This is a genomic window from Bradyrhizobium sp. CCBAU 45394, from assembly GCF_028128655.1.
GTDB lineage: Bacteria > Pseudomonadota > Alphaproteobacteria > Rhizobiales > Xanthobacteraceae > Bradyrhizobium > Bradyrhizobium diazoefficiens.
Genome location: NZ_LBIX01000169.1, coordinates 114,080 through 170,686, shown reverse-complemented (window position 1 = coordinate 170,686; position 56,607 = coordinate 114,080). Strand labels below are relative to the sequence as shown.

Sequence of the window (56,607 nt, the reverse complement as noted above, 5' to 3'; positions counted from 1 at the left end):
GAACCATACACGCCTCCTGTAGAAAGCGATTGGGACGGCAAACCGATACCATCGGAAACGGTCGAAAAATATTCGGGTCGAGCCCGGTAAGGGAATCTACGGAGGTTGGTCGGCACCAAGGTCGTTACAGGTTTAATCACAGGCGGGTGATCGGCAACTGGACGGCGCGCAGGCGGCATGGAACAACCCTGGACGATACGTCCGGGAGGCCGCTGTGAACGACTTCACATTCCGCTGTGAACGCCCGAGCCTGCGCTTGCTTGTGGCGGCCGTCGTCGCAGTGCTGCTCGGCCTGGCCCCGGCCTCGTCCGAGTCGGTCAGGAAAAGCGGCTACGCGATCGGCACGGAAAGCTGCGGCAGCGGCGATCTCGCTTTTCCAAGACTCCAGATCGATATGAAGGCGGGATTTTGCGCCGGCCTCGTCGCCAGCGAGGAGGATCGCCTCAAGTTTCCGCGTTCGATCGTCCAGGTGCCCGGCCGCGACCTGTTCGTGGTCGCCGACATGGGGGGCTGGGGCCACACCGATGGGCGGCTGCTGCTGCTCGATCCGCATGCGCCGCCGGGGCAGCGATTCAAGGAACTGCTGACCGGCCTCGAATATCCGTTCGGCCTCGTGATCGGCCCGGACAAGAAGCTCTACGCCTCGACCGCCGAGACGATCTTCCGGTTCGATCCGCTCGCGGACAATCCGCGCGGTACGGTCGAGACCATCATCCGTCACATGCCGGGCCGCCGGATCACGCTGCCCGACGGCACCAGGCTCGACGAGAGTGCGCATCCGCTCAAGCAGTTCGTCTTTGACAGGAACGGCCGGCTGTTCGTCAATGTCGGCTCGCACAGCGACGACTGCATCACGCCTGCGCCGATCACAAAGCCCTGTGCGGCGGCCGAGGGGGCCTCCGCGATGGCCGCGATCTGGCTGTTTACGCCGCAGTCAGGCGGCGTCTTCCCGGCATTGAGGCCAAACGACCCTGACCCGCCGCACACCGTCTACGCGCGTGGCCTGCGCAACTCGATGGCGCTGGCGCTGCATCCGAATTTCCCCGATGCCGGCTATGCCTTCCTGCAAGGCGAGAACGGCCGCGACCTGCCCGACATCTTCAAGCCCAACGAGGAGATCAACGCGATCGAGCAGGGCAGGCACTATGGCTGGCCCTATTGCTACGACCTGTCGACGCCGAGCCCCGAGTTCAGGAGCGTGCTGCAATCCGGGACCTACAAGTCGCTCTGCACGGCCAATGCGCTCTACAAGCCGCCGTTCTCGCTGCTGCCGCCGCACGGCGCCCCGCTCGCGATGCTCTATTATCACGGCGCGAAATTCCCGGAGCTCGAGGGCAAGCTGCTGGTGGGCCTGCATGGCTATCGCCCGACCGGCAGCCGTGTGCTCGCCTACGATGTCGACGACCACGGTTTTCCCAGGCCGAGCCCGGCGCCAGTGCGCTACCATGTCAGCTGCGCGGCTGATCCGACCCACAGCTTCCAGACCGACGCCGGCGAGGTCGCTGCCGCGTCGTTCGAGGAGCTGATTGCAGGCTGGCACCGCGTCAACGGCGCGCGGCCGCAAGGCGCGCCGGTCGGCATGACGGTCGCCGAGGACGGCGCGATCTGGCTGGTCGAGGACAAGAACCAGACGGTGATCCGCATCGACCGTGCCGCGGGCGACGCGCCTCAGCCGCTGCCCTGCGACACGCGCAGCCAGGCGATGATCGACCAGCTCGCGGCCTTCATCGCCAGGGACGCGCAGAACAGCGTTCGCCTCACCACGCTGCGCAAGGGCCTCGTCGAGAAGCATTGCCTCGGCTGCCATTCGGATTTCGGCCTGAAGGCAGGACAGTCGGAAGCGGAGAAGGATGCGACGGTGCTCCGCTTCATGCTGTCGCAGGACGGCTGGATCTATCCGGGCGACCCCGATTCCGGCAGGCTGCGGACGCGCCTTCGCGGTCTCGGCGCCGAGAAGCTGATGCCGCCGGGCGGCGAAAGCCTGCCGAAGACCGAGCCCGGTTACGCACGCCTGCTCGATACCGCTGACCTGCTCGTTGCCAGAATGGTTCCGGGAACGCGGATGCGGATCAAGGCCGGTCCGCCGCAACGCAGGTTCTTTGGCAAAACCAACAAGGAATGCGGCGAAATACCGGCTGCCAAGGTCGTTGTCGTGACACAAAGGAGCGCTGTAGACAAACCCGGCTTCAGCCGATTCTTCCGGCCGGCCGATCCCTATCTGAATGGCGAGTGCACCGACGACGATGGCTATTACATCCGGCAGGAATTTCTGGTGCCTGTGCAGTAGCATCTTGCTCATCGCGGCGCCGTCCGCTGCTGCCGAAACCAAGCTTTTCGACAGCGTGCAGGTCACGCCCGCCAGCGAATACACTTTCGGCATCGAAGGACCCGCCGCCGATCTCGACGGCAATTTGTTCGTCGTCAATCTCGGCAAGGCCGGCACCATCGGCAAGCTGCCTGCGGGCGCTGCGGCTTCGGAGCTGTTCACGACGCTCCCCGAAGGCAGCGTCGGCAACGCGATCCGTTTCGATCGGAGCGGCGCGATGTTCATTGCCGATTACAAGAAGCACAACATCTTCACCATTGCGAAGGGAAGCACCGAACCTGCAGTCTGGTTTCACTCCGACGAGATGAACCAGCCCAACGACATCACGGTCGCGCGCGACGGCACGGTCTATGCGAGCGATCCGAACTGGAAGGGTCGCGAGGGCCACATCTGGCGCATCGCGAAAGCCGCCGACGGAACGGTGCAGGGGCAGGTGATGACGGCGCCCCGCGCGATGGGCACCACCAACGGCATCGATCTCAGCCCCGATGGCAAGACGCTTTATGTTGGGGAGTCCAGCTCAGGCCAGATCTGGTCCTATACGATCAGCGGCAACGAGCTCACCGGCGCAAAGCTGGTGAAGTCGTTTCAGCCCGACACCGTCGACGGGCTGCGCACCGACGTTGCCGGTCGCCTCTACGTCGCGCGCATCCTCAAGGGCACGATCGCGCTGATGAAACCCACTGGCGCGGTCGAGCGCGAGATCGCGCTGAAGGGCAAGGAGCCGACCAACCTCGCCTTCGGCGGCAGCGACGGCAAGACCGTCTTCGTCACGCAGCGTCAGGGCGGCTTTGTCGAAGCCTTCCGTACCGATCAGCCGGGCCGCGAGCACTGCCTCCAGCGCGGGCGCTGCTGAGCATCAGGCGCGATCTGCTTGCGACGCAGAGCGGTGCGACAGAGGCGGCATTCTTCTTGCTTGCATCTGGCCGCCGCAGCGATCAAGAATCTGTGGCACCGTCAAAGCGACCACGGAGTGTTTGAGTGAAAGCCGTCCATACCGAACTGCACCGCAGCCATGATCCGCAATTCTTCCTGGTTCGCGGTGTCGTCAAGCGCACCACCGAGCAGCCCGAGCGCGCCGACCGCCTGCTCAAGGGGTTGAAGGACGGCAAGCATCAACTGGTCGAGCCGACGACATTCGGGCAGGGACCCCGCGCGCGCATCCACAGTCCGGAATATCTGTCGTTTCTGAGCGAGGCCTGGGACGCCTGGACCGCGCTCGGCGATTCCGGCCCCGAGATGATCGGCAACATCCATCCCGTGCGGCATGCCGCGACCTATCCGACCCACATCGTCGGCAAGCTCGGCTGGCACACGGCCGACACCGCAGCGCCAATCGGCCCGGGCACCTGGGCCGCGGCCTGTGCTGCGACGGATGCTGCGGTCACCGCCGCGCAGATGGTGATGGATGGCGAGGACGCGACCTACGCGCTCTGCCGTCCGCCCGGCCATCACGCCTATCGCGACATGGCCGGCGGCTTCTGCTTTCTCAACAACAGCGCGATTGCAGCCGCGCATCTGCGGCTCAAGCACGAGCGCGTCGTGATCCTCGACGTCGACGTCCACCACGGCAACGGCACGCAAGGCATCTTTTATGCGCGGCCGGACGTGTACACGGTGTCGATCCATGCCGATCCTGTCACATATTATCCTTATGTCTGGGGCTATGCGCACGAGCGCGGCGAAGGCCCGGGCCTCGGCACCAATCTCAACATCCCGCTGGCGATCGGCACCGGCGACGACGGCTACATCCAGGCGATGGATGTCGCGCGCAAGGCGATCGAGTCCTTTGCTCCCGGCGCCCTCGTCATCGCGCTCGGCCTCGATGCCTCCGAGCACGATCCACTGAAGGGCCTTGCCGTTACCACGCCGGGTTTCCGCCGTATCGGCCAGGCCATCGCCAGGATGGGCCTGCCGACCGTGTTCGTGCAGGAGGGCGGCTATCTCTCGGATATCCTGGGTGCGAACCTGACCTCGGTGCTGGCAGGGTTTGAAGAAGCGCGGTGATATCTTCGCCTCTCCCCGCGTGCGGGGAGAGGCCGGAATTTGCGACAGCAAATTCCGGGTGAGGGGGACTCTCCGCGAGTCCGACTGTCACAGTCCTCGCGGAGAGCCCCCTCACCCCGCAAGCGGGGAGAGAGGGAAAACTCAGAACATCCCGCTCGCCGCAAGCGCCTTGCAGACGTGCTGCATCTCGGCCTCGTCCGCGACCATGTCGAGCATGATCGTGGTCAGGCCCTTCGCCGCGAAATCCTTCAGCTTCGCGCCGATCTCGGCATAGCTGCCGACGAGATAGGGGCAGTCGGCCTGGAAGGTCAGGAACGGCAGCAGCCAATAGCCATTGTCCGCGAGCTCGCCGCTTTGCCCCTCGTACAGCCGCCGCTTCCACACGGAGTCGCTGTTCTCCACGGTGAGCGCGAGCAGCTCGCGATCATCGGGATTGTCGCGAAAGCGCGCCCTGGCCGCCTGCCGCGCCTCGTCGCGGCTCTCGCGCGCGAAAATGCCGAAATTCATGCCTGATACATCGAGCCCGCGATCGAGGTCCGGCGGCAACATCTGCATCTTGATGCAGCCGGTCTCCTTCGCCACGCGCTGTGCCGCCTCGGACTGGCCCGCGATCAGAAATTCCGGCATCAGCTCCGCGGGCAGGCGGGGGCGCAGTTGCAGGTTGCTCGCACGGTAGAACCGGCCCGCGACATTCACCGGCCGCGGGCTTGAGAGCAACTGGCGCATCAGCGCGACGAATTCGCCGAGACGGACGTAGCGGTTCGCATGGGACTGGTCGTCGCCGAGGCCATGCAAGTCGCTGACCGCGGTGCCCGTGATCATGTTGAGATAGACCTTGCGGCCGTAGAACTGCGCGAAGGAGGAGACGAATTTGGCTGCCGTGAACGGGTGCATGTAGATGGGGTTGACGGCGATCAGCGGCGAAGATCGCGTCGTCCCTGCCATGATGTGCTGGGCCATTGCCCAGGGCTCGACGAACACGTCGTTGCCTTCGAACAGCAGAATGCCTTCGAAGCCGTTGCTGTCGGCGAACTGCGCCACCCGCATCAGCTCGCCGACATATGTCCTGGGGTCGCGGTTGCGCGAGATCGCGGGGAAGACGCGCAGCCGCGAGGTCGTCATTCAGCCGCTTCCTGGAGCGGCCAGGCGTTGCGGCTGATGGGAAGGCCGCCGTCCGCACGGGAGCCGTCGGCAATCGCGAGGCGATGCGAGGGGGAGGGCGAGCACAGCGAGAAGCGCCATCCCGACGGATCGTCGGCGATGTCGGGTTTGAAGCTGATCTCGATGGCCTCGCGCGACACCTGCATCGCGAAGGCGTCGAGCGGCAAATTGAGGCCAAAGCCCCTGGCCTTCAGATAGGCCTCCTTGAGCGTCCAATAGTCGAAGAAGCGCTCGATCGCCGCCGGCTCCGGCAGGCTGCGCAGCGTTTCGACCTCCTCCGGCGCAAAGAAACGATTCGCGGTGGAGAGCGGGGCGACACGCCGCGACACGGTTTCGACGTCGACGCCGACGGCCTCATGCCCGGACACGACGCAGGCGACGCAGCCATCGGCATGCGACAGGCTGAAATGCAGCGCGATCGAGGTCGCGGGCGCAGCGACAAACGGTCGCCCGTAGCGGCCGGCCCCAAAAGACCAGTCGGAGGGAGCGACGTTGGGCGCGACCCGCGACAGTGCCAGGCGCAGCATGGCATGCGCGAAAATATATTGCCGCCGATGCCGCTCGAACACGAAGCGGTCGGCGCGGACTCGTTCGTCGACCGAGAGCAGGCGCCGGCACGCATCGGCCGCGCCCGGCGCGTCAATAGTCTCGATCAGTCCGACAAACAGTTCAATTCTGTCGTCTGCCATCAATCAGGCCCATGGCGTCAGGCGGAGGCCAAATCCCCCGGTCCTGACGGAAGAATCAATTGAGCAAGAACCAACTGAGCGGAGCGTTGTTATCGGTCCACCCGGGCGAATTCTTGTCGATTTGCAGGCCGGTTTACGAGCTCAAGCTTGTGCGAGACCCCAACTCGCAGGCGAGCGGCCCGTTTTCCGAAAGATTCGTGCGGCGTCCCGGCCGACGAGTCTTACTTTTTCTTCTTGGCCTTCTTCGAGCCGCCCAGCATGGAAAGGCTGGCGTCGACGTCCTTCAGCGCGGACTGGAGCTTCTTCTTCTCGTCGGTCAGCAGCTTTTGCAGGGCCTTGCGGTCCTTGTCGCTCAACGAGGTGCCCTTGGTAAATTTGATGAAACCCATAACACTCCCCCGGATCAAAATAATCGTCCAAATCGAAACGCGAGAATAATCTTGCGCGCTGGCGCCAAATAATCAAGATGCAACTTGGTCATTCACAGCTTTGACGAGTGAACCTGTATTCGCCCGTGCTGTACAGGCGGTCAAGCAGCCCTGCGATCGAGCAATCGGTCGAGCGGCGTGTTTGGTTGGGCGGCGGCGGCCCCCAGCAGCGCGACGAAATCCTCCATCCACTCGCCGACCATACGGGCCTCGAGCAGTTCGCCCTTGTAATTGCATGAACCGGTGATTCCGGTCGGGCGCTCCTTGAGCATCAGCGACAGCCAGGTCTGGTCGATCGGCAGCACCGGCTGCCCCTCGCGCGCGATGTTTCCGATCGATTGCACCGCAATCTCCGGCAGGTCGAGCGGCTGGCGCAGCGGATTTTGCAGCGTGAAATAGACTTGGAGCAGCGCGGCCGGGTCGATCCCCTGCTGCTCCAGATGGTCGGCCAGCATGTTGAACGGCAGCTCCTGCCGCGCATGCGCATCGAGCACGCTCTGGCGCACGCGGACCAAGGCTTGGGCGAACGACAGATCCGGCGTGATTTTCGTGCGGACGATCACCGTATTCTCGAACGGGCCGACGATTCGGTCGGTGTCCGGCTGGGCGCGATTGGCCATCGCGGTGGCGACCGAGATGTCGGTACGGCCGGTCCGTGCCAGCAGCAGGGCCTTCAGGCCGGTGAGCAGGCACATGAACAGCGTGGCGTTATGCTGACCGGCGAACGCCGTGAGCCGCGCGATCAGGTCGGGTTCGAGCCTGAGCTGATGGTGACCGGTGGACGCGCCCGGGTTCGCGTCGCCGTCGAAGATTGGGGCCGCGCCGCGCAGATTCTCCGTCCAGTCGGCGGCCTGGCGGCGGGCGGCGTCGGTGCCGCACCACCAGCGCTGCCAGCGTGCGACGTCCGAAAAGGCCGGCGGCAGCTTCGGCAGCGGCGCCGAGGGACGTCCGGCCAGCGCCGCATAGCGGCTCGACAATTCCTCGAACAGCACGCCGATCGACCAGCCGTCGGCAACGGCATGATGCAGCGTCAGCAGCAGCACGTGATCGTCGGCATGGAGCTGCAACAGCCGTGCCCGCAACAGCGGCGGCCGCGCGGTGTCGAACGGGGTGTAGGTCTCCTGCTCGATCAGGAGATCGATCTTCCTGAGTTCGAGCGCCTGGCGCCGCTTGTTGTTGTGCGGCCGCCCGTCGCCAATGACCTCGACGGTGAGGACCGGCCCGAGTTCGCTGGGTGTGGCGATGCGGCTGACCGGCTCCCCGCCGCTCCAGCCGAACGCGGTCCGCAGCGATTCGTGGCGACGCACGATGTCGCCGAACGCCTGGGCGAGGGTGGCCGGATCGAGCGGGCCCTGGAGGCGGAAGGCGAAGGGCAGGTTGAACAGCGGCAGCCCCGGCAGGCTCTGCTCGATGCGAATCATCTGGTCCTGCGCGATCGAGAGCGTTGGAGGGCCGTTTTCAGCCAGCCTTGTTTCAGTGAGTCTTGGCAGGCTTGCAGCAGGCTTGTGCGGCTTCGCCGCCACGGCCTCGTCGACCCGCCGGGCAAGTTCCTCGATCGTCGGCGCCTCGAAGATGGTCTTGATCGGCAGCGAGACGCCGAGCGCGCGGGCGACGCGCGCCATCGCCTGGCCCGCCAGCAGCGAATGGCCGCCGAGATCGAAGAAATTGTCGGTGACACTGAGGTTCTCGACCTTCAGCAGATCGATCCAGATATCCGAGAGCACCTTTTCGGTGAAACGCCGCGCCGGCACGGCCGCATCCGGCTCGGATGCCTCTTGCTGTGCGGGTGCCAGCAGCATGGACCGGTCGATCTTACCATGGGCGTTGAGCGGCACCTGATCCATGAATAGGAATGCGGACGGGATGGCATGGCCGGGCAGTCGGCTCTTCAGGAAGTCGCGCAACTCGCTGGCGCTGACCCGGCTGCCGGGCCTTGCGACGATATGGGCGATCAGCCTGACGTCGCCGCTGGCCTCGCGGCGCGGCTCGACGATGCCGGCGCGCACACTCGGATGGTCAGCCAGCGCATTCTCGATCTCCTTGAGCTCGATGCGGTAGCCGCGGACCTTGACCTGATGGTCGGCGCGGCCGAGGCACTCGATCGTCCCGTCGGCGCGGCGGCGGGCGAGGTCGCCGGTCCGGTACAGCCGGCTAGCGGCCTGGCGCAAGAACGAATCGGGCAGGAAACGTTGCTTGTTCTGCGCGGGATCGTTGATATAGCCGCGGCCGACGCCCGCGCCGCCGATGCAGAGCTCGCCGGTCACGCCGACCGGCTGCGGCTCAAGGTTTGCGTCGAGCACGTAGAGCTGGGTGTTCGGCAGCGGCGCGCCGACCGGAACGTTGCTCGTCGCGGTCGCGGGCGGCTTGGTCAGGCGATGCAGGGAGACGTCGTCGGAACATTCCGATGCGCCATAGGCATTGATCAGCGGCACTTTCGGGCAGCGGGCGAACCAGGCGCGGCAGAGGTCGACCGGCAGCGGCTCGCCGGTCGAGATCAGGAGGCGGAGCCTCGCGAAGGCGCGCAGGATCGGCGCTTCGTCCATGCGATCGACGATCACGCGCAGCAGCGACGGGACGATCTCGAGCACGGTGATACCTTCGCGCTCGATCTCCCGCGCGAGCAGGATCGGGTCCTGCACGATCGCGTTGCCGCAGACATGCACGCGCGCGCCGACCATCGGCGCGGCGAGGAACTGCCAGACCGAGATGACGAAGCTTTGCGGCGCGGTTTGCGCGATCACGTCCCTGGCCGACAGCTTCAGCTCGGAAATCAGCGACGCCAGATGGTTCGACAGCCCGCGCTGCTCGATCATGACGCCTTTCGGCGCGCCGGAGGAGCCGGACGTATAGATGAGATAGGCGAGGCTGGATGCCGCGCGCCGCGCGGCGCGGGCCGGCTTGGTCGCCCGCGGCGCGATCGCGTCGTCGAGCTCGGCCACCTGGATGCGCTCGACCAACGGCTCGAGCAGTGCCTCGACCATGGCCGATTGGGCACGCCCGATCAGCAGCACGCGGGCGCAGCTCGATCCGAGAATGGTCGCAAGCCGCGCCGGCGGCTGGTCGGGATCGAGGTTCAGGAAGGCCGCGCCCACGCGTTGCACCGCGATCATTGCGGCGAGCAGATCGGGTCCGCGCTCCGCGAGCAAGGCGACCACGCTCTCGGCACCGACGCCTTCGCGGGCCAGCCAGCGCGCGGCCGCCTGGCTGCGCCGGGCCAGCTCGCGATAGCTCAGCGATGTGTGTCCGTCCGACACCGCAACAGCGTTCGGCGTTGTCCTGGCCTGACGGTCGAAGCGTTCGCTCAAATTGCCGCGCGTGGTGAAATTGGCCGGCACGCCGTGGCCCTTCGCCAGCAGTTGCCGGCGTTCGGCTTCGGTCAGCAGCGGCAGGCGCGAGATGCGCTGTTCCGGATTGGCGATGACGGCCTTGAGCAGGGTCTTGAATTGAGCAGCCATGTCTTCGATCGTGGCCGCATCGAACAGATCGGTGGCGTACTCGAAGAACCCGGTGAATCGGCCGTCGGCCTCGACCAGCTCGAGCGTGATGTCGAAGCGCGCCACTTTTGGATCGACCTCCAGCCGCCGCGTCGACAGACCCGGAAAGCGTGCCGCCTCGATCGAGGCGTTCTGGAGGATGAACATGATCCGGAACAGCGGATTGCCGTCGCTCCGGCGTGCGATCTGCAACGCACGCAGCACCTCCTCGATCGGGAGATCCTGATTGCGGTAGGCATCCAGCGTGACCTGGCGCACCCGCCGCAACATCTCTCCGAAGCTGGGATCGCCGCCGAAATCGTTGCGCAGGATCAGGGTGTTGGCGAACAGCCCGATCAGACGCTCGCTCTCGATCTGGTTGCGGTTGGCGATCAGCGATCCGGTCGCGACATCCTCATGCGAGGTGTGACGGAATAGCAGGCACTGAAACACCGCGAGCAGGATCATGAAGGGCGTGACGCCCTGGTCCTGGCTCAGCGCGCGGACGTCGCCCGAGAGGGCCCTGGAGAATTCGAAATAGTGACGGGCGCCGTGACCGCTCCAGATCTCAGGCCGTGGCCGGTCGGTCCGCAGCGGCAGCGTGGTGACGCCGTCGAGCTGCGTCCGCCAGTAATCGAGCTGTTCTTTCGCCGCCGGCGTTCGCGCCCAGCTCTGCTGCCACAGTGCGAAGTCGCGGTACTGGAAAGTGGGCGAGGGCCGCGCTGCCACGCCCTTCTTGCGTGCCGCGGCATAATGGGCGGCGAGCTCCTCCCAGAACAGCCGCTGCGACCAGCCATCGGTGACGAGGTGATGCAAATTGACCACCAGCGCGTGGCTGGATTTGTCGAACGACAGCAGCGTGACCTTCAGTGGCGGCTCGTGCGCCAGGTCGAACGGATATTGCGCGAGCTTGAGCGTCTCGCGCCGGACGACCGCGACCTGGTTGTCCGCAGGGCAGGGCTTGAGCTTGATCCGCTCGAATTTTGGCGGCGATTGCAGCACAAGCTGCGCCGGCTCGCCCTGCCGTTCGACGAAGACCGAACGCAGCGCCTCATGGCGGGCGCAGATCGCGGTGAGGCTCGCAGAAAGCGCGGCGACGTCGACCAGGCCTTTGAGGAGCGCGACTTCGACGACATTATAGTTGTAGCGGGTCGGATCGAGCCGCGAGAGCAGGTACATCCGCTGCTGCTGGTACGACAGCGGCGCGTCCGCTGTCGCAGCTCCGGCCCGGCGCCAGGCCGGCAGCGCCGCTTCGCGATGGGTTGCGGCGGTCTCCAGCCGGGTCGCAAGCGCGGCGACCGTAGCGCAGTCGAAGATGTCCTCGAACGAGAAGTCGACGTTGAAGCGTTCGCGCAGGCGCGAGCGCATCTGCGTCACCGCGAGCGAGTCCGCGCCGAGCGCGAAGACGTCCTGATCGATGCCGACCTGCGGCAGCTCCAGCAGACCGGCCCAGATCTCCGCGAGCTGCGTCTCCAGCGTGGTGCGCGGCAGGCGCGCCGCATCGGCGTCCTCCGCCGTCGCGATCAGATCAGCCAGTGCGTTGCGCTTGACCTTGCCGCTGGCGCCCTTCGGCAGCGCCGCCACGCTGCGGATCAGACTCGGCACCTTGTAGGCCGCGAGACGCTTTCGCGCGAACTTGCGCAACTGGTCCGAGGTCGCCTCGGAATTCGCTAGCAACACCACGACGGCGGCGACGTTCTCGCCGAGCTTTGGGTGCGGAACGGCAAAGACGCCGGCCTCCAGCACTGCCGGATGGCTGAGCAGGACCTCTTCCACCTCGAGCGGCGAGATCTTCTGCCCGCCGCGATTGATGACGTCCTTGATGCGGCCGACGATGAAGAGATAGCCGTCGGCATCGAGATAGCCGAGATCGCCGGTCCGGAACCAGCTGTCGCGGAAGGCGGCCTGCGTCGCCGCCTCGTCATTATAATAGCCACGGCTCATGTTCGCGCCGCGCAGCACGATCTCGCCGTGTGCGCCGCTCGCAAGCGCGCGGCCCGTCTCGTCCATGATCGCGATCTCGGGCCCCGCGGCGCGGCCGACCGATCCGAGCTTGCGCAGCTCGAACGGGTTGGCCGCGATCTGCGAGGCCGCCTCCGTCATGCCGTAGGTTTCGAGCACGGGGACGCCGAACGTCGCCTCCAGTCCGCCAAGGATCGCGGGCGCGAGCGAGGCCGAGGCCGAGCGGATCACGCGTAGCGACGAGGCCCGGGCGCGGCCCGGATCGGCTTCCGCCGCCGTCAGCAGCGCGCGATGGATGGTCGGCACCGCCGTGTACCAGGTCGGTTGCAGCTCCCGCATCCAGCCGAAGAAGGACGCGGCGTCGAAGCCGTCGGTGCAGATCACGCTGGAGCCCGCGGCGAGCGCCGTCAGCAGACCCGAGATCAAACCATGGGCGTGAAACAGCGGCAGGACGTTGAGCAGGCGATCGTGGGACGTGAGCGACAGCACGCGGCCGGCATTGGTGGCGGACAGGCAGACGTTGCGATGCGTGAGTGGCACCATTTTCGGCCGCGCCGCCGTGCCCGAGGTCAGGAGGATGAACGCATCATTGTCGCCGCGCGAGGCGCCGCTCGCGCTCGCCGGACCGACCGCCGGGCCAACGAACGCGCAGCCTCCGAGATCGTCTTGCGGCCCCGGCACGAAATCGATCACCGCGATATCGAGCGCCCTGGCGACGTCGCGACTGGCCGAGTTCATGTCGGCCCGGGTGACGAGCGCCGTCAGCTTCAATTCGCTGAAATAGCGTTGCAGCTCGTCCGCGGTCAGATCGGGATTGACGGGGACGCAGGCGCAGCTTGATGCGACCGCGATCAGTGCCAGCGCGCTGTCCGCGCCGCGCGGCAGCGCAACGGCAATCCGGTCAGCCGGCGCAATGCCGAGCCCGCGCAGCGTGCGGACCAGATCCTGCGTCCGCTCGCCGAGCGCGCCGTAGGTGAGGGCCGGCCGGCCAGGGGCGAGGAGGGCGGGCGCCGCCGGCGTCCTGCGGGCGTAGAAGTCGAGAAGGCCGCCGATATGGGAAAAGATCTTCGTTTCGCCGCTCGCGCCGACCGATCCCGCTCCGGATGCAATGTCCGACAATGCCATTCCTTTTTGATCTGATTGAGCTATTCTTCCTATGAGTTAGGGAACGCGTCCAGTCTGAGGTGAAGTTCGGGCCCCAAAATCTGTGGTTGAGGGGCCTAAAGCCCTTCGACGGAGTGATGGTCGGGCAGAATCACCATGCTGGAGAATGAGCCGGGCACGGGAGCGGAAGGCGGGCTGAAGCGCTGGCTCGAAGGCATCGGCCTTGCGCACTACTCCGATCTCTTCGCGCAGCACCGCCTCGATCTCGATGTCATGGCGGATCTCACCGAATCCGACCTGGTCGAGCTCGGATTGCCGCTTGGTGATCGCAAGCGGCTCCAGCGAGCGATGGCGGCGCTGTTCCAGGCTGAAACCGCGGAGGCGCCGGCCGCCGCGGCGCCCCCGCAGGCCCGGGCGGAGGTCGGGGCCGAACGGCGTCAACTCACCACCATGTTCTGCGACATGGTGGATTCCACCTCGCTCTCGGTGCAGTTCGATCCGGAAGACGTGCGTGACTTGATCGCGAGCTTCCGCGAGACCTGCGTCCGCGTGGTCAAGCACTACGAGGGCTTTGCCGCCCGTTTCGTCGGCGACGGCATTTTGGTCTATTTCGGCTATCCGACTGCACATGAGGACGATGCCGAGCGCGCGGTGCGTGCGGGGCTCGAGATCGTGCGGGTGCTGTCGACTGCACGCGCGATCGAGCCGCGTGGCGCGCTCAGCCACTCGCCCGCCGTCCGTATCGGGATCGCGACCGGTCTCGTCGTGGTCGGCGACCTCGTGGGGCAGGGCACCGAAGAGCGCGACTCCGCGGTTGGAGAAACCGTCAATCTCGCCGCGCGCCTGCAAGCGCTGGCGCCGCCCAATGGCGTGGTGATTTCGGCCTCGACGCAGTCGCTGCTGAAGGGGAAGTTCGACTACCGCAATCTCGGCGTCCATGCGCTGAAGGGCATCTCGGAGAAAACGCAGGCCTGGCATGTGGTGCGTGCCTCGCGCGTGGAGACCCGGTTTGCCGCCGCGATGGGCACGCGGCTGACGCCGCTCGTCAACCGCGAGGAGGAGATCGCGCTGCTGATGGGACGCTGGCAGCAGGTCAAGGATGGCGACGGCCAGGTCGTGGTCAAGTTCGGCGAGCCCGGCATCGGCAAGTCGCGCATCATTCAGGAGATCTTCGAGCGGATCGCAGGCGACCGCCACGGACAGGTCTCGTTCCAGTGCTCGCCCTACTACACGTCCACCGCGTTCTATCCGTTCGCCGAGCAGCTCAAATTCTCCCTCGGCCTCGACCGGGAAGATGCGTCCGCGCACTCGCTGGCGAGCCTGGAGACCGCTATCGCCGCCGCCCATGGCGACATCGAGCAGGTCACGCCGCTGTTTGCCGCACTGTTGTCTATACCGACCGGAGACCGCTATCCGCCGCTCGAGCTGTCGCCGCAGCAGCAAAAGGACGCGACGGTCGTGGCGCTGGTCAATCATTTCCTCGGCCTCGCACGCGAGATGCCGCTCGTGATGGCCTTCGAGGACCTGCACTGGATCGATCCGACCTCCCGCGAGGTCATCGATCTCTTCGTCGACAAGGTGCAGAACGAGCCGATCCTCGTCATCATCACGGCGCGCTCCGAGTTCCAGCCCAGCTGGAATGCGCATTCGCACATCACCACCCTGGTGCTGAACCGCCTGAGCCGGCAGTTGCGCACGACGATGGTCGAGCGCGTCGCCGGGAGAGAGCTTCCCAAGGAGGTCGTCGAGGAGATCATCGTCAAGACCGACGGCGTGCCGTTGTTCCTGGAGGAGCTGACCAAGACCGTTCTCGAATCCAACCTGCTGACCGAGCGGCACGGGCGCTACGTGCTGTCGGGCCCGTGGCGGCAACTCGCGATCCCGGCAACCCTGACCGACTCGCTGATGGCGCGTCTCGACCGGATGGGGCCGTTCAAGCGGATCGCGCAGATCGGTGCCACCATCGGCCGCGAGTTCTCCTATGAGACGCTGCACGCAGTCGCCAATACGCCTTCGGAGCAGATCGAGGCGGCGCTCAATCACCTGGAGGAGGCGGGGCTGATCATGCGCCGCGGCCATCCGCCGGACGCGCTCTACTCCTTCAAGCATGTGATGATCCAGAACGCCGCGCATGCGAGCCTGTTGCACAGCGAGCGGCGCAAGCTGCATGCCCGCATCGTCCAGGTGCTCGCCGAGATGTATCCGGAGAAGACCGAGCGCGAGCCGGAGCTGCTCGCCCATCATCTGACCGAATCCGGCCAGAGCGAGGGTGCGGCGAGCTTCTGGCTCAAGGCCGGCAAGCAGGCGGCCAAGAGCGGCGCCAATCTCGAGGCGATCGGCCATCTGCACCGAGGCCTCAGCGTCGTGCAGGCCAATGCGCGCATGCAGGGCGCCGACGAGATGGAGCTCGAGCTGCGCATCGCGCTCGGCAACGCGCTGATCGCCGCCAAAGGCTATGCGGTGCAGGAGGTCGAGGAGAACTACGTCCGTGCGCTCGAGCTCGGCCGGCAGCTCGACGATGAGGAGAATACCTTTGCTGCCACGCGCGGGCTCTGGGTGTGCCACTTCATCCGGGCGGATCTGACGCGCGCGCACGATCTCAGCGTCGAACTTTTGAAATTCGCCAAGCGCGAGCGGCTGAGCGAGCGGACGCAGCCGGCGCAGCAGACCGGCTATCTGATCGAGGCGCATCGCGCGATCGCGATGACCATGCTCTATCGCGGGCGCTTTGCCGCCTCGCAGCATCATTTGCACCGCTGCATCAATCTCTACAGCCCCGATCTGCATTCCGACCTGATGGTGCGCCACGGCACCGATCCCGGCGTGGTCTCGCTGTCCTATCTCGGCTATCTCCTGTGGTTCCTCGGCCGGCCCGACGCGGCGCGCCAGCACAGCGAACAGGCGATCGCGAACGCCGAAAAGATCCGCCATCCCTTCACGCTCGCCTTCGCGCTGGTGTTCGGCGCCTATCTCTGCCAGCATTTGCGCGACGTCGAAGGCACGCGCGATCACGCCAACCGTGCCATGATCATCGCCACCGAGCACAATTTCCTGCACTGGAAGCAGCAGGCCGCGATCCTGCGCGGCTGGGCGCTGACCCAGCTCGGCGAGGCCGACGAGGGCCTCAGCCAGATGCGCTTCGGCCTCGACGAATATGAGGCGATGGATTCCTGGCTCGCCGGCTGCTGGTTCCGATGCCTGCTCGCGGAAGCCTACGCCAAGGTCGGCCTGCGCGACGCCGCCCTTCGCGCGCTGGACGGAGCGCTGGCGACCGCAAGGCGGACCGGCGATCACTCCTACCTTGCCGAGGTCTATCGGCTGCAAGGCGAGATCACCCTGTCGGACGGCAATCCGGCGTCGGTGCAGGAAGCGGAAGATCTGTTCGTGCTGTCGCTGGAGACCGCGCGCAAGCAGGGCGCGCTGTCCTGGGAGCTCCGAACCGCCGTCAGTCTCGCGCGCCTGTCGCATGATGCCGGCAAGGGCGAGCAAGCGACGCTCCTGCTGACGCCGATCGTCGGCAAGTTCAGCGAGGGCTTCCTCACGCCGGACCTGAAGCAGGCGATGCAGCTCGTCAACGACCTTCGCGCGGACGCGCCCGTTCGGGAACGGATCGATCCCTGACATGAGCGATCTCGCCGCCGCGCGTGCGCGCTACGTGGAAAGAATCGCAAAGCGCGAGCGGATTTCCTCAAAGCGCCTGCTCGAAGCGCTCGCCGCCGTGCCGCGCGAGGATTTTCTGGCGAGAGGGCCCTGGCGCATCAAGAGCGAGGCGGCGCGCAGTTATCGGCTGACGCCCGACGCCGATCCCGTTCATCTCTACGACAATGTGCTGGTCGCGATCGACGCGCGCCGCAAGCTCGACACCGGCCTGCCGAGCCTGTGGGCGCATTTCATCGATTTGCTCGACGTCGGGGACAAGGACCACGTGGTCCAGATCGGCTGCGGGCTTGGCTATTTCTCGGCGGTGCTGTCGAAGATCGTCGGTCCGAAGGGCAGCGTGCGTGCGATCGAATGCGACGAGCGGCTTGCAGCCCGTGCCGCGAACTTTCTTCGCGCCTATCGCAATGTCGAGGTCGTCCAGGGCGACGGGTGTGAGGACATCGGCGCGCCCGCCGACGTCATCATCGTGCATGCCGGCTTCTCGCATCCGCATCCGCTCTGGCTCCAGTCGCTCCGCCCGCGCGGCCGCCTTCTGGTGCCGCTGACCCAGCGGGACCGCGAAGGTGCCGTCGTCAGGATCACGCGCAAGGGCAGGGGGTTCGAGGCCGAGCCGGTCCAGCAGATCAGGATCTTTCCCGGCCGGGGTCGCGGCACGACCGCGCTCGACGACCGCGTCGCCGACTGGTGGCGCCGCGCCTCCGCGCTGGCGCCGCTGCGGTTTCGCGGCATCGAGCAGGGACTGCCGTCGGATGGCTGATGCTTCGTTTCATTTTACCTTGATTGCGAATGTGAGTATCCAGCGCCCCCCGGTGCGGTTATGACTATGGCTTGATGGCCATTCGAGCACGCTCCATGCATTCCGTTGCACTGCTGACTGCTAGCTATGCCAAGGATATCGAACGCTTTTCGCTGCTCAGCGAGAGCATCGACACCTGGCTGACGGGATATACGCGGCATTATGTTCTCGTTAACGATGAGGACGTGCCGCTGTTCGAGCGGTTCGCTTCCGACAAGCGCGTCATCGTTCCGGCCTCGCGGTACTTGCCGAAATGGCTCTGGGCGCTGCCGCCGGCGCTCCAGTTCATCAGCAAACGACGCGTCTGGCTGTCGCTGCTGTCGTCACCCGTGCACGGCTGGCACATCCAGCAGATGCTGAAGATCGCCGGCGTCCTCAATGCGCCCGAGCAGCGCGTCTGCATCCTGGATTCAGACAATCTGTTCTTCCGCGAATTCGATGTCGGCCAATATGCCGGCGGTGAGAAGACGCCGCTGTTTGTCACGCGCAAAGGGATCGACGCCGACCACCCGTTACATGTGCTGTGGCTCCGCACCGTCGATCAGCTTCTCGGTATCAAGGAGCGCTCGTTTCCGGCAGACGACTATGTCGGCAACGCGCTGGTCTGGGACAAGGATACCGCGCGCGCGATGACCGACGCCATCAAGTCGGCGACTGGCCTCGGCTGGGCTCTCGCACTGTGCCGCAAGAAGAAGTTTTCCGAGTACCTGCTCTACGGCCACTTCGTCGCCAATTCGCCGGAGCATCTGGCAGCACATCGGGTGACGGAAGACAGCATCGCGGTCTCGCATTGGGATGACACGCGTCTCGACCGCCCGGCCATCGAGGCGATGATGCGCGCCGCCTCGCCCGAGCAGGTCGCGCTCTGCATCCAGTCCTATTCGTCGACCTCGATCGGCGACATCCGCGACGTGTTCCGTCTCAGCTCGCGCGACCGTCGCGGACCGAGCCTGTCTCCCGATCATATGGGAGACGAAGCCGAGTTCGAGACGCCGAAGACGCGCTAGAACAAGCTGCCCTCAAACGTCCCTCGTGAACCTGCTGATGACGTCCATGAACGGCTTCGGCCTGAATTCGCCGTCGAGCGGCAGGGGACGGTTCGGCTGCTTGTCCGCGCGGGCGAAGGTGCCGTTGATCCAGCTGTAGCGATCCGAGAGGCCCCAGGTCAGGATCGAGCGCACCGGGCCGCTGGTCGAGATCGCGGTCAGGAGATCATCGACACGCTTGGCGACGATGGCGTCGCGCTCGGCCGGGTTGCCCGTCAGCTTCTGATCGTCCACGTCGAGCTCGGTGACGAGAACTTCCAGCCCCCACGAGCGCAGCTCGGTGACGAATTCGGCGAGCCCATGGGTGTCGATCTCGAGCTCGGCATGCAGATGCGACTGCAATCCCACGGCGTGCAGCGGGACACCTTGGTCGAGCAGCTCCATGATCAGGTTGCGGTAGGCAGCGCGCTTGGCGATGAAGGAGTCCTTGGCCGACTCGATGTCGTATTCGTTGATCGCGAGCTTGACCAAGGGATCGGCCGCGGCCGCCGTGCGGAAGGCGAGCGGGATCCAGTTGTTACCGAGATGCTGCGTCCAGAACGTGTCGCGCCGATCTTTCGGACTGCGGGGATTGTCCGGGATCGGCTCGTTGACGACGTCCCACGACGTCAGCTTGTCCCTGTAGTAGGAGACGACGGTGCCGATGTGGTCGAGATACGCACGCTCGACGCCTTTGGCGTCCTTGATCTGCTTGGTCCAGTCCGGAATGTCGTGATACCAGGCCAGCGCATGCCCGCGCATCGTCAGATCGTTCGCCCGCGCGAAATCCAGGATCGCGTCGGCGCGCTCGAAGGCAAACGTGTGCGCGTCCGGGCGCAGCATCGGCCATTTCAGCTCGAGCACCGGCACGACCTGCGTGCAATAGGTGCTGATGGCTTCGCCAAGCCGCGGATCGGCCTGCAGGTCCCAGAGCGTTGCCGCTGCACCAAATCCCGGACGGCGCTGGGCAAGTTTCGACGCCGGCAAGGCTGACGCGGATCCGCCCGCCGCAAGCGTTGCGGCAGTGCCGAGAAGGAATTCGCGTCTGTCGAGCCTGGCCACGGCATTCCCTCGGGAACCAATGCGCCATCGTACCAAGCGGCGCCGTGCAATGCCGGGGTTTCGTCGTGTTGGGTTAACCTTTGCCGGATGTCAGGTGCGTCAACCCATGGGCCGCTGCATCGCTGTTCCGGCGCGTTCACGCGCTGGAAAGCGTGTTAAGGCGCCTGAATGATGGTCTCTTCTCAGTGATCTGCGGCTCCGGTTCGAGGAAAGGGCAAATTTAACGCTAACGCGCGAAATCCGCCGCGTGGCTCCATTCGCGGCCCGATTTGCAGACTTATGTGACACTCTTCGGGGATGCTGCGGCGCAGTCCGATCGTCACCCCAAGGTCCAACTGATCAACGGCCGCAAAACTCGCATGACCGCTTCCGGTCCCGTGCCCGCATGCTGAACCGCCATTTCTCCATCTACCTGGTCGCCTATATCCTGCCTGCGGCGGTGGGCTTCTTCGCGGTCACCGCCTACACGCGGCTGCTGACGCCCGCAGAGTACGGCGTCTATGTCGTCGGCATCAGCCTTGCCGGCATTCTGGGTGCGATCTTCTTCGCCTGGATCAAGCTGTCGGTGTCCCGCTATCAGGCGATGTCGGCGGAGGTGGATTTTCGCGGCACGGCGATGGTCGCCTTTGGGCTCACGGCCGCGGTGCTCTGTGCCACGACCCCGCTGGTCTTCCTGTTCCGCAGCGACGTCAGCGTCGAGCTGCTGCTCGTCAGCATGTTCGTGGCGATCATGGCCAATGCGGTCGATGTCGGCCAGGAGTTCGAGCGCGCCAAATTGCGCCCTTACCGGTTCGCGGCGATCTCGATCGTGCGCAGCGTATCGAGCGTGGGCTTCGGCCTGCTCGGGATCTGGCTCGGCTGGGGCGGCATGGGCCTGCTCGCGGCGTTCGGGCTGGGCTCGCTGACCGGCATCATCCTCAATCTCGTCGGCGACCGCACCAGGATCGCGCCTTTCCAGCGCAGCCAGTTCATGCAGCTGGCGCGCTACGGCCTGCCGCTGACGCTGGCCGGTCTCTCGGTCGCGCTGTACTCGACCTGCGACCGCCTGATCGTCGCTTATCTCCTCGGCAAGGACGCCGCCGGCATCTTTGGCGTCGCCGCCGATCTGCCGCGCCAGTTCATGGTGATGATCGCCTCCAGCGTCGCCGCGGCGACCGTGCCGCTCGTGTTCCGATCGCTGTCGGAGAAGAACAATGAGACCACGCGCGAGCGGTTGAACGAAAGTCTCGAGCTGCTGCTCGTCGTCGTCGCGCCCGTCGCGATCTGGCTGGCGCTGGCGGCGGACCAGGTCGCAGGCACGCTGGTCGGCGTCGACTTCCGCGCCGGCGTGTCGGCGCTGCTGCCGACCCTGGTGCTCGCCCGCTTCTTCGGCATCGCCAATCAGTTCTACGTCCAGATCAGCTTTCAGCTCGCCGAGCGGCCGTTCATGCTGGCGGCGCAGTCCTTCCTCACGCTCGTGGTGAGCGTCGCGCTGATGTTCGCGCTGGTCGCAGGCTACGGTCTCAACGGCGCGGCGCTGGCGACGCTTGCGACCGAGGCGATCGGCTTCGTCGTCGCACTCGTCCTGATGCACCGTGCCCATCCCGTGCCGTTCGACGTCAATCGTCTCGCCGGCGTTGCCGCCTCCGCCGCAGCCATGGCGGCTGCGATCCTCGTCGCGCGGTCGCAGGTCGACGGCACCGGGCTCGTCGCGCTGGTCATCGTGAGCCTTGCGGGCGGTTTCGCTTACGCCGCCGCGGCGTGGCTTCTCAATGTCGCGAACGTGCGAACGCTGTCGCTGCGTGTTCTGCGAACCTTCAATCGGAAGGCGCTGGGCGTCTAGCCGCGGTGTCTGCCGAGGCAACCGGGCCGGGCTCCAGGCGGCGGGAACTTTGCTCGAGCGAGCAATATTGACCAGTAACTTCGGCCCCGGCGGCTCATGCTGGTTGTATCACCGCCCCTTATCGGCATCTATCGGTGACTGAGAGTGCTGTAACGCTCCCGCCTGATCTCGAGGGTGCATCGCATGCATTTGCAACATTCCCACTCATTCGGTTCGTCACTTGCATCAGACCGGCGGCCGCGCTGTCCCAGGTGCGGCGAACCCATGAGCTTGGTGAGGATCCCCGGCTCATCCGCCTTTGACATCGGAACGTTCGCGTGCGCCTGCCATCACATTCGTGCTGCCGCAGTCGAAACCGATCCGATGAGATCGGCCGCGGCCCTCTGGCTCGCCAGTCACGATTTGAGGCCACCGACCTGAGCGGGTGCCCCCGAATGGAGGACCTGGAAGACTTCATCCACCTCGAAAACCTCAAAATCCTCAGACGGCAGATCGATCTGGCCAAAGACGACGTCCGGCGGCAATGGCTCATGATACGTCTGGCCGAGGAGGAGGCGAAAGGCCGGGTTGCGACCCGATAGGCGGTCGCCGGCGTACCGCCAAAGGGCCGTCGATGGGAGATGTGTGGTGAGCGGATACATATTCAACAAGAGGGGAATCCGCGCCGGGGTTCTGAACGGCACATCGATCTTCGACCTCACCGGCAAGAAAGTCTACGATCTCCGGGGGAACAATATCTATCGTCTCTCGGGCGAGTTGGTCGGCCATACGCTCGACGCGTCGGGTGCTGACAAGCGTCTGGACCGCGACAGCGAAGCGCTGCTCTCCGTCCTGCGAGCACCGGAGCCTGACGAGCCCGAGAACCGTCCCGCTCCGCAAAGGCAGCCATCTGACAGCTTTGCGGAAGCAATACGTCTGCGCCGGCAGGTCTCGGACACCCCGTCCGATCGTCCCAAGAAAGGATGATCCTGCATTCCGAGAGCTTCACGAACACTTCGCACAGGCCCGCAACGACACCCGATGCGGGCCCGGTCACGCCGAAAATCTATTGCAGCGGCGACCGCATCCCGGTCGCAGCATCGTAGACCAGGATTTGCAACATTGGGAATCTGCCGAGCAACTCGGCGCCGGCTTCTCGGGCAGCAGTTTCGCTGTCGTAACGGGTCTTGAAGTGGCCATCGACCACAAGCGTGAAGCCATCGGCCGGTGCGACGTCAGCCCTTTGAATGATTCTCGGCGCGATCTCGTCGACGTGCGCGGTCGGCTTTTTCATGGGGTACCTTCATATCGTTGCAGGAGGCGGCTCGAGGCGTTCTTGCCCCCAACTGTCTCAGTCGTCCCTCACGATCTCAGGCTTGTCATACAAGACCGCGTTCAGGAGGGAACTGTGAACCTCGATCTTGCCGTTGTAGGTGATAAAGCCGAGCTTGCGAAATTTATTCATGAAGAAGCTGACGCGTGAGCGGGTCGTCCCGATCATCTCTGCGAGCGTCTCCTGACTGACCTGCGCGGTGATGGGCTGAGTGGCGCCATCCTTGCCAAAATTCGCCAGGAGCAGGAGAAGACGCGCAAGCCGCTTCTCGCTCGAATTGAACAACTGGTCGATCAGGTCTTCTTCGATGCGGCTGTTTCGACTGAGCAGATACTCCATGAACAACTCGGAGAACTTTGGCTCGCCCTTGAGTATCGCAAGCATAGCCGATTTCGCGATCGACGTGACCAGGCATTGCTCCATCGCCACCGTTGTCGAAATCCGCAAGGGATGGCCGTTCAGGCAACCTTCGCCGAAGAATTGTCCGGGCTCCATGATTCCGACCACGGCTTCCTTGCCCTGCTCGGAGACGACGAGAACCTTGATCCTGCCCTTCTGGATGTAGAAAACCGTGTCCGCGGCGTCGCCCTGCGAGAACACGACCTGGTTCTTGTCGAATTTCAGTATGGCTTTGCCCTCGCCGACCTTGGCGAGAAAGAGTTTTGGATCGAACGAGCTTTTCGCCGCTTTTAGCATAACGTCGTCAAGAACCTGATGGAGGGGGCTTCAGCTTAGCAGGGCCGGGGCCGGGCGCGTTAGGCAAATCTTGCGTCCGCCTTCGGGCCCCCCGGTGATCCCGGCCAGGCAATTGTGGCGGCGGCCTCGGCCGGCTCGCCATACGGCTCGCCTGCGCTCTCAATGCCGTACGACCGTCTGATGCCGGTCCTTCATGAGTGCGGCATCCAGCTCCGTTTGGCTGACCGAGTAGAACTGGATCAGTAATTGGGGGGCAGACCTCGCGGGCGTCTGAAGCAGCGTCGCCACGCGCCGATAGGCGATCCTCGACAACCCTTCGATCTGCTCGTCGTCAGTGACGACGACATATTCACCGGCGGGCTGAGTGCCCTCCAGGCCCTGAAGGACGAAGGGATTGGCGAACGAAACGGTGGTCCGTGTTGTTCTGATAGTCAAGGTGAGATCTCCTGGACGAACTGCAGAGGCGTCAGCCGCGCCACTTGTCGACCCCTCTTCGTGCCGGTCGAGGGACGGCCATCAGAGAGCCTATCGGTTGGCTCGCTCTGCTGCAGAGCAAAATTGCTCAGCTTTGAAGGAATGGTCCGCAACTGATCCTGAGCCGCGCGCCGATCATACGATCGGCATCTGAGCAGTTTTGCACATCATCCGCCCTTGCCCGGGTCTAGTCTGACGGGTGACGGAACACTGCTTGGTCGTCCGTTGGTGAGGTGAAAATGAACATATCTGGTGAAAGCCTTCTCGTCATATTGGCTGTGGGCATCGCGGCCGGTTGGCTTGCGGGCCAGATCGTCATGGGTACGGGCTTGGGCCTGGTCGGCGATCTCGTCGTGGGAATAGCGGGCGCCTTCATCGCGAGCTGGTTATTTCCGCAGCTGGGAATCCATCTCGGTTCGGGGATCGTCTCGCAGATCATCGACGCCGCGGTCGGCGCGGTCTTGCTGCTCATGATCATCGGGCTCGTCCGCGGACGAAGCCGATGGGGCGGAAGCTGGGGCGGCGTTTGGCGCAAACGCTGGTAGGCGGGCATCGTGAGAGTCTGCCTGGAACGAACGTCGCCGGGACTACTTGGTGATGGCGACCGGATATGATGCCCACTCATCATACCCGATGAATGGCGGCCCCGGTTCGCACCCCCGTGCTGGGGCCGCTTCCTTGAGCGTTCCCCTTCAGCTGCTATTTGGCTGATCTCATCGGGTCGTCCATGGATATCTTGTGGACGTTCCCGCATTTGGCACATTCGAAGATTCGAAGATTGGGACCGTCACAGCTTGCCCCGACGTGGATCAGCATCATGCGGCTCTGGCAGGCCGGGCAGAGTGGCCGGGGTATCGGAATCAGCGTCGGTTCTGGACGAGCATAGACCTCGGACATATGAAGCTCCTGCCCATATGGCGGGGTACGCTGTACCCGAAGCCGCCGCCGATGACAGCCGATTCGCCGGCTGCGTCATGGCCAGCATGCCGCGCTCGCGTGTCAGCTTCAGTTCAATATTGCTCACATTGCCGGAAAATCGCCGGCCGGTCGGTGAACATCTCCGACCTGCGTCCCTTCCCATCTCAGTCGCGGTGTGTCATGGGGGGCAGGCCAATTCGGCGGGACGCCGGCTCCCGGCGTGAGCAATATTGCTCAGCAGGACATCCAGGCTCGGATCAATATGAGTGCGTGCGGGGCAGGACCTCAGAACTGCTGCCGGAGGCGTCCGTGGGCGATAACGATACTTCTTCGGCGGACATCGGGAACAGACCAGAAATGACTGAGAGAACGCCGGAGATCCGCGCGACGGCGCGGATGCTCGCCCGCTACCGCGAGCCCGACAGTGCGCGCGGTGTCCTCGAGCTGGCGATCACGGCGGTGCCGCTCGTCATCATCTGGGTTCTGATCTGGGCCGCTCTTGACCACGGCTATTGGTTTGCGCTGCTGCTCGAGGTGCCCGCGGCGGGTTTGCTGGTCCGTCTCTTCATGATCCAGCACGATTGCGGACATGGCTCGTTCTTCCGCGGCCGCGTTGCGAACGATTGGGTCGGCCGCGCCATCGGCGTGATGACACTGACGCCATACGATTACTGGCGACATAACCATGCACGCCACCATGCGAACTCCGGCAATCTCGATCACAGGGGCTCGGGCGACATCGATACGTTGACCGTGCGCGAGTTTCGCGACCAGCCCCTATGGGGTCGGATGCTGTACCGTTTGTATCGCCATCCCCTCGTGATGTTTGGCGTCGGTCCCTCGTATTTGTTCATCTTGAAGCATCGCTTGCCGGTCGGGCTGATGCGCGGTGGCTGGAAGCCCTGGCTGAGCACAATGGGCACGAACGTCGCGATCGCGGTTCTCGTCGGCGCGATGATCCGGCTGGTCGGCTATGGGCCGTTCCTGCTGGTTCACCTGCCGATCATCGTTCTGGCGGCGTCGATCGGTGTCTGGCTGTTCTATGTCCAGCACCAATTCGAGCACACCCACTGGTCCCACGACGACAACTGGAATTTTCACGACGCTGCGCTGTACGGCAGCTCGCACTACCAATTGCCGGGTGTCTTGCGATGGTTCACGGCGAATATCGGCGTCCACCACATCCATCATTTGTGCAGTCGAATTCCCTGCTATCGCCTGCCGGACGTGTTGCGGGACCATCCGCAGCTCGCCGGCGTCGGACGGATTACGCTGCTCCAGAGCTTGCGGACCGTGCGGCTGACCTTGTGGGATGAGGAGCGCTTGCGGCTTGTCTCCTTTGGAGAGGCAGCCTTGACCTCAACCGCCTCGCCGGCGGCCGCCTCGCGGCGAGGCCGCTGAGGGTCGTGAAGGTGCGCGCCCCGCAGTGGTGTTTACTGCCGAGGTTCGGCCGGAAGGTGCCGGGCGTTTAGCCACCATTCTCAACCAAAGCCTGCCGGTTCAAAGAATATAGGCCGGTTTGCGCCGCACCGTTGTGATCCGGGTCGTGATCGCCGCGGCGCTCCACCGCAACGGGGGGAAAACCGGCGGATCCGCCCCCTCCAAGGCGGACATTCTGCCGCAGCGATCGCCGCCAGCCTCGGACCAGCCTTGGCCGGGAGCCACCCTTCCGCCCGCGCGAGCCGTCGTATATGAGAGATTTGTCGTTGGAACGTGCCGAATATCGCCACAGACGGAACGTATGGCGGCTGCGATTTCTTAATCCAAAGATCGCAATCTGAGACCTAATCGACATGAGCGCGGACTGGCATTTCGACCGGGGCATGGCATGAAAAACCGACTGACGACGGCGCAATCCACCCTGGCGATGCGGCGTTGGGCCCCTCCCGGCAGGATCGCGCTTGCGGCGTTGGCCGTGCTTGCCGTGGTGAACCCGGCGACCGCGGCCAAGCAGGCGCGCCAGCCGACCGAGGCGGTGGCGCCGCGCGAGGCCGGCGAGCCGATCATGGCGATCGTGTCGATCAAGAGCCAGCAGGTCACCTTCTACGACGCCGACGGCTGGATCCTGCGTGCGCCGGTGTCCACCGGCACCACCGGGCGCGAGACGCCGGCCGGCGTCTTCGCCGTCGTCGAGAAGGACAAGGACCACCACTCGACCATGTATGACGATGCCTGGATGCCCAACATGCAGCGCATCACCTGGAACGGTATCGCGCTGCATGGCGGGCCGCTGCCGGGCTATGCCGCCTCGCATGGCTGCGTGCGGATGCCCTTCGGCTTTGCGGAGGGCCTGTTCGACAAGACCAACATCGGCATGCGCGTGATCATCTCGCCGAACGACGCGGCCCCGGTCGATTTCACCCATCCCTCGCTGTTCGTGCCGAAGCGCGAAGCCATCGCGGCGGTGCCGAACCGGGCCGACAAGCTCTCCGCCGAGGCCGAGGAGGCGACCCGGGCCGCCGACGATGCCAAGAAGGCCGCGGCAATCGCCGCGAAGGAGGCCGCCTCGCTTCCCGCCTCGCTGCGCAAGCTGGAACAGCAGAAGGCCCGCGCCGATGCCGAGCTTGCTTTTGCCGACAAGTCGCTCGCGGCGGCAAAGACCGATCAGGCCCGCGCCAAGGCCGAGGAGCTGAAGCAGAAGGCCGCCACCAAGGCTGCCGATGCGGCGAGCCAGCTCGACACCGCCAAGGCGGCCGCGCAACCGAAGCGCGACGCCGTCGCCGCCACGAAGGAGGCCGCGAAGGCGGCTGCGACCAAGAAGGCCGAGATCGTGAAGGCCGCGACCGACGCAAAGCTCGCGCTCGAGCCGGTCTCGGTCTACATCAGCCGCGCGACGCAGAAGCTCTATGTGCGGCGGAACACGCACAAGCCGGCGCCGGATGGCGGCGGCGAGGTGTTCGACACCAGCATCGAGGTCCCGGTCACCATCCGCAATCCCGACCAGCCGCTCGGCACGCATATCTTCACGGCAATGGCGAAGAACGACACCGGCCTGCGCTGGAGCGTGGTCACGATCGAAAACGGCGACGATGCCAAGGACGCGCTCGATCGCATCACCATTCCGCAGGACGTTTGGGATCGCATCGCGCCGACCGCATTGCCGCGTTCGTCGATCATCATCTCGGACGAGCCACTGAGCAGCGAGACCAACTACCGCACCGAATTCGTCGCAGTGCTGAGCAACCATCCCCAGGGCGGCTTCATCACGCGCAAGCCGACCGCGCCTCCGATGGACATTGCGAGCGACGACAGCTGGGACAATGGTGGCAACGGCTTCGGCTTCTTCTTCCAGCGCGATCCGAACCCGCAACCGGTCAATCCGCGCCGGCAGCGCGGCGGCCAGTACCCGTACTATCAGCCGGCGCAGCCGATGCCGCGGAGCTTCTGGTAGGACGCGGGACGTAAGCTGAAGCGCCCTGCAACTACGGCTGTGCCGTAATCACCAGCGCCTGGATTTTGCCCTCGACCGGTCCGGCTCCATGGCGCGTGCGGATCGCCTCGGCCACGGCGTCCGTCGCGGCCTCAAGCTTGCTCGCATCCCTTGCCTCGATCTCGTTTCGCAGCGGCGTCCCCTGGCAATATGCGAACGCCACATATTCGGGTGTCGGCGCGCGGCTCACCGCGGGAAGCGTTTCGATCGAGATGTGACGGAAGCCCGCTTGCTCCAGATCGGTCTTGATGACGGCCTTGTCGTGATAGCCGTGCGGCGTCCGCGCCATGAAACGCGGCGGATCGTCGGGAAAGATCTTTCCGAGCACGGCCGTCGCCTCGTCCGCGAACACGTTCTCCTCGATACGGTCCCAGACGTTGAACACGAACGTGCCTTCCGGCCGTAAGACCCGCTTCGCCTCGGCGTAACCCTTGATGCGATCCGGAAAGAACATGGCGCCGAACTGGCAGCAGACCACGTCAAACGCGGCGTCGTCGAACGGCAGCGCGGTGGCATCCGCCGGGCGCCAGGTAATGCGATTGTCTTCGGCCTGGCGCTGCGCCGCGATCGCGAGCATCGGCTCGTTGAGATCGGTCGCGATGTAACGGATGCCGGGAGGCAGCGCCGCCGTCACGGCCCGCGTCACGGCGCCGGTGCCTGCGGCGGTTTCCAGCAGCGTTGACGGGGAGAGCGCGGCGACACGCCTGGCGATGTCGGCGGCGTAGTGGGCGAAGATCAGCGGGACGAGATACTCGTCGTAGATTTTCGGGATCGAGCCGGCGAAGACCTTGTCGGTAGAGGACATGTTTGCCTCGCTGAAGGTTCGGACACGGGATCAAGCTACCATAGAACGCCATCTACCGGGCGAGCAGCGATGTGAACCCCGCCGGTTCCTGCATCGCCTTGCGCGCTTCGAGAAGGTCCGCGTCGTTGGTGGCATTCGCGAGCTTGGGTGCGCGTTGATAGGCCGAATTGCCCATCACCAGCGCCATGCGCTGGTCGGCCAATGCTCCGGTCGGCTGGAAGGCGAGCGCCAAGGCGCTGAGAAGAAATAGACAAAAGAACTTCATCACGGCCCCCGAGCCGGGATTGCAATGTCGGCGAGAATATCCGACCGGGGCCGCAATACAATTTCTATTTGATTTCGTCCGGCGCTCCTGTTGCCGCAAGCCGGCGACAGGTCCTAGGACTTACCGCCGCCGACCTCCCGGATCGGCCGCGATCCGTCCCAGTTCATCGCCGCCTGCCGGACCTTCTCGAAGAACGGCCCCTTGGTGCCGCTGGTGTCGGAGATCTCGATCACTGTTCCCGGATGCGCCTGGGTGTCGAAATAGGCAAAGCGTCCCTTGTCGCCGCCGATCTGGCCCTCGTGGCCGATCCTGTAGCCGAGCGCGAGCGCCTTGTCGTAGAGCGCCTGATAGTCGTGGCTCCAGTACGACATGTGCTGGAGTCCTTCGTGGCCGGCGTCGAGGAATTCCTTGTACAGCGAGGGCGCATCGTTGCGCTGCTGGATCAGCTCGATCTGGAGGTCGCCGGAATTGGCCAGCGCAATGCTCATCTCGACGGCGGAGTCCTGGCCGCGATGGCGGAACCAGTCGGTCCTGACGCGATCCATGTAGTACCAGGGGCCGACGCCCATCACCTCGATCCAGTGCTTCATCGCGGCGTGGATGTCCCGCACCACATATCCGTTCTGGCGCACCGCGCCGAAGATGCGGCTCATGCCCGCGCTCCTCTTGCCTTGTTCACTTGACCTCGATTCACTTGACCTCGATGCCGGCGTCCTTGGCAACCTGCTTCCAGGCCGCGATGTCGCGCGCGTTGATGTCGCGCTGCTCCTCGCCGGAGACGAATTGCGGCGTGATGCCGAGCGCCAGCAGCTTCTCCTTCACCTCGGCATCGCCGAGCGCGTCCTTCAGGGCCGCCGAGAGCTTCTTGGCGACCGGCTCGGCAAGGCCTGCAGGCGCATACATCGCCCAGGACAGGCTGCGGTCGAACGCCACGCCCTGTTCCTTGTAGCTCGCGACGTCGGGCAGGCTCGGCGAGCGCTCGCCGCAGGCGGCCAGCGCCTTGATCGAGCCGTCCTTCACCAGCGGCGTCGCGGTCGCCATGTCGAGTGTCGCAAGCGAGATGTGGCCGCCGAGCAGGTCGCCGGCGAGTTTCGCGATGCCGTTGAAGGGCACGTGATCCATCTTGATGCCGCTCTGCTGCATCAAGATCTCCGCGCAGAATTGCCCGGTCGAGCCGACGCCCCAGCTGCCATACTGGATCGGCTCGCCCTTCTTGGCGAGCGCAACCAGGCCCTTGATGTCATTGGCGGCAAAGTCCTTGGTCGCCACCAGCATGATCGAGGAGGTGCCGACGCGGCCGATCGTCGTGAAATCCTTGATCGGATCGTAAGCCAGCTTTGGATAGATCGCGGGCGCCAGCACATGCGTGGTCATGCCGCCGACGGTGATGGTGTAGCCGTCGTTCGGCGACGCCGCGACCATTTGCGTGCCGAGCGTACCGGCCGCACCCGTGTGGTTCTCGATATAGATGCTCTGCCCGAGCGTCTTGCCCATCCTATCCGCGAGCAACCGGCCGACCACATCGCCGCCGCCGCCAGCCGCGTAAGGAAGCAGCATCCTGATCTTGTGGGTGGGGTAGGCGGCGGGATCCTCGGCCCGGACGGGCAACGCCGCCGACAGCAATGCGAGAAACGAAAGCGTGACGGTGCGCAACATCATGATGGCTTCCCCTAATCCTCGAAACGAAATCTGTAAGTGTCGCCATGCCGCACCACGCGCCCCGCGGTCGGCGCGGGAAAATGGCCGGTGAGCAGATAGCTCGGCGTATCCGCGAGCTCTTCCAGCAGCGCCATCCGCGTCGCGACCGCCGCTGCCGGATCGACATCGGCGGCATTGGACAGCCACGGCGCAGCGCACTGGATCGGGTGATGGATGACGTCGCCCGACATGACGGCGTGATCGTGGCCGCCGTTGAGGTGGATCTGCATGTTGCCGGCGGTGTGGCCCGGCGCCGGCGCGAAGCGCAAGGCCGCGTCGCGATCCTCGAACAGGCGATGGTCGGTCTCGACCAGTTCGGCGAGGCCGGCGGCGACGACCGGCAGCACGGAATCCTCGAACGAGCCGTGGTTCACCGGGTTCTTCGGTGCGGCATTGTGCGCGGCCTCGAAATGCCGGTACTCCTCGCGTCCCATCAGATAGCGCGCGTTGGGGAAGGTCGGCACCCAGCGGCCGTCGAGGAGCCGTGTGTTCCAGCCGACGTGATCGACATGCAGATGCGTGCACATCACGAAGTCGACCTCTTCAGGCGCAACGCCAAGCGCCCGCATGTTTTCGAGATAAGGCTGGCTGAGGTCGTTCCAGACCGGGACGCGCGGCCGTTTCTTGTGATTGCCGCAGCAGGTATCGACGATGGCGGTCCAGCGCGGCGCGCGCACGAGATAGGAATGATGGCTGAGGATGAAGCGGCCGGTCCCCGGCTCGATATAGCGGTGATCGAGCCAGCTCCGGTTCTCCGCGATCACGGCTTCGGTGACGTTGGCGAACAGCCAGCTCTTGTCGAAGGCGAGCGAAGCGATCTCGCTGACGAGATCGACCCGCATGACGCCGACCTTGACCTGCCGCATCGCTCAATTCTTCAGAAGTTCGCCGAACGGCACCCAGCGCGTGCCGTCGAAGCGGATCAGCTGGAGGCTCGTCATCGGCGTATAGCGCTCCGGCGAGTTGTTCACCGTGGTGCCGTTAATTAGCATCGGCAGCTTGACGTCCTTGAGCGTCGTCGCCTGCTTCATCACATTGGCGCGGGTGAGGTCGTTGCCGGACGCCTTCAGCACGGTGACCAGCGTCTGCGCGATGGTATAGCCATAGACGTTGAGCCAATCGCTCTTGTTGGCTTCAGGCAGGTACTTGTCCATAAAGGCGAGCCACTCCTTGTAGCCGGCATCGTCCTTCAGCGCGGGGTCGGTCGCATCCTTCAGGTACTGGCTGGAGATGATTCCGGTGGAATTGTCCTTGCCGGCCGGCTCCAGCACGCCGCTGATCGAGGCCGAGACGTTGGAGATGATGGTCACGGGCTTCCACCCGATCTCGCCGATCTTGCGGATCGCCTGCGCCGCAAACTTTGGCGTCGCCGCAACCAGCACCACATCGGCGCCGGCAGTCTTCAGTTGCAGGATCTGCGTGTCCACGGTCGGCGCCGTGGTCTCGTAAGCGGCGCGCGCCACGATCGCCTCACCACCGCCGAGTCCTTCCTCCAGCGCCTTCAGATAGTCCTTGCCGAGATCGTCGTTCTGATAGAGCACGCCGATCTTCGCATTGGCATGGCTTGCCTTGATGTACCTGGCGTAGGCGATCGCCTCGTCGCGATAGGTCGGCTGCCAGCCGACGGTCCACGGAAAGTTCTTCGGATCGTCCCACTTCGCGGCGCCCGAGCCCAGGAAGAGCTGCGGTACCTTGCGGTCGTTGAGGTATTTGTGCACGGCGCTGTTGGTCGGCGTGCCGACGCCGCCGAAGATCAAGAGCACTTCCTCGCTCTCGACCAGCCGCCGCGTCTGCTCCACCGTCTTCGGCGGGCTGTAGGCGTCATCGGCGATGATCATCTGGATGCGCCGCCCGTTGACGCCGCCGTCATCGTTCACCTTGCGGAAATAGGCCTCGGCGGATTTTGCGATCTGCGCGAAAGCCGAGGCCGGTCCGCTCAGCGGCGCGGTGGTGCCGATCTTGATGGTCTTGTCGTCGGCGCCGGGATCGTATTTTGCGCTTTGCGCCTGGGCGATGCTTGCCGCGAGCATGGGCAACAGGATGCAGGCCGCGGCCAGGCGAAGGCGGGCAAAGCGCGCCATGAGGTCGTCTCCCCAGATTTGCTCTCCGCCTCTCAAGGGAGCGGAGTTGAAACGCGAGAACAGGGCCCGCAACCGGATTTGCGGGCCGCGACCGTAGCCGCCAGACTGGCAAACGAACGATCGTTCGTACGGTTGACTAGCGAACGATCGTTCGTTAGTCAAGTCGCATGGCTGTCCACACCTCCAGCGCGGCGGCAGCGGCTGCGCCCACCACCCGCGAGCGCATCCTCTCCGAAGCGCTCAACCTGTTCGCGCAGAGCGGCTATGGCGGCGCCTCGATGCGCGAGCTCGCGCGCCGTGTCGGCATTCGCGAGAGCAGCCTCTACAATCATTTCGCCGGCAAGGCCGCGATCCTGGAAGCGATCGTTGCCGAGCATGGCCCGGCCAGCTCGGCGAGCCGGCTGGAGGAGCCGCGCTACAAGCAGCTTGCGCGCCAGCCCGCCGCGTTCTGCCGGCAGTTTGCGCTTGATCTCGTCGAGCAATGGTCCGATCCGCGCGAGCATCAGTTCCAGAAGGTGATCACCGCCGAGCGTAACCGCGTGCCCGGCATCCGTGCCAAGTTCGCCGACCATTTTTACGCGCGCGAGCAGAGCCTGATGACGGATTACTTCCGCGGCTTTGCGCTCGCTGGCCTCGTCTCGACGCCGGACCCGCGCGAGACCGCGCGGCTGTTCGCGGCGGGCCTCATCTATATCCGCCTCGAACATTACGTGATGGGCGCGACGCCGTCGTCGCGGCCGAAGGTGATCGAGGCGATCGACCGCTACCTCGCCTTCTTCCTGTCGCTGATCGCGGCAGGCAATGACGACAACAAGAAACGAAAACCCAAGGGAGAAACGCGTGGCAAGGCTGCCCCTGATTGATCCGGAGACGACGAGCGGCGACATCCGCGCCTCGTTCGACCGCATGCCGGTCAAGCTGAACATCTTTCGCATGATGGCTCATGCCGAGGCCAACATGATCCCGGCGATGCGGCTCGGCAATTCGATCCTGCACAAGCAGAAGCTCAGCGCCGTCAACCGCGAGCTCTTGATCCTCCAGGTCGCCCAGCTCGAAGGCGGCGCCTATGAGTGGCGCCAGCATGTTCCGATCGCGCTCGGTGTCGGCTGTACGCAAGCGCAGATCGATGCGGTCGAGCGCAGTGACTACGATGCAGCCGGCTTAAGCGAGGCTGAGCGCGCGCTGCTCAAATTCGGCCGCGAGGTCGTCGAGAACGTCCGCGTTCCCGAGGCGACCTTTGCCGCCATGCGCCGCCACTTCAGCGACCAGGAGGTCGTGGAATCCATCGTCGCGCTCGGTTTCTACATGATGATGGCGCGCGTCACCGAGGCAACGGAAACCGATCTCGATCCCGCGGCGGGCATGAAGGTCTATGACGGCGGTAAGAAGCAGGGCGGCTGAGATGACGGAAACCGAGACCAAGCCGGAGCGCTACGTCCGCCCGCCGAGCGCGGAATCGCTGGGCGAAGCGCCGGGCAGGGGGCGCCTGAGCGGCCGCCGCATCCTGATCGTCGGCGGCGGCCAGCGCGTGTTCGATGCCTTAACCGATCCGATCGGAAACGGCCGCGCCATGAGCATCCTTTGCGCGCGCGAGGGTGCGAAGGTCGCGGTCGCCGATCTCAACCGCACCTCGGCCGAACAGACGGTGAAGCGCATCACCGCCGAAGGCGGCGAGGCATTCGCCATCGCGGCGGACGTCACGTCCGAGCCCGACGTCGTCCGCATGATCGACGAAGCGCACCGCGCGATGGGTGGGCTCGACGGCATGGTGCTCAACATCGGCACCTTCGGCAAGGTCGGTCTCGATGCCGTCAGCCCCGAGGAGTGGAACAGGATCTACGACGTCAACGTCCGCGGTCCGATGCTGTGCTGCCGCGCCGCCATGCCGAGATTCGACGATGGCGGCGCCATCGTCTTCATTTCCTCGATCGCCGCGCTGAAAGCCGGCTCGCAGATGGCGGTGTACGATTCCTCCAAGGCCGCGCTCGGCGGCCTCATGCGCAACATCGCCCATCTCGGCGCGCGCCGCGGCATCCGCGCCAACCTCATCTATCCTGGCCTCGTCGACACTCCCAACGGCCGCGAAGCCGGCGCCGGCCGCCCATCGCGCGGCAAGGGCCATGTCCCCTTCGGCCGCCAGGCGACCGCGTGGGAGATCGCCTATGCGGTGCTGTTCTTCCTGTCGGACGAAAGCGTCTATGTCACCGCGCAGACGCTCGCGGTGGATAGCGGGTTGAGCGGGATGTGATCGGACCGGTCACTGCGTGGCGAGGCTACGACCGCGACGAGTGCCTGGAAGCACGATGCCCCTTCAGCGTCGCCCCGGCGAAAGCCAGGACCCATAACCACCGTCGGATGTGGTTACGGGAACTCGCAGTTGCCCCTTCGCACCACAACCTCTCCCTGGGCTAATAGGTCCTGGCTTTCGCCAGGACGGCGGCGCTTCCCCAGATTCAGATTGCACGCGCTAGCCATTCCCTCTAATTACTTTGTACAACTGACCAAATAAGATGGTCGCGCGCCGAATGGCGCGATCGAGGATGGAAGCGCAGCATGTCGCAGGACGGATTTGGACTGGCGGGTATCATGGGCATGCCGGTTGCGCATTCGCGCTCGCCCGTCATTCATAATTATTGGCTGAAGGCGCACGGCATCCGCGGCAGCTATGTCCCGCTGGCGGTGAAGCCGGAGCGGCTGGAGGATGCGCTTGACGGGCTGATTGCGCTCGGGTTCCGCGGCTGCAATGTCACCATGCCGCACAAGCAGACGGCGATGCCGATGCTCGACCGCGTCCACGAAACGGCAAAACGCATCGGCGCCGTCAACACCATCGTCGTCGAGGCGGACGGCACGCTCTCGGGCTTCAACAATGACGGCAACGGTTTTGTGCAGAGCCTGCGCGACGCCAAGGCTGACTGGCGCGGCGATGCCGGGCCGATCCTGCTGCTCGGGGCAGGCGGCGCCTCGCGCGCCGTGGTGGTGGCGCTGCTCGAAAATGGCGCGCGCGAGATCCGCATCGCCAACCGCACCGCGGAGAAGGCGCAGGCGCTCGCAAAGGATTTCGGTTCCGCCATCAGCACCGTCGCGTGGGACGACCGCGGCGCCGCGCTCGGCGATGTCGCGCTGCTCGTCAATTGCACCGATCGCGGCATGGTCGGCAAGGCCGCGCTGGAGATCGACCTGTCGCGCCTGCGGCCGGAAACGCTCACCGCCGATCTCATCTACACGCCGCTGGAAACGCCGTTCCTCGCCGAAGCCCGCGCGCGCGGCTGCGTCACGGTCAACGGGCTGGGCCTGCTGCTGAACCAGGCTAGGCTCGCCTTCAAGGCTTGGTTCGGTGTCATGCCCGACGTGACGCCCGAGCTGATCAAGGCCATCGAAGCGACGTTCTGAACCGCCGGGGAGCTTTGCGCCATGACGCTGCCGGTGTCCCCCAGGATCGACTGCCACATCCACGCCATCGATCCCGCCCGCTTTCCCTATTCCGCCGATACGCCGTACCGGCCGAGCGGGCAGGAGATCGCGCCCGCGGCGCAGCTCATCCGCGTGTTCGACGCGTTCGATATCAGGCACGCGCTCGTGGTGGCCACCAACACCGGCTACGGCAGCGACAGCCGCATCCTGCTCGATACGTTGCAGCAGGGCGGCGGCCGCTTTCGCGGTGTCGCCGTCGTCGAGAACGACGTCGACATCAGCGAGCTCGAACGGCTGAAGGCGGCCGGCGTGATCGGCGTCGCCTTCAACGTGCCGTTCCACGGTGCCGCTTACTACCAAGAGACCGCACCACTGCTGGAGAAGCTGACCAGCCTCGGCCTGTTTCTCCAGATCCAGGTCGAGCAGGACCAGTTGCTCGACCTGTTACCGCTGATCGACAAATCAAATGTGCGTCTGGTGTTCGATCATTGCGGCCGGCCCTCCGTTGGGCAGGGATTGCAGGGCAAGGCCTTCCAGGCGCTGCTCGCGATCGGCCGCGAGCGCGACGCACACGTCAAGCTCTCCGGCTATTACAAGTTCTCGCAGCAGCCGCATCCGTATCAAGACGCCTGGCCGTTCATCACGGCGCTGGTCGAGGCCTTCACGCTCGACCGTTGCGTCTGGGGCTCGGACTATCCGTTCCTGCGCGCCCCAGAGCGGCTCGATTACGGTCCGCTGCTCGCGGTGCTGACACAACTGTTTCCCGACCCCGGCGATCAGCATCGCCTGTTGTGGCGAACGCCGGCACGGCTGCTCGGCTTCGACGGCGGGACGGATCAAGCGAGATAACAACAGAGCAAAATGGGAGGGAGGACGTCATGAGGCATTTTGCAGGGCCGGTTAGCATCGCGGTTGCGGCATCGCTGTGGGCGAGCGCGGCCTGCGCGCAGAGCACGGTCTACATCCCCGACGTCATCGAGCTGTCCGGCCCCGGCGCCGTCTCCGGCACCAACTGGCGCGACGGCGTCGCGCTCGCGGTCGACGAGATCAACAATGCCGGCGGCATTCTGGGCCGGAAAATCCAGACCGAGCATCTCGACACCCAGAGCAATCCCGGCATCTCGCGCGCGCAGGTGCAGAAGGTTTTGGACAAGGACCCTTACGTCGTGCTCGGGCCGATCTATTCAGGCTCGGTCAAGGTCAACATGGCGCTGACGCAGGCAGCCGAGATTCCGCAGATCGTCGGCGCCGAGGCCGCCGACATCACCACGCAAGGTAACCCCTGGATATTCCGCACGGCCTTCGGTCAGCAATTCTCGATGCCGAAGATCGCCAACTATCTGCACGACAAGCTCAAGGTGAAGACGGTCGCGCTGGTCTGGGTCAACAATGATTTCGGCAAGGGCGGCCACGACAACTTTCTGAAGGAGATGAAGGCGCGCAATATCGAGATCGCGGCCGATATCTCCACCGAGCAGGGCCAGGTCGATTTCGGCTCCGACGTCATCAAGCTGAAGAGCGCCAAGGCTGACGCGATTTTCGTCTATACCAATGAAGAGGAGTGCGCCCGCTTCCTGATCGAGGCGAAGCGGCAGGGCTTGTCGACGCCATTGTTCGGCGAGACCACGCTGCTGAGCCAGAAGGTGGTCGAGCTCGCCGGCCCCGCCGCCAACGGCGTGCGCGGCCATGTCGGCCTTTCCGCCGACGCTCCGATTCCCGCCATCGAGGACTTCACGAAGAAATTCAGCGAGCGCTACAAGTACCGGCCCGACCACAACGGCATCAAGGGCTACACCGCGGTCTATCTGGTCAAATACGTCACCGAAAAGATCGGCAAGTTCGACAGCAAGGCTTTTGGCGCCGCGATGAAAGGCCTGACCCTGAGGCCCGACAAGGCGCCGGGCATGCTGATGGAAGCGAGCTGGGACCAGAACGGCGACATCGACCGCGCCAGCTTCCTCGCCGAGATCATCGACGGCAAGCAGAAGATCATCGAGACATTGCCGAAGCTGAAGGCGGGCAAGGGCGAGTGAGGAACGCCTCGCCCGCGCGATCGCTCCGCCCTCAGAGTTCGTCGAGCGCAGCCCAATGCGGGACGTGCGCGGCGAGCTTGTCGAGCAGGCGCTCGAATTCATTGCGCTCGGCCCGCGTGAGGCACGCGAGCATGGCACGCTCCCGCTCGCGCAGGGCCGGGATGTATTGTGCGTAGAGCGCCCGCCCGGCCGCCGTCATGAACAATTGCTGGCGGCGGCTGTCCGTCTTGTCGGCGGCACGCCGTATCAGCTTCTTCTTCTCGAGCGCGATGATTCCGCGGCTGATGTTGGCCTTGAGATGGCCGGAGAATTCGCAGATCTCGCTCGCGGTCACGCCCTCTCGGAAATTCAGGAAGATCAGGGTGACGATCTCCGGTCGCGTCAGGCCGAATTCCATCTCGATCCGCCGGAATGACGGCTCGCGATAGAAGTTCAGCACGTAGCCCATCCTGTAGGCGATCTGGAGTTCGGTGCCGCCTATCACCGCCGCGAGCGGTTTTCGCTCGGGTGAATGGCTCCCGGTGGTGCCGTTCGTCGATTTTCGAGATGGTCTCATATGAGACTTTCTGGTTGCTTTTCGATCCGGCTTGATCTTAACATCGCTGCGAGGCCCGCAAGAACGGCCGTCGACGATAGTTGTGGAGGATCGCAGGAGCATGCCGCTGGCCGGGCAGAGGGTGATGGACCTGTCGTGCGACGGCGAGGTCCGGTGCTTCCATGCGGGAACGCCGGAGCATCCAGTCTATGTCGACCAGGTGCGATCGTCCCACGTGGCCTTGCGCAAAATGCCTGTTGTCATGGTCCATGGCGCCGGTCACACCGGGACCTGCTATCTCGCCACGCCGGATCGGAGACCGGGTTGGGCGCCGCGCTTTGCTGCGGCTGGCCGGGACGTGTTCGTGCCGGACTGGCCCGGTCACGGCCGTTCGCCGTCAGGTCCGGACTTTTCGCGGCTTGGAACGCGGGATGTGGCGACGTCGCTGCTGGCGCTGATCGAAGAAATCGGGCCGGCCGTGCTGCTGGTGCATTCGGCGAGCGGTCCGATGGCCTGGTGGATGGCCGAGCGGCGTCCCGATCTGGTCCGCGCCGTGGTCGGCATCGCCCCCGGTCCACCGGCCAATCTGTTGCGCGATCTGCCCGACGATCCGGCAGCGATCCGCGCGCTGCGCGATGACGCCAGCGCCGGTCATCCCGTTTACTCGAGCGAGGATGCGCCGGTATGGCTGACGGCGGACTTTGCCGCCGCCTATTGGGCCAACGGGCCGCGCTTTCCGCATCACGCGTTCGAAAACTACTGCCGCTCGTTTGCGCCGGAGAGCGCGCGAATCCTGAACGAGCGCTTCAACATCGGCGGACGGGGGCTCAGGATTGCTGATCCCGAGCGTCTGCGGGAAAGGCCGATCATGATCGTGACCGGGGACCGCGACCCGCGCCATCCGCGCGAGGTGGATGCGGCGACGGCGAGCTATCTCGGCGCCGAGTTCGTCTGGCTTCCGGATCGCGGCATCGAGGGGAACGGCCACATGATGATGATCGAGGACAACAGCGATGATCTCGCCGCCATGATCCTGGCCTGGCTCGATACGGTCGGATGCTGAGATCCCGCGCCTTGCAGGCACATTGGAGGATACCAAGGATGAGACGGATTGCATGTGTCCTTCTGCTGCTGGCGCAGCCCGTCGCGGCACGGGCGCAGGTCAGTGGTGACGTCGTCAAGATCGGCGTCCTCACCGACATGGCCGGCGTGACCGCCGACATCACCGGCAAAGGTTCGGTCGTCGCCGCCGAGATGGCGGTGAGCGAGATCGGTGGCGCGGTTCTCGGCAAGCCGATCCAGATCGTCTCGGCCGATCACCAACACAAGGCCGATGTCGGCACGGCGATCGCCCGGCGCTGGTTCGATGTGGAGGATGTCGATGCGATCGTCGATGTGCCCAATTCCGGCGTTGCGCTCGCGGTCCAGAGCCTCGCACGCGAGAAGAAGCGGATCGTTCTCTATTCGGGGCCGGGGACGACGGCGTTGACCAACGAGCAGTGCTCGCCCTACGGCTTCCACTGGACCTACGATACCTATGCGGTCTCGCACGGGACCGCGTCCGCGGTCGTCAAGGCGGGAGGCGGCACCTGGTTCATCCTGGCGTCGGACTATGCCTTCGGCCATCAGCTCCAGCAGGACGCGACCAGCGTGATTGCGGCCTTGGGCGGCAAGGTGCTGGGCAGCGCGCGCCATCCGCTCAATACGTCGGACTTCTCCTCGTTCCTGCTGAGCGCGCAATCCTCCGGCGCCAAGGTCATCGGCCTCGCCAATGCCGGCAATGACACCGTCAACGCGATGCGGCAGGCCGGCGAGTTCGGGCTGGTGCAGGGTGGCCAAAGCCTCGCCGCGCTGATCCTCTTCCTCCAGGACGTGCACGCGCTCGGCCTCAGGGATGCGCAGGGCACCTACCTGACGACGGCCTCCTACTGGGACATGAACGAGGCGACGCGCGCATGGTCGAAGGCGTTTTTTGCAAAGACCGGCATGATGCCGTCGATGCTGCATGCCGGCGTCTACGGCGCGGTGCGTCACTATCTCAAGGCCGTCGCCAGCGCCGGCACCGACGATGCCGGCCGGGTTGCGGCCGCCATGAGGACGATACCGGTCGAGGATGTCTTCTCGGAGGACGCCAGCATCCGTGAGGACGGCCGCGTCACGCGCACCATGTACCTCGTTCGAGTCAAGAAGCCGTCCGATTCGAAATATCCCTGGGACTACTTCGACATCGTGCGCAAGATCCCGCCTGAAGAGACCGTCTGGCCGCTCGCGGAGAGCAAATGCCCGCTGGTAAAGGCCTCCAGCCGCTAAATCGGAAACGGCCGTCGAACGGGTTGGCAAAGCGGGTTCGCCACGCGCATGATGCTGCGTGATATCTCGCCCTTTTGCGATCCCGGACGACCCAGGAACATGAAAACCACGCTGCTGAAATCCGAATACTACACCCGCTCGCCCTGGAAGAACGGCGGCGGCATCTTCACCGATATTGCGGATGCGCATCGTGCAGGCAGCCCGACGAAGGATTGGGACAGTCTGCTCTGGCGCTTTGCGTCCACGCCGATCGTGGCGCCCGGTCCGTTCTCCTACATGCCCGGCATCGACCGCTTGCAGATGGTCGTGGGTGGGCGCGGGCTGGTGCTGAAAGCACCGGGGCGGGAATTCGACGAGCGCGAGCCGTTCACGACCGTGCGCTTCACCGGCGAGCTCGAGATCGTGACCGAGCTCGAGGCGGGTCCGGTCGAGGTCGTGAACCTGATGGCCCGGCGCGGTGCGGCGGAGATCGAGCTCCTGGCGCTCCGGGAGCCCGGCGATCGGCCATTGTCCGCCGGCACGCATCTGGTTTACGCGGTTTCCGGCCATTGCAGCATTCGTCTCAATAGCGAGGAGTTTGCGGTTCCCCACGGCAGCACGCTGAAGGTCGAGCTGACCGAGCCGTCCAGGCTGGCGCTCGTCTCGGGGCTGGGGGTGCTGGGATCGATCCGGCTCGCCGGTTAGATCACAACTGTTGCTGATGCGCACGATCCGTGCAACTGGCTAGGTTGACGCGGCCCCGCCAGCGCACGATATCTGCCTTGATGCAAGCCGCCGCGAAGGGCAGGATATGAGCGCACCAGACAAGAATCCCCCCGCGACGCTGTCCGACGGTGTCGTCGACTGGCTGACCAACGGCACGCGCGACGAGCGCTTCATCGACAATATCTTTGCGCAGATGTGCATCCGCCTCCAGCAGGCCGGCATTCCGCTGAAGCGGTCCACGCTTCATGTCCTGATCCATCATCCGCAATGGCTGGGGGCCCGCTTCATGTGGTCCGACGGCATGCGCGAGGCCGAGATTGCGCGGGTCGATTATGACGTGCGCGAGCGGTCCGAATTCATCGGCAGTCCCGCCAACGAAATGTTCGACGGGGCGACCGAGGTGCGCGAGAACCTCGAACGCGATCCGGCGCTCGGCCGCAAGCACGCCCTCTATGACGAGATGCGGACGAAGGGCCTGACCGACTATGTGGCCTGGCCGCTCTACCACACCCTCGGCAAGCGTCATCTCATCACCTTCGCGACCGACCGGCCCGGCGGCTTCGAGGAGGCGCATATCGCTGCGCTGAAGAAGCTGTTGCCGGTGCTGGCGCTGGTCAGCGAGATCCGCATCAAGAACCGCCTGGCGCGGACCCTGCTGGAGACCTATGTCGGCGCACACGCCGGCGAGCTGATTCTCGCCGGCGCTACCCGGCGCGGCACCGGCACCACGGTTCGCGCCGCGATCATGATCTGCGACCTCAGGGATTTCACGAAAATCTCCGACAACTGGCCGCGCGACGACGTCATCGACCTCCTCAACGACTATTTCGACGCGATGTCCGAGCCGATCGCGCGGCACGGCGGCGAGATCCTGAAATTCATCGGCGACGGCCTCCTTGCCATCTTCCCGCTCAGCCAGCCCAACGCCTGCGCAAACCTGCTGCATGCCGTGACCGAGGCTCGAGCGGCCATGGCCGCGCTCAACGAGCGGAATAACGGCAGCGGCCGCGCGCCGCTGAACTACGGCATCGGCGTCCATGTCGGCGACGTCATGTACGGCAATATCGGCTCGACCACCCGGCTCGACTTCACCGTGATCGGCCCGGCCGTCAACATGGCCTCGCGTCTCGAAGCGCTCACCAAGCAGGTGGGACGACCGGTGCTGCTGTCGCGCGACTTCGCCGAGCTGGTGGAGCGAAAGTCCGAGCTGGAGCGGGTGGGCGAGTACGAGGTGCGCGGCTTCAGCGATCCGATCGAGCTGTTCGCGTTTCACGGCTGAAAGCGCCGGGCGAAAGGCCTAGTAGAATCCGGCGAAGAACCGGATTGCGAGATATGCCCCTGCGACGACAGCCGCGGTGGCGCCGATTGCAAAGACGACCCTCAGGCTTTCGTCCATCGATCATTGTCTCCTTGAGACGACGCCGACTCCGCAAGGGGGGCTGAGAGCCGGAGCCGCCAAAGTGCCGGTGTCTTGTGGGACCCGGCCTGCGCCAACGTCCGAGCGATGCGCCGGTTCCTGTCAGCCTCATTACCGGATCACGCGATTGCGCGAACGCACGGTTGCTGCGGTGCGCCCTCCCTGCGCGCGTCGCAAGTCGTGCGGATGGGCAATATCGGACGCATTGTCAAAAGAAATCTCCGCGCAGAACTCCTAGGTTGGCTTTACTGGCGGCCCTGCCAATGGTGCCGCACGAACGCATCGACGACAGTCAATGCTGCCGGCGCGATGCAACAGAAAAGGTGATCGACGCATCGGATGCGATCCCAAGAGGAGACGCCAATGCCAAGCTGTTCCGAAGATATTCGCAGTCGAACCGGGCGCTGTGCCGTGTGCGACGGCAGGTTTGGTCTGGTCCGCTACTACTCTTGGCGAAAGCCCCTTTGCTCGAAAAGGTGCCTCGAACGTTTCACGGTGCGCCGGCAGGGTGACTGCGACTGGGTGGGCCGATTTCCGTTGGCTTTCGACACGCTTTCAGAGAACCGCGCGAGGCTCCTATGACCATGCTGATGTCGCGACGAGGAAAGGAATATCTCGAGACGGCGCAGAGCCTGTTGCGCGCAGCCCGGACCATGACGGACGCCGTGGTCGCGGCTCGGCTCGAGATGCTCGCCACTGACTATCAGCGGCGCGCCGAAAAGGCATCAACGGTCGATGCGGCGAAATCGTCGGCGCGTTCGACCGGCACTGGATACGAAGGGTACCCGTGAGGGCGGGTTGCGCCGCCGGTTTGGTCGCTTAACCAGGCCGGCTTGCCAGTTTCCTCTTTTGCCACCTGTGGAGCCGATATGGGCGAAGTTGTTCGACTGGTCACAAGGGCCGAGCGCGAACGAGCGCGTTTGATCCGGGAAGCGCGCGCCATCTGTGACGCCGTCTTTCCACCGACCGATCCCGACGGCAAGCAGCCTGTCAGGCCGCGGGTCGACCACCCGGGCGGCGACGCAAAACCCGAGCAGGTCGAAGGAGTTCTCGTGACATGATCAAGATCATTGCCGTGCTCTGCAGCCTCTCGTCTCCGACAGACTGCCGTGAGCAGATCGTCACGACCTCGGACTTCGCGGACGTGACGATGCAGTCCTGTCTGATGGGCGCGCCGCAGCTTGCCGAATGGATGGCGCAGCATCCAGCCGAACGTCTCGCGGCGTGGCGCTGCACGATCGGCAGGCAGGAGGTTCGCAGAGGAGCGTAGGGTGCGAGTTGTCGAGGCTCGCTGATTGCGTCCGTCACATCAGGAGAATCGGAGCCGGCTCCAGGCGCCGGCCGCCGCGCGCCGGACGGCTTCACGCCGGATCGTATTGCAAACGCGAGGGTGTACCACTACGCTTTGCACTCGGTAGCCCAATCGTTCCTGCAAGTGGCCGCGCGTTCATGCCAAAATTTCTTCGCATCGGAGTCCATTGGTCGAACGTATCGGGGTACACGTCGAAGGCGTGGTGCGTCAGGCGCGTTGGCCCGGTGGTTTTCCTGAAATGGGGTGCCGTGGAGGTCCATGGCACCGGTGCCAGGCGAAAGGTCTACTGGACGCGTCTGCCGCAGGAGAAGACAATTCGTTGCGGCACGGTGCAGCGCGCCCAGGACTATGCCAAGGCCGCGATCGCGCGGCGGCGGAACCATCGCTACGAGCCGTTGACCGGGCCCATTGCGAACCGGCGCCGGTCGGCCGACGGTAGCGCCGAGCCCAAGCAGGCGCTCGCCACCATCCTGATCGTCGATATCGTCGGCTCCACCGCAAAGGCCGCGAAGCTCGGCGATGCGCGATGGACCAAGATCATGGGCCACTATTACGCGGCCGTCCGCAAGGAGCTGAAGACCTCGCGCGGCAAGGAAGTCGTGACGACGGGCGACGGGGTGCTCGCGACGTTCAAGGCGCCGGCGGCCGGCGTCAGTTGCGCGACCGCGATCCGCGAAGCCGTGCGTACGCTGGGCCTCGATGTCAGGGTGGGCCTGCATGCCGGCGAGTACACGGTGAGCGGCGGCGAAATGGTCGGGCTCGCCTTTCACATCGGCACCCGCGTCGCCGCCAAAGCGCGCGCCGGCGAGGTTCTGGTGTCGAGCGCGGTCAAGGACCTGATGAAGACGCAGTCAACGTTCAGCTTCAGGGATCACGGTGTGCATCAGCTCAAGGGCGTGCCGGAGCGGTGGCGGCTCTATCGGGTGGAGGGGTAAGTACCTCCGGCTCGCAAACCCTGACCTCGCCTTGAAAATCAAGCGACCTCCGTTGCTCACTCGGTCGCCTCCATGTGGTTTCGGTCCACCACCCGCAGCGTCCTCCGCACCATGCCGTCGACAATTGCCGTCGACTCGCTTGGACGCAGATAGATCGCCGTGGACTTGAGCAGCCATGGCAACACCGCCTGCTCAAGCCGCTCCTCATAGGCGAGGCGCATCATGTCAAATGCCTGCAGGCCGGGCCCTGCCAGAATGACATGGTGTGGGCGCAGCACGGATATCGTTGCCGCGACCGCCTCGGCAAGCGCGCGACCTGCCTGCTGGAAGAGGTTCTCGAGGCGCGGATCGCCGCCCAGCGCCCGCTCGCGCAGCAGAGCCATCTGCGCCTCGGACGGCTGCTGCGAGTCCGCCGGCGGCAAGTCGAGAAAGGTGCGGGCGTCGCGGTAGAGCGCATAGTCGGCAAGATAGGCCTCGATACAGCCGCGCTGGCCGCAGCGGCATTGCGGACCATCCGGCGCCAGCTTGACATGGCCGATCTCGCTGCCGGCGCCCCAGTGCGCTTCGCCATCGGCGACAACGCCCATCCCGATGCCGTGACCGACCATGATCGTGGCCGAGAGGCCCTCCGCCAGCGCCGGTTCGGCGGCCGTAAGGGCGAGCGCAACTGCGACGGCGTCGTTCGCCATCACGACCTCGACCCCGAACGCCTGACGTATCGGCGTCGCCAGATCGACGTCGGTGATCGACAGTGCCGGGCTCCACAGCGTCCGGCCGGTATCGGCGTTCACGATACCCTGCAGCGCAAGCCCGATTCCCAACAGCTGATGGCGCGGCGTCGCCGTCGCATCAAGCATCGCATTGATCTGCGCGATGACCAGATCGCGCAGTGCGCCTGCATCGAGAGCGCGCGTCGGGAGAGCAAGTCGCGACTGCGCCAGGCCAGAGCCTCCGAAATCGGCGATCAGCGTCTCAATCAGGTTCATGCGTACGGAGACCGCGATGATGCGCCCGAACTCCGGGTTCAAGGTCAGCAGCACGACCGGCCGGCCACGGCGGCGGCCATTCAGCCCGTCCGCATCCTCGTCGTCGGTATCGTCGGACCATGACGTTGCCGCTGTCTCGGTCTCGCACAACAACTCTTCCGCCATCAGTCTCGACGTCAGACCGGAAACGGCGGGGAAGCTCAGTCCCGTGCTCCGGGCGAGCGCCACGCGGGGCAATGGCCCCTGGCGTCGCAAGAGTTCGACGAGGCGGCCGCGGTTCGACCCGCGGGCCAGGCTGGAAACGCGTCGCGGTGGCTCAATCTGGTCAACCATGCTGTCCATTTAATTCTGTTAGTGAATTTAATAGGTGCGTGTCTCGGTAGTGTTGTTGAAAAAGCACAGCCAAAGGGAGTCGTTATGCGTCATATTTACTATTATAATACCCCATGTACTATCTAAACTCGAAGAGTGAGCAAGTGCATCCTGATTTTTCTGTTTTGCTCTGCGACATTTCTTCGCTGTGTGAATAAAATAAGGCGCAAAAAGCGCCGTGAAGTCGCCTGATGCGGGGCGACCAAAGGGAGGTGCACATGAACGGATCAAGGACGAAATTGATAGTGCCGCTGCTCGCGGCCGCCGCGCTCGCGATGACCGCGGGAATGGCGCAGGCGCAGCAGAAAAAGACCATCGCGCTGGTTACCAATGTCGCGGCCGATTTCTGGACCATCGCCGGGCGCGGGCTCGAAAAGGCGCAGAAGGAGCACCCGGACTACAATATCGAATTGATCGTCACCAACGAAGGCACGGCGGCGGGCCAGCGGCGCGAGCTGGACGACCTCCTGGTGCGCGGTGTCGCCGGCATCTCCATCTCGGTGGACGACGCGCCGCACGCAACCGAACAGCTCAACAAGGTTGCGGCCAAGACCGTCTTGATCACGACGGACAGCGACGCGCCGCAGAGCAATCGCCTCGCCTATATCGGCACCGACAACGTCGCGGCCGGGCGGCAGGCCGGCGAGGAGATCAAGAAGGCGTTGCCGAACGGCGGCAAGATCGCGCTGTTTGTCGGCACGATGGACGCGGACAACGCCCGCGAGCGGGTGCAAGGCATCAAGGAAGCGATCGCCGGCACCAAGGTCGAGCTGGTCGACGTGTTCACCGACCAGGTGGACTTCGCCAAGGCCAAGGCGAACATGGAGAACGTGCTCGTCAAATATCCCGACATCGCACTGCTGTCCGGCCTTTGGAGCTACGAGACACCGCTGATCTATGACGCGGTCAAGGCGGCGGGCAAGGCCGGCAAGGTGAAGATCGTCGGCTTCGACGAGGACCAGCGCACGCTGCGGGGCGTTTCCGACGGCACGATCGAGTCGACGGTGGTGCAGCAGCCGTACGAGTTCGGCTATCTCTCCGCCACCAACATCATCAAGACGCTGAACGGGGACAAGTCCTGGATCCCGGCGGGCGGCAAGCTGATCGTACCGACCAAGGTGATCAGCAAGTCCAACGTCGCGGAGTTCACCGCAGATCTGAAGGCCCTGCTGAAGAAGTAAGTAGCACCGCCTTTCGACGCCCGGCTGGCACTGCCGCCGGGCGTCGTGCGGGAGGAGATGAATGGCGGAAATCCTGTTCGAACTCGCCGGGATCAGCAAGTCCTATCCCGGGGTCATGGCCCTCGACGATGTCAGCCTGCGCGTGTACCGCGGCGAGGTGCTGGGCCTGATCGGCGAGAACGGCGCCGGCAAATCGACGCTGATGCGCGTGCTGGGTGGCGTGATCGCGCCAACCCAGGGCGTGATCCGCATCGGCGGCGTCGACCGCGCCCGCATGACGGTGAGCGAGGCGACGCAGGCCGGCATCGCCTTCGTGCATCAGGAATTGAACCTGTTCGAGAATCTCGACGTCGCCGCGAACGTCTTCATCGGACGCGAGAAGCTTGTCGGCGGCCCGCTGAAGCTGGTGGACAATGCTGAGATGCGCGCCCGCGTGACGCCGCTGCTGGAGCGGCTGGGTGCCGATTTCCCTCCTGACACACTGGTCGACAATCTGTCGATCGCCGAGCGCCAGATGGTGGAGATCGCCAAGGCGCTTTCGATCGACGCCCGCGTGATCATCATGGACGAGCCGACCTCCAGCCTGACGATTTCGGAGACCGAGCGGCTGCTCGAGGTGATTGCCGATCTGAAGGCGCACGGCATCGCGGTCATCTATATCTCGCATCGGCTCGGCGAGATCATGACCTGCGCCGACCGCGTCGTGGTGCTGCGCGACGGGCGCACGGTGGGGGAGCTGGCGCGAGACGAGTTGAGCCATGCCGCAATGATCCGGCTGATGATCGGCCGCGACCTGAAAGCGCTGCATACGCCGCCGAAACGGCCGCCGCAGCCGGGTGGCTGCGACATCCTCGGCCTCGTGACATCGGCCTTTCCCGATCGGCAGATCGATCTCTCCGTGCGGCATGGCGAGATCCTCGGACTGGCGGGGCTGGTGGGTGCCGGTCGCACCTCGCTTGCCCGCGCGGCCTTCGGCATCGATCCGCTGCTGGGTGGCGAGATCAGGATCGACAACGCGCCGGTCGATGTCACATCGCCGCGGGACGCGATCAGGCAAGGCATCTATCTGATGCCGGAGGACCGCAAGAAATCCGGGCTCGTGCTGGAGCTGCCGATCCGGGAGAACGTGACGCTGGCAAGCCTGCTGAATTATGCCCGGATGTGGCTGGTCAGCGGCGCGGCCGAGCGCAAGGTGGCGAAGGAGCAGGTCAGACGCCTCTCCATCAAGGCGCCGAGCGTCGATATCGAGGCCGTCACGCTCTCCGGCGGCAACCAGCAGAAAGTCGTGCTGGGCAAGTGGCTCTCCATGCAGCCGCGCGTGATGTTCTTCGACGAGCCGACCCGCGGCGTCGATGTCGGTGCCAAGAGCGAGATCTACGCGCTGATGCGCGAGCTCGCCGACCACGGCGTCGCGATCGTGATGATCTCCTCGGACATGGAGGAGGTGATCGGCGTTTCCGACCGGATCGCGGTGATGCATGAGGGGAGTGTCAGCGGCGTGCTGGAGCGCCCGCAGTTCAGCGAATACAACGTGTTGCAGCTCGCAATGGGCCAGGCGCCGGAAACCGTGGAAGCGGCGGCGCCATGATCAAGAAGGAACTCGGCCTGGGCCTGCTGCTCGTGGTGATTTCCGCCATCACGGGCCTGATCAATCCGGCCTTCCTGTCGCTGGTGAACCTGCTGAACATGGCCAATCTGATTGGCCTGTTCGGTGTGTTTGCGCTGGGCGAGGGGCTCGTGATCATCACCGGCGGCATCGACCTTTCGCTCGGCTCGATGTTCGCGCTGCTCGGCGTCATCTTCATCGATCTTCTGACGACTCATCAGGTTCATTGGCCGCTGGCGCTGCTGGCCGTGTTGCTGGGCGGACTCGTGCTGGGCGCCATTCAGGGTCTTCTCGTCACCCGGCTGAAGATGCAGCCCTTCATCGTGACGCTGTGCGGGTTGCTGATCTATCGCGGCGCCGCGCGCTACTATACGAGCGACTCGACGCGCGGCTTCGGCTACGGCGACGAGGCCGGGACACTGAGCAACATTGCCTCCGGCAACTTGGCGGGCATCCCGAACACCTTCATCCTTTTGATCGTCCTTGCGCTCGTCCTCGGCGTGCTGCTGCATCGCTCGGTCTACGGGCGCTGGCTTTATGCCGTCGGCAAGAACGAGGAAGCGGCGCGCTTCTCGGGCATCAACACGAATCTCGTGATCGCAACCGCCTATATCATCAGCGGTGGGCTGGCCGGCGTTTCAACAGTCCTGTTCGTGTTCTACACGAACTCGGTGTCTCCGAGCTCCTTTGGCAATTTCTATGAGCTCTACGCGATCGCAGCTGCCGTCCTGGGCGGGTGCAGCCTGCGCGGCGGCGAGGGCTCCATTCTCGGTATCGTGCTGGGGACTGCGCTGCTACAGGTGCTGCAGAACCTCGTGAATATCCTGGGCATCCCCAATTCCTTGAACTTCGCGGTGATGGGGACCGTGATTCTGATCGGCGTGCTGGCGGATCAGCAATTGCAGGCGCGCCGGCGGCGCAGGCAGGCCCTCGCGGGCCTCGCTCGCACGGCGCCGAAATCGACACCGTTGCAAGGACAAGGCGCGTCACCGCGCGCCGCGGATGCCTTGCCGGTGAGAACGAGTGATCAAGCATGACGAATCCACGCTCCAGTTGACACAAGGCCGCTTCGTCGGCGGCCGCTGGGGGAGGGAGTGCGTTCCTGGCTCGAGGGCTTTGGGCCGGAACGTGAGGCAAAACAAGCAAAGCCTGAGACGGCGGGAGGACGAGTAAGATGTTGCGCAGGTTTGTAAACACCGCACGAGTGTGCAGTGTGGGGATTGCTTTCTCGTCGCTGCTGGGCGGCGCGGTGCATGCGGCCGATTTTTCGACGAAAGCTGCTCCTGTTCCTTATGCTGCCGACGATTTCTGGACGAGACCGTATCTATTCGGCGATCTCGGCAGGACGAAGCTGAAGGAGCAGGGCATCGAGCTGGGCCTGACGCTGGGTAACGAATCTGTCGGCAACGTCACGGGTGGAAGCAGGAACACCGCAGCCAACGCCGGTCAGCTGTGGTTCGGCGCGAAGCTCGATATGGGGAAGCTCGCGGGCATCCCCGGCGGCACGGTCGGTCTGACGCTGGTCGACCGCTTCGGCAAGAATCTGAACACCGAAGCGGACATTCCCGCCTTGCAGCTGACCAACGAGGTGTTTGGCCGCGGCAATATTCTGCGCCTGACACAACTCTACTACTCGCAGAAGCTTTTCGATGACCGCCTCGAACTCAAGGGCGGCCGTCTTCCGGTCGGCTCCGACTTCTTCTTCGGCCTGTGCGAGTTCATTAACCTGACCTTCTGCGGCGGCCAGCCCGGCAACATCCAGGGTGGCTACATCTACAACTGGCCGGTGAGCCAATGGGCCGGTGTCGTCCATTACAAGCTGGCGCCGGAATTCACGATTTCGGTCGGCGTCTACGATGCCAATCCGAATTATCTGACGACGTCAGACCCTGCCATCTACTTCCTGCCGGGCATCCCCGCCTCAAGCCGCGCCAGCGGCGTGATGGTGCCGGTGGAGTTGGTCTGGGCGCCGTCGGGGCCGCTGAACGGGACCTGGAGATTGGGCGGCTGGTATGACAGCGCATCGACCATTGATGGTGGCCTTCCCGGGGTCATCTCCACCATCCCCGGCATTGGAGGCGTCCCGGATCAAAATCTCGGGGATCAACGCGGCCGCTACGGCGTCTACGAGTCCATCCTTCAGCGCTTGACCGTCGACGGTCCGGGCGCGCAGGGCTGGTACACTTTCCTCAACACGACCGTTGCCGATCACCGGACGTCGTATCAGGACTACCAGATCGCCCTGGGCTTCCGGCATACCGGAACGTTTAGCTGGCGTCCCCAGGACGAAGTCGGCTTCGCGGTGGGCACGACCCACGTGAACTCGGCTGCCCTCAGCCCCAACGCCGGCGGCAACGAAGTTCCGATCGAAGTCTGGTACGGATGGCAGGCGACCGGCTGGCTGAACCTCAAGTTCGACGCGCAGTATGTGATCAATCCCGGCGGGCGCGGCTATAACGCCGTGGGCGTGAAGACCGACAATGCCGTGGTTCTTGGTATGCGCACCGAGGTCCACTTCTGATTCACGGCAACCTGCCCGGATCAGGACATTGAGCGAGCCGGCAGTGAGAGGTGCATGCCCCAATCGGGGCATGCACGAAAGTCACCGTTCCAGATCGAGGATCCTCATCACCCGGTTCAGCTCAGCCCGCGCGTTTCGGTACCGGTGTGTTGAGCAGCTGCTGCTCCCACAGGAACGCGATGCCGCTCCCGCCGGCATGCTGCAGGATCACCTCCGTCAGCTTGACGGCTTGATCGGCCCTGGCCCAGTCGCGCTGCCATTCGGCCGCCACTGCCAGCCAAGTCATCATGTTGGCGCCAGCCGTAATCATGCGCTGGATGGCGACCTCGTGGGCCTCGACCGAAACGGCGCCGGACGCATCTGTGACCACAGTGACGTCCCAGCCTTCGCCGAGGGCCTGGATCGTCGGCATCGCGACGCATATCTCGGTCCACAGACCGGCGATGATCAGCTGCTTGCGGCCCGTCGCCTTGACCGCGTCCACCACCTTCTTATCCTGCCAGGTGTTGATGAACGTCCGGTCGATCACCTCCTGTCCGGGGAACACTTCGGTGATCTGGGGGAAGAGCAGGCCACCCCGCTCGGCAATCACGCTCGTCAGGATCGTGGGGACACCGAAGGCCTTGGCTGCCTTCGCGAGAGCTGCCGTGTTGTTGATCACCATCTGCGGTTCGTGGCTGTTCACGTTCGCAAGCTGATAGGGCTGGTGGTCGATCAGGACGAGCACTGAGTCTTCGGGACGAAGAAGCGAAGCAAGGCCGTTACGAAGTTTCATCATGACATCCTTTGTTGCCGTTCAATGCGGCATCGGTTTTGGGGAGATGCTCGCCAAAGGCGGGCCACCTGCAGGGCTTATTGCCGTTCCCGTGTTCGATGCGGTAGTACCGTTTTGTGGCGAGCTGTGTCGCGAAATGAGGAACGCCAAAGTGGACATCGAGGAGCTGCGGACATTCGTAGAAGTTGCTGATGCTGGCGGAGTTTCGCCTGCTGCGCTCCGGCTCGGCGTCTCCAAGTCAATCGTCAGCCGACGGCTCTTGCGGCTTGAATCGGAACTTGGTGTCCAGCTTCTTGCACGAACCACCCGCGGCGCCGCTCTAACGGAAGCTGGGGTGACGTTCCGAGACTATGCTGCCAGAGTCTGCACCGAGATCGACGTAGCCAAAGAGACGATCCTGCCTGCCGGCGAGCTTCGTGGACGCTTGCGAGTTGCTGTGCCGCTGTCCTTCGGCTCGAGCTACTTCGCCCCCATGATGGCGGAAATGGCGCGACGACACCCTCAGCTCCAAATCCACACCTGCTACAGTGACCAATTCGTCGATCTCATCGCAGGAGGTTATGACTGCGCGATTCGGATTGGCTATCTTCAAGACTCCAATTTGATCGCCAAGCGCGTCGGACCGATCTACGGCAAGTTCGTTGCGAGTCCTGGCTACGTCAAAGAGCACGGGTCGCCTGAGACACCCGAGGAACTCGTCGCCCATCAAGCGCTCATGCAGGGCACCGAAACTTGGCAGCTCATGGACGGCGACAAGATCATCACGGTTCGTCCACAGGGTCGCTTCAAGGCCGACAACGGCACTGCTCTGGCGGCCGCCGCAACAGCAGGGCTCGGGATTGCCTACCTCCCCGATTTCCTTACCAATGAATTGCTGGCATCGGGTGCGCTTGTTTCCGTCATGACCCGTCATCCACCACCTCCGGCGGGTGCCTATGTCATCCGCCCGCCGGGCCAGCATCCCGCGCGGAAGATCCGGGTCCTCACGGAATTGCTGATCGAGCATTGCAATCCGGTCTCGGGATAACGATCAGCTTCGCCTTCACGGCAAAACGACCCGCGGACCTTACGCAGAGCTGCCCAGCTCGGAACGCGATCTCTCGATATCCCGCCAAAGCCCTGCAGGCCATCGTAGCCCTTCTACCCGCGGCGAGAATGCCGTAGGAAATGGCAGCGACGAGGATTGGACATGGCAAAGCAGACCGAGAAGAAGCCGCCTGCACTCAAAGGCGTATCGGCAGCCGAACGGGCGTTAGCGGTATTGACGGCATTTCGCCGGGGCGACGGCGCCTTGAGCCTGGCTGAGTTGGCCGAGCGGACCGGTCTGGTGAAGAGTACGATCCTGCGGCTAGCTCTATCGCTGCAACGTTACCGACTGCTCGCGCGCCTGCCGGACGGCTCTTATCGGCTCGATGCGGAGACCTTGCGTCTCGGGACAGCCTATCAGCAGGCGTTTCGTCTGTCCGATCATGTCATGCCTGTGCTTGAGCAGCTCGCGGCGAAAACCGGCGAGACGACGTCCTTCTATGTGCGAAACGGCGAGGAGAGGCTGTGTCTTTTCAGGGTGGAGACCACCAATCGGATCCGGATGACCGTGCAGCCGGGCGACACCCGTCCCATGGACAAGTCCGCCATTGCCCAAACGCTCCGCCGCTACGAGTCCGGGCCGCCTCGACCGGATGACGAATTGCCGCTGTTCACCTCCGGCATCACGGATCCTCATGCGGCCGCTCTCGCCATGCCCGTCTTCGGCATCGGCGACTCCCTGGTCGGGGCGCTCGCCATCTCCGGGCCGGTCAGTCGGCTGACGGCGGCGCGCGCAGAGCAAATCAAGGGCGCGCTGGTCGAGGCTGCAAACAGGCTCACTGTGGCATGCGGGGGAACCCCGCCATCTGGAGCCGGAAAGAGCACCCGCAAACGGGCGGCCAGCCTGTCTGCGTAAAACGCAACGTCGTTTCATTTTTTATTGCCTGGTCCGTCGACGCGACTTATAAGGCTCGCCATAACAAAGTATGGGGAGGACGAACGTCGTGGCTTCAGCTTCGCTCACGCGGAGGACGGTCTTGGCCGGACTCACTGCATCCGCGCTTCCCCGGTTTGCGACAGCGCAGGAGGTGCGCTGGTCGAGCGGCTCGGAGAAGCCGCACTTCGTTCCGCCGCCGGGCGCGACCGATTGCCATTTCCACACCTATGACAAGAGCTATCCGGTCATGAAGGGCGCGACGCTGCTGCCCGAGGACGCCTTGCCCGAAGATTATCGCGCCCTGCAGCGCCGGATCGGCACGACGCGGGGCGTCATCATCCAGCCCTCGACTTACGGTACGGACAACCGGCTGCAGATTGCGTCACGACGGGCGCTTGGGCCGGAGAACTTTCGCGTGGTCGCCGTTGTGCCCGAGGACGTATCGGATACCGATCTGCAACGGCTCGACGAGCAGGGCGTCCGCGGTGTCCGCTTCAATCTCGGTTTTCCGGGAGCGTTGACGGTGGACTCTCTCAAGTCGCTCGCCCCGAGACTGGCCAATCTCGGTTGGCACTGCCAGATCAACATGCGTCCCAAGCAGATTGAGGACAATGCGGACCTTCTGGCGTCTTTGCCCGGGGGCCTCGTCTTTGACCACTTGGCCCAGATACCGCAGCCGGCTGGCCTGGAGAGCGCGCCTTACAAGATCATCCGCGGCTTGCTCGACCGCGGCAAGACCTGGGTGAAGCTGTCAGGTCCCTATGTGTCGAGCAAGCAGGGTGCGCCGGACTACGCTGACGCCGGAGCCGTCGCGGCGGCCTATGTCAAGGCGGCGCCCGAGCGAATGGTCTGGGGCAGCGACTGGCCGCACCCTTCCGAGAAGGAGCGCAAGCCTGACGATGCGCATCTGCTCGATCTTTTCGCCGTATGGGCGGGAGGCGATGCGGTGTTCAAGCGCATCCTCGTCGACAACCCTGCCGAACTCTACGGTTTTCCCAAGGTCGCGCCATGACGTTCTTCGCCCCACCGCGCCGGATCGAAACCAGCATCTTCACACGGCTTCCGGACCAGTTCCGCAAGCCACGCCGCACCGCCTGGGCGGACGCCAATCAGGGCGGACGTGAGATCGACTCCTTCCTTGAAGGGCCATCCTTCGATCGGCAGGGCCGACTGTATGTCACCGATATTCCGTATGGACGCATCTTCCGTGTCAGTCCGGAAGGCGCGTGGGAGCTCGTGACCGAGTATGACGGGTGGCCGAACGGGCTGAAGATTCACCGCGACGGCCGCATGTTCATCACCGACTACAAGCGCGGGATCATGCTGCTGGATCCGGCCAGCGGCAGCG

52 protein-coding genes (2 of these 52 only partly in view) are annotated in these 56,607 nt (G+C 64.6%); 34 read left to right on the top strand and 18 right to left on the bottom strand.

The genetic code is table 11. From position 1 onward, the window contains the following. Positions 1-7 carry the 5' end (the start) of a DUF6894 family protein gene (locus tag WN73_RS26715; RefSeq protein ID WP_028175186.1) on the bottom strand. 227 nt of this gene lie to the left of the window's left edge, so 7 of the gene's 234 nt are visible here — the first part of the coding sequence; its start codon is at positions 5-7; the stop codon falls past the left edge of the window. A 207-nt stretch (positions 8-214) separates the two neighbouring features. Between WN73_RS26715 and WN73_RS26710 the strand changes: the two genes are divergently transcribed. The 3 genes from WN73_RS26710 to WN73_RS26700 all read left to right on the top strand — a co-directional run bounded on the left by WN73_RS26710 (position 215) and on the right by WN73_RS26700 (position 4,333). After that, on the top strand, positions 215-2,287 hold the full coding sequence (locus tag WN73_RS26710) for a PQQ-dependent sugar dehydrogenase (RefSeq protein ID WP_271555364.1): 2,073 nt from the start codon (positions 215-217) through the stop codon (positions 2,285-2,287). Beyond that, positions 2,244-3,182, top strand: coding sequence for an SMP-30/gluconolactonase/LRE family protein (locus WN73_RS26705; protein ID WP_028175188.1), 939 nt, complete (start codon positions 2,244-2,246; stop codon positions 3,180-3,182). Before WN73_RS26710 ends, WN73_RS26705 begins: the two co-directional genes overlap by 44 nt. A 125-nt stretch (positions 3,183-3,307) precedes the next feature. Further along, a complete protein-coding gene (locus WN73_RS26700; RefSeq protein WP_271555363.1) occupies positions 3,308-4,333 on the top strand; it encodes a histone deacetylase family protein in 1,026 nt (341 codons plus the stop codon). Between the two features lie 141 nt (positions 4,334-4,474). On the opposite strand, the gene WN73_RS26695 is transcribed toward WN73_RS26700, so the two are convergent. The 4 genes from WN73_RS26695 to WN73_RS26680 form a co-directional block, all read right to left on the bottom strand. Beyond that, positions 4,475-5,455 (bottom strand): LLM class flavin-dependent oxidoreductase, encoded by a 981-nt coding sequence (locus tag WN73_RS26695; protein ID WP_028175190.1) that lies wholly within the window; start codon positions 5,453-5,455, stop codon positions 4,475-4,477. Further along, on the bottom strand, positions 5,452-6,183 hold the full coding sequence (locus WN73_RS26690) for a 4'-phosphopantetheinyl transferase family protein (protein ID WP_011085024.1): 732 nt from the start codon (positions 6,181-6,183) through the stop codon (positions 5,452-5,454). Before WN73_RS26690 ends, WN73_RS26695 begins: the two co-directional genes overlap by 4 nt. 221 nt (positions 6,184-6,404) lie before the next feature. After that, positions 6,405-6,572 carry a hypothetical protein gene (locus tag WN73_RS26685; RefSeq protein ID WP_166466031.1) on the bottom strand — a complete coding sequence of 56 codons (168 nt, stop codon included), beginning with the start codon at positions 6,570-6,572 and terminating at the stop codon, positions 6,405-6,407. Positions 6,573-6,712: 140 nt separating this feature from the next. Next, entirely contained in the window at positions 6,713-13,171 is a 6,459-nt protein-coding gene (locus WN73_RS26680; protein WP_028175191.1) for a non-ribosomal peptide synthetase, read from the bottom strand. A 135-nt stretch (positions 13,172-13,306) separates the two neighbouring features. Here WN73_RS26680 and WN73_RS26675 point away from each other — a divergent pair, with 135 nt between their 5' ends. The 3 genes from WN73_RS26675 (at position 13,307) to WN73_RS26665 (ending at position 18,613) form a co-directional block, all read left to right on the top strand. Next, positions 13,307-16,771, top strand: coding sequence for an ATP-binding protein (locus tag WN73_RS26675; protein WP_271555362.1), 3,465 nt, complete (start codon positions 13,307-13,309; stop codon positions 16,769-16,771). A 1-nt stretch (position 16,772) separates the two neighbouring features. Beyond that, entirely contained in the window at positions 16,773-17,567 is a 795-nt protein-coding gene (locus WN73_RS26670) for a protein-L-isoaspartate O-methyltransferase family protein (protein ID WP_271555361.1), read from the top strand. Positions 17,568-17,662: 95 nt separating this feature from the next. Next, positions 17,663-18,613, top strand: coding sequence for a DUF6492 family protein (locus tag WN73_RS26665; protein ID WP_271555360.1), 951 nt, complete (start codon positions 17,663-17,665; stop codon positions 18,611-18,613). Positions 18,614-18,625: 12 nt separating this feature from the next. On the opposite strand, the gene WN73_RS26660 is transcribed toward WN73_RS26665, so the two are convergent. Then, positions 18,626-19,693 carry an endo-1,4-beta-xylanase gene (locus tag WN73_RS26660; protein WP_271555359.1) on the bottom strand — a complete coding sequence of 356 codons (1,068 nt, stop codon included), beginning with the start codon at positions 19,691-19,693 and terminating at the stop codon, positions 18,626-18,628. 385 nt (positions 19,694-20,078) lie between these two features. On the opposite strand from WN73_RS26660, the gene WN73_RS26655 reads away from it, so the two are divergent. The 3 genes from WN73_RS26655 to WN73_RS26645 all read left to right on the top strand — a co-directional run bounded on the left by WN73_RS26655 (position 20,079) and on the right by WN73_RS26645 (position 22,481). Further along, entirely contained in the window at positions 20,079-21,515 is a 1,437-nt protein-coding gene (locus WN73_RS26655; protein ID WP_060910725.1) for a lipopolysaccharide biosynthesis protein, read from the top strand. 434 nt (positions 21,516-21,949) lie between these two features. Continuing rightward, complete coding sequence (locus WN73_RS26650; protein ID WP_156149857.1) at positions 21,950-22,096, top strand: hypothetical protein; 147 nt, start codon at positions 21,950-21,952, stop codon at positions 22,094-22,096. Between the two features lie 46 nt (positions 22,097-22,142). Next, positions 22,143-22,481: a hypothetical protein gene (locus WN73_RS26645; RefSeq protein WP_271555358.1), complete on the top strand. Its 339-nt coding sequence runs from the start codon at positions 22,143-22,145 to the stop codon at positions 22,479-22,481. Positions 22,482-22,560: 79 nt separating this feature from the next. Here WN73_RS26645 and WN73_RS26640 read toward each other — a convergent pair whose 3' ends face one another. The 3 genes from WN73_RS26640 to WN73_RS26630 form a co-directional block, all read right to left on the bottom strand. Next, a complete protein-coding gene (locus WN73_RS26640) occupies positions 22,561-22,788 on the bottom strand; it encodes a hypothetical protein (protein ID WP_028175197.1) in 228 nt (75 codons plus the stop codon). A 57-nt stretch (positions 22,789-22,845) separates the two neighbouring features. After that, entirely contained in the window at positions 22,846-23,523 is a 678-nt protein-coding gene (locus WN73_RS26635) for a Crp/Fnr family transcriptional regulator (protein WP_011085032.1), read from the bottom strand. 159 nt (positions 23,524-23,682) lie between these two features. Beyond that, positions 23,683-23,958: a hypothetical protein gene (locus tag WN73_RS26630; RefSeq protein ID WP_011085033.1), complete on the bottom strand. Its 276-nt coding sequence runs from the start codon at positions 23,956-23,958 to the stop codon at positions 23,683-23,685. A 278-nt stretch (positions 23,959-24,236) separates the two neighbouring features. Between WN73_RS26630 and WN73_RS26625 the strand changes: the two genes are divergently transcribed. The 3 genes from WN73_RS26625 to WN73_RS26615 all read left to right on the top strand — a co-directional run bounded on the left by WN73_RS26625 (position 24,237) and on the right by WN73_RS26615 (position 28,306). Beyond that, a complete protein-coding gene (locus WN73_RS26625; protein ID WP_038966522.1) occupies positions 24,237-24,542 on the top strand; it encodes a GlsB/YeaQ/YmgE family stress response membrane protein in 306 nt (101 codons plus the stop codon). 730 nt (positions 24,543-25,272) lie between these two features. Next, on the top strand, positions 25,273-26,316 hold the full coding sequence (locus WN73_RS26620) for a fatty acid desaturase (RefSeq protein WP_028175199.1): 1,044 nt from the start codon (positions 25,273-25,275) through the stop codon (positions 26,314-26,316). A 427-nt stretch (positions 26,317-26,743) separates the two neighbouring features. Then, positions 26,744-28,306 (top strand): L,D-transpeptidase, encoded by a 1,563-nt coding sequence (locus WN73_RS26615; RefSeq protein WP_271555357.1) that lies wholly within the window; start codon positions 26,744-26,746, stop codon positions 28,304-28,306. 31 nt (positions 28,307-28,337) lie between these two features. Here WN73_RS26615 and WN73_RS26610 read toward each other — a convergent pair whose 3' ends face one another. The 6 genes from WN73_RS26610 to WN73_RS26585 form a co-directional block, all read right to left on the bottom strand. Further along, positions 28,338-29,150, bottom strand: coding sequence for a class I SAM-dependent methyltransferase (locus WN73_RS26610; protein WP_271555356.1), 813 nt, complete (start codon positions 29,148-29,150; stop codon positions 28,338-28,340). 52 nt (positions 29,151-29,202) lie between these two features. Next, a complete protein-coding gene (locus tag WN73_RS26605; RefSeq protein ID WP_060910729.1) occupies positions 29,203-29,415 on the bottom strand; it encodes a caspase family protein in 213 nt (70 codons plus the stop codon). Positions 29,416-29,528: 113 nt separating this feature from the next. After that, positions 29,529-30,068, bottom strand: a complete 540-nt coding sequence (locus tag WN73_RS26600; RefSeq protein WP_271555355.1) for a VOC family protein — start codon at positions 30,066-30,068, stop codon at positions 29,529-29,531. A 37-nt stretch (positions 30,069-30,105) separates the two neighbouring features. Then, entirely contained in the window at positions 30,106-31,074 is a 969-nt protein-coding gene (locus tag WN73_RS26595; RefSeq protein WP_271555354.1) for a Bug family tripartite tricarboxylate transporter substrate binding protein, read from the bottom strand. A gap of 11 nt (positions 31,075-31,085) precedes the next feature. Further along, entirely contained in the window at positions 31,086-31,979 is an 894-nt protein-coding gene (locus WN73_RS26590; protein ID WP_271555353.1) for an MBL fold metallo-hydrolase, read from the bottom strand. A 3-nt stretch (positions 31,980-31,982) separates the two neighbouring features. Next, positions 31,983-33,194: an ABC transporter substrate-binding protein gene (locus WN73_RS26585; protein ID WP_271555352.1), complete on the bottom strand. Its 1,212-nt coding sequence runs from the start codon at positions 33,192-33,194 to the stop codon at positions 31,983-31,985. 167 nt (positions 33,195-33,361) lie between these two features. Here WN73_RS26585 and WN73_RS26580 point away from each other — a divergent pair, with 167 nt between their 5' ends. The 6 genes from WN73_RS26580 (at position 33,362) to WN73_RS26555 (ending at position 38,641) form a co-directional block, all read left to right on the top strand. Continuing rightward, positions 33,362-34,057, top strand: a complete 696-nt coding sequence (locus WN73_RS26580; RefSeq protein WP_060910734.1) for a TetR/AcrR family transcriptional regulator — start codon at positions 33,362-33,364, stop codon at positions 34,055-34,057. After that, on the top strand, positions 34,035-34,595 hold the full coding sequence (locus tag WN73_RS26575) for a carboxymuconolactone decarboxylase family protein (RefSeq protein ID WP_028175205.1): 561 nt from the start codon (positions 34,035-34,037) through the stop codon (positions 34,593-34,595). Before WN73_RS26580 ends, WN73_RS26575 begins: the two co-directional genes overlap by 23 nt. Position 34,596: 1 nt before the next feature. Beyond that, the gene (locus tag WN73_RS26570) at positions 34,597-35,442 is read left to right on the top strand and encodes an SDR family NAD(P)-dependent oxidoreductase (protein ID WP_028175206.1); all 846 of its coding nucleotides are present in this window, start codon (positions 34,597-34,599) and stop codon (positions 35,440-35,442) included. A gap of 305 nt (positions 35,443-35,747) precedes the next feature. After that, positions 35,748-36,587, top strand: a complete 840-nt coding sequence (locus tag WN73_RS26565) for a shikimate dehydrogenase (protein WP_028175207.1) — start codon at positions 35,748-35,750, stop codon at positions 36,585-36,587. A gap of 21 nt (positions 36,588-36,608) precedes the next feature. Continuing rightward, positions 36,609-37,457 carry an amidohydrolase family protein gene (locus tag WN73_RS26560; protein WP_028175208.1) on the top strand — a complete coding sequence of 283 codons (849 nt, stop codon included), beginning with the start codon at positions 36,609-36,611 and terminating at the stop codon, positions 37,455-37,457. A 29-nt stretch (positions 37,458-37,486) separates the two neighbouring features. Then, complete coding sequence (locus WN73_RS26555) at positions 37,487-38,641, top strand: ABC transporter substrate-binding protein (RefSeq protein ID WP_028175209.1); 1,155 nt, start codon at positions 37,487-37,489, stop codon at positions 38,639-38,641. Between the two features lie 31 nt (positions 38,642-38,672). Here the strand turns inward: WN73_RS26555 and WN73_RS26550 are convergent, their stop codons facing one another. After that, positions 38,673-39,197 carry a MarR family winged helix-turn-helix transcriptional regulator gene (locus WN73_RS26550; protein WP_231166570.1) on the bottom strand — a complete coding sequence of 175 codons (525 nt, stop codon included), beginning with the start codon at positions 39,195-39,197 and terminating at the stop codon, positions 38,673-38,675. Positions 39,198-39,297: 100 nt separating this feature from the next. On the opposite strand from WN73_RS26550, the gene WN73_RS26545 reads away from it, so the two are divergent. The 8 genes from WN73_RS26545 (at position 39,298) to WN73_RS26510 (ending at position 45,855) form a co-directional block, all read left to right on the top strand. Continuing rightward, positions 39,298-40,239: an alpha/beta fold hydrolase gene (locus WN73_RS26545; RefSeq protein ID WP_246740340.1), complete on the top strand. Its 942-nt coding sequence runs from the start codon at positions 39,298-39,300 to the stop codon at positions 40,237-40,239. 38 nt (positions 40,240-40,277) lie between these two features. Next, positions 40,278-41,486 (top strand): ABC transporter substrate-binding protein, encoded by a 1,209-nt coding sequence (locus WN73_RS26540; RefSeq protein WP_039183919.1) that lies wholly within the window; start codon positions 40,278-40,280, stop codon positions 41,484-41,486. A gap of 99 nt (positions 41,487-41,585) precedes the next feature. Beyond that, complete coding sequence (locus tag WN73_RS26535; RefSeq protein WP_028174237.1) at positions 41,586-42,170, top strand: HutD/Ves family protein; 585 nt, start codon at positions 41,586-41,588, stop codon at positions 42,168-42,170. Between the two features lie 106 nt (positions 42,171-42,276). Beyond that, positions 42,277-43,470 (top strand): adenylate/guanylate cyclase domain-containing protein, encoded by a 1,194-nt coding sequence (locus WN73_RS26530; RefSeq protein ID WP_028174238.1) that lies wholly within the window; start codon positions 42,277-42,279, stop codon positions 43,468-43,470. Positions 43,471-44,186: 716 nt separating this feature from the next. Then, complete coding sequence (locus WN73_RS26525) at positions 44,187-44,399, top strand: hypothetical protein (protein ID WP_028174239.1); 213 nt, start codon at positions 44,187-44,189, stop codon at positions 44,397-44,399. A 78-nt stretch (positions 44,400-44,477) separates the two neighbouring features. Continuing rightward, positions 44,478-44,669, top strand: a complete 192-nt coding sequence (locus tag WN73_RS26520) for a hypothetical protein (RefSeq protein WP_074077301.1) — start codon at positions 44,478-44,480, stop codon at positions 44,667-44,669. After that, positions 44,666-44,878, top strand: coding sequence for a hypothetical protein (locus WN73_RS26515; protein ID WP_028174240.1), 213 nt, complete (start codon positions 44,666-44,668; stop codon positions 44,876-44,878). Before WN73_RS26520 ends, WN73_RS26515 begins: the two co-directional genes overlap by 4 nt. A 179-nt stretch (positions 44,879-45,057) precedes the next feature. Continuing rightward, positions 45,058-45,855 (top strand): adenylate/guanylate cyclase domain-containing protein, encoded by a 798-nt coding sequence (locus tag WN73_RS26510; RefSeq protein ID WP_028174241.1) that lies wholly within the window; start codon positions 45,058-45,060, stop codon positions 45,853-45,855. A gap of 56 nt (positions 45,856-45,911) precedes the next feature. Here WN73_RS26510 and WN73_RS26505 read toward each other — a convergent pair whose 3' ends face one another. Further along, positions 45,912-47,174 (bottom strand): ROK family protein, encoded by a 1,263-nt coding sequence (locus WN73_RS26505; protein WP_028174242.1) that lies wholly within the window; start codon positions 47,172-47,174, stop codon positions 45,912-45,914. A 257-nt stretch (positions 47,175-47,431) separates the two neighbouring features. On the opposite strand from WN73_RS26505, the gene WN73_RS26500 reads away from it, so the two are divergent. From WN73_RS26500 to WN73_RS26485, 4 genes are all read left to right on the top strand, one after another. Beyond that, positions 47,432-48,394 (top strand): sugar-binding protein, encoded by a 963-nt coding sequence (locus WN73_RS26500; protein WP_028174243.1) that lies wholly within the window; start codon positions 47,432-47,434, stop codon positions 48,392-48,394. Positions 48,395-48,455: 61 nt separating this feature from the next. Then, the gene (locus WN73_RS26495) at positions 48,456-49,982 is read left to right on the top strand and encodes a sugar ABC transporter ATP-binding protein (RefSeq protein ID WP_271555351.1); all 1,527 of its coding nucleotides are present in this window, start codon (positions 48,456-48,458) and stop codon (positions 49,980-49,982) included. After that, on the top strand, positions 49,979-51,037 hold the full coding sequence (locus tag WN73_RS26490; protein WP_011085059.1) for an ABC transporter permease: 1,059 nt from the start codon (positions 49,979-49,981) through the stop codon (positions 51,035-51,037). The genes WN73_RS26495 and WN73_RS26490 overlap by 4 nt, the downstream gene beginning before the upstream one ends. A gap of 137 nt (positions 51,038-51,174) precedes the next feature. Next, positions 51,175-52,521: a carbohydrate porin gene (locus tag WN73_RS26485; protein WP_011085060.1), complete on the top strand. Its 1,347-nt coding sequence runs from the start codon at positions 51,175-51,177 to the stop codon at positions 52,519-52,521. A 121-nt stretch (positions 52,522-52,642) separates the two neighbouring features. Here WN73_RS26485 and WN73_RS26480 read toward each other — a convergent pair whose 3' ends face one another. Then, positions 52,643-53,296: a hydrolase gene (locus WN73_RS26480; protein ID WP_028174245.1), complete on the bottom strand. Its 654-nt coding sequence runs from the start codon at positions 53,294-53,296 to the stop codon at positions 52,643-52,645. A gap of 151 nt (positions 53,297-53,447) precedes the next feature. Here WN73_RS26480 and WN73_RS26475 point away from each other — a divergent pair, with 151 nt between their 5' ends. From WN73_RS26475 to WN73_RS26460, 4 genes are all read left to right on the top strand, one after another. Continuing rightward, positions 53,448-54,323: a LysR family transcriptional regulator gene (locus WN73_RS26475; protein ID WP_028174246.1), complete on the top strand. Its 876-nt coding sequence runs from the start codon at positions 53,448-53,450 to the stop codon at positions 54,321-54,323. A gap of 162 nt (positions 54,324-54,485) precedes the next feature. Next, on the top strand, positions 54,486-55,238 hold the full coding sequence (locus WN73_RS26470; RefSeq protein WP_039183923.1) for an IclR family transcriptional regulator: 753 nt from the start codon (positions 54,486-54,488) through the stop codon (positions 55,236-55,238). Positions 55,239-55,359: 121 nt separating this feature from the next. Continuing rightward, entirely contained in the window at positions 55,360-56,271 is a 912-nt protein-coding gene (locus tag WN73_RS26465) for an amidohydrolase family protein (RefSeq protein ID WP_311996194.1), read from the top strand. Further along, a protein-coding gene (locus WN73_RS26460; RefSeq protein ID WP_271555350.1) for an SMP-30/gluconolactonase/LRE family protein crosses the window boundary here: on the top strand, positions 56,268-56,607 show its beginning. 584 nt of this gene lie beyond the right edge of the window; only the first 340 of its 924 coding nucleotides appear in the window; its start codon is at positions 56,268-56,270; the stop codon falls past the right edge of the window. Before WN73_RS26465 ends, WN73_RS26460 begins: the two co-directional genes overlap by 4 nt.

What these genes read in the sequence shown, in the direction of transcription:
- WN73_RS26705 (WP_028175188.1), top strand. Translation starts at nt 2,244, where the DNA reads ATGGCTATTACATCCGGCAGGAATTTCTGGTGCCTGTGCAGTAGCATC.
- WN73_RS26695 (WP_028175190.1), bottom strand. Translation starts at nt 5,455, where the DNA reads ATGACGACCTCGCGGCTGCGCGTCTTCCCCGCGATCTCGCGCAACCGC.
- WN73_RS26690 (WP_011085024.1), bottom strand. Translation starts at nt 6,183, where the DNA reads ATGGCAGACGACAGAATTGAACTGTTTGTCGGACTGATCGAGACTATT.
- WN73_RS26685 (WP_166466031.1), bottom strand. Translation starts at nt 6,572, where the DNA reads ATGGGTTTCATCAAATTTACCAAGGGCACCTCGTTGAGCGACAAGGAC.
- WN73_RS26680 (WP_028175191.1), bottom strand. Translation starts at nt 13,171, where the DNA reads ATGGCATTGTCGGACATTGCATCCGGAGCGGGATCGGTCGGCGCGAGC.
- WN73_RS26675 (WP_271555362.1), top strand. Translation starts at nt 13,307, where the DNA reads ATGCTGGAGAATGAGCCGGGCACGGGAGCGGAAGGCGGGCTGAAGCGC.
- WN73_RS26670 (WP_271555361.1), top strand. Translation starts at nt 16,773, where the DNA reads ATGAGCGATCTCGCCGCCGCGCGTGCGCGCTACGTGGAAAGAATCGCA.
- WN73_RS26665 (WP_271555360.1), top strand. Translation starts at nt 17,663, where the DNA reads ATGCATTCCGTTGCACTGCTGACTGCTAGCTATGCCAAGGATATCGAA.
- WN73_RS26655 (WP_060910725.1), top strand. Translation starts at nt 20,079, where the DNA reads ATGCTGAACCGCCATTTCTCCATCTACCTGGTCGCCTATATCCTGCCT.
- WN73_RS26650 (WP_156149857.1), top strand. Translation starts at nt 21,950, where the DNA reads ATGGAGGACCTGGAAGACTTCATCCACCTCGAAAACCTCAAAATCCTC.
- WN73_RS26640 (WP_028175197.1), bottom strand. Translation starts at nt 22,788, where the DNA reads ATGAAAAAGCCGACCGCGCACGTCGACGAGATCGCGCCGAGAATCATT.
- WN73_RS26635 (WP_011085032.1), bottom strand. Translation starts at nt 23,523, where the DNA reads ATGCTAAAAGCGGCGAAAAGCTCGTTCGATCCAAAACTCTTTCTCGCC.
- WN73_RS26625 (WP_038966522.1), top strand. Translation starts at nt 24,237, where the DNA reads ATGAACATATCTGGTGAAAGCCTTCTCGTCATATTGGCTGTGGGCATC.
- WN73_RS26620 (WP_028175199.1), top strand. Translation starts at nt 25,273, where the DNA reads ATGACTGAGAGAACGCCGGAGATCCGCGCGACGGCGCGGATGCTCGCC.
- WN73_RS26615 (WP_271555357.1), top strand. Translation starts at nt 26,744, where the DNA reads ATGAAAAACCGACTGACGACGGCGCAATCCACCCTGGCGATGCGGCGT.
- WN73_RS26610 (WP_271555356.1), bottom strand. Translation starts at nt 29,150, where the DNA reads ATGTCCTCTACCGACAAGGTCTTCGCCGGCTCGATCCCGAAAATCTAC.
- WN73_RS26605 (WP_060910729.1), bottom strand. Translation starts at nt 29,415, where the DNA reads ATGAAGTTCTTTTGTCTATTTCTTCTCAGCGCCTTGGCGCTCGCCTTC.
- WN73_RS26600 (WP_271555355.1), bottom strand. Translation starts at nt 30,068, where the DNA reads ATGAGCCGCATCTTCGGCGCGGTGCGCCAGAACGGATATGTGGTGCGG.
- WN73_RS26595 (WP_271555354.1), bottom strand. Translation starts at nt 31,074, where the DNA reads ATGATGTTGCGCACCGTCACGCTTTCGTTTCTCGCATTGCTGTCGGCG.
- WN73_RS26590 (WP_271555353.1), bottom strand. Translation starts at nt 31,979, where the DNA reads ATGCGGCAGGTCAAGGTCGGCGTCATGCGGGTCGATCTCGTCAGCGAG.
- WN73_RS26585 (WP_271555352.1), bottom strand. Translation starts at nt 33,194, where the DNA reads ATGGCGCGCTTTGCCCGCCTTCGCCTGGCCGCGGCCTGCATCCTGTTG.
- WN73_RS26580 (WP_060910734.1), top strand. Translation starts at nt 33,362, where the DNA reads ATGGCTGTCCACACCTCCAGCGCGGCGGCAGCGGCTGCGCCCACCACC.
- WN73_RS26570 (WP_028175206.1), top strand. Translation starts at nt 34,597, where the DNA reads ATGACGGAAACCGAGACCAAGCCGGAGCGCTACGTCCGCCCGCCGAGC.
- WN73_RS26565 (WP_028175207.1), top strand. Translation starts at nt 35,748, where the DNA reads ATGTCGCAGGACGGATTTGGACTGGCGGGTATCATGGGCATGCCGGTT.
- WN73_RS26560 (WP_028175208.1), top strand. Translation starts at nt 36,609, where the DNA reads ATGACGCTGCCGGTGTCCCCCAGGATCGACTGCCACATCCACGCCATC.
- WN73_RS26555 (WP_028175209.1), top strand. Translation starts at nt 37,487, where the DNA reads ATGAGGCATTTTGCAGGGCCGGTTAGCATCGCGGTTGCGGCATCGCTG.
- WN73_RS26550 (WP_231166570.1), bottom strand. Translation starts at nt 39,197, where the DNA reads ATGAGACCATCTCGAAAATCGACGAACGGCACCACCGGGAGCCATTCA.
- WN73_RS26545 (WP_246740340.1), top strand. Translation starts at nt 39,298, where the DNA reads ATGCCGCTGGCCGGGCAGAGGGTGATGGACCTGTCGTGCGACGGCGAG.
- WN73_RS26540 (WP_039183919.1), top strand. Translation starts at nt 40,278, where the DNA reads ATGAGACGGATTGCATGTGTCCTTCTGCTGCTGGCGCAGCCCGTCGCG.
- WN73_RS26535 (WP_028174237.1), top strand. Translation starts at nt 41,586, where the DNA reads ATGAAAACCACGCTGCTGAAATCCGAATACTACACCCGCTCGCCCTGG.
- WN73_RS26530 (WP_028174238.1), top strand. Translation starts at nt 42,277, where the DNA reads ATGAGCGCACCAGACAAGAATCCCCCCGCGACGCTGTCCGACGGTGTC.
- WN73_RS26525 (WP_028174239.1), top strand. Translation starts at nt 44,187, where the DNA reads ATGACCATGCTGATGTCGCGACGAGGAAAGGAATATCTCGAGACGGCG.
- WN73_RS26520 (WP_074077301.1), top strand. Translation starts at nt 44,478, where the DNA reads ATGGGCGAAGTTGTTCGACTGGTCACAAGGGCCGAGCGCGAACGAGCG.
- WN73_RS26515 (WP_028174240.1), top strand. Translation starts at nt 44,666, where the DNA reads ATGATCAAGATCATTGCCGTGCTCTGCAGCCTCTCGTCTCCGACAGAC.
- WN73_RS26510 (WP_028174241.1), top strand. Translation starts at nt 45,058, where the DNA reads ATGCCAAAATTTCTTCGCATCGGAGTCCATTGGTCGAACGTATCGGGG.
- WN73_RS26505 (WP_028174242.1), bottom strand. Translation starts at nt 47,174, where the DNA reads ATGGTTGACCAGATTGAGCCACCGCGACGCGTTTCCAGCCTGGCCCGC.
- WN73_RS26500 (WP_028174243.1), top strand. Translation starts at nt 47,432, where the DNA reads ATGAACGGATCAAGGACGAAATTGATAGTGCCGCTGCTCGCGGCCGCC.
- WN73_RS26495 (WP_271555351.1), top strand. Translation starts at nt 48,456, where the DNA reads ATGGCGGAAATCCTGTTCGAACTCGCCGGGATCAGCAAGTCCTATCCC.
- WN73_RS26490 (WP_011085059.1), top strand. Translation starts at nt 49,979, where the DNA reads ATGATCAAGAAGGAACTCGGCCTGGGCCTGCTGCTCGTGGTGATTTCC.
- WN73_RS26485 (WP_011085060.1), top strand. Translation starts at nt 51,175, where the DNA reads ATGTTGCGCAGGTTTGTAAACACCGCACGAGTGTGCAGTGTGGGGATT.
- WN73_RS26480 (WP_028174245.1), bottom strand. Translation starts at nt 53,296, where the DNA reads ATGAAACTTCGTAACGGCCTTGCTTCGCTTCTTCGTCCCGAAGACTCA.
- WN73_RS26470 (WP_039183923.1), top strand. Translation starts at nt 54,486, where the DNA reads ATGGCAAAGCAGACCGAGAAGAAGCCGCCTGCACTCAAAGGCGTATCG.